Here is a 57,671-nt window from a genome sequence, read left to right on the forward strand (position 1 = left end):
ATAGGTACCTATCTCCAACAACCCCATTTTATTACCAAAGGCAAAAGCCTCGCAAAGGAATGCCTCGCCTGGTTTACCGCCAATGGCCTGATATATGGGGAAGGTAAACCGGCGCCGGAGAAAAGCGCGAAAGGCTGTTACTCGGTGGACCTGGGCTATAACGTAGAAGAATCCCTTCCTTCGCTGGTGCTGTATGCAAAACTAATGAATGACACTGCCCTGCTGGACAAGCTGACGCACTCCTTAAAAGCCCACCTGGAATTTATGCTGCCCGATGGCGGCTGGGATAACAGCTGGGGAACCAGGAATTTTAAATGGACATACTGGGGCAGCAGAACCAGTGATGGTTGTCAGCCGGCTTATGCCCTGATGGCTGACACTGATCCCGCATTTTACAAAGCAGCGCTGCAAAATACCCGGCTGCTGGCGCAATGCACGCATAACAGGTTATTACATGGCGGCCCTCATTATGTGCAACACGGGGTGTTGCCCTGTGTAAGTCATTCGCTGGCGCATAGCAAAGCATTAACCACAGTTTTGCTTCAGGCTACAGCTATAAAAGATACTACCGCCCCGCTCCCACGTGAACGCATATACGGCGTGAAGTCATTCCCCGAAATTAATACCTGGCTGATCTCCACTCATAAATGGCGCGGCACCATCACCGGGTACGACCAGGAATATTCTATGAAAGGCGGTCATGCTACCGGCGGCGCTTTATCCATGCTCTGGCATGAAGATATTGGTCCCCTCCTTGTTGCCAGTATGAACCGGTACCAGATGGTAGAGAGCTTCAACATGCAACGGGATAATGATCCGCAGTCCATTTGCTTTACGCCCGGCTTTAAAATAGTGGCAGGTACGCAGCTGTACCAGCACACCAATGATCTGAAGTCTGCCATTGACTACCGGGACACCACCAGCCAGATAATGTTTAACACGCATTCACTACTGGTAGATGAAAACCAGTTACCGGCTGCTTCGCCGGAATGTGCGGTCAGTTATGTTTTTGAGAAAGAGGTGTTTCATATTCACGCTGCCGCGAAAAACGAAAAGGCCGTTTATAGTTTACCCGTTATCAGTACGCACAACGAACCCGTCACATTGCTTTCCGGAAACAAACTGGAAATACGCAAAGCGGATAGTATTGTGGAGATAAGCGCCAGCGCTCCCATAAAAATAACCCGCGCATTAACGGATCGTGCTTTCAATTTTGTACCCGGGCTCGAAGCCATTCCACTACTATTTGAAACGAATAATATCGACATAAAAATTTCTGTAAGACCACGCACATGAAAAAAGTATCCTTACTGATCAGCGCTGCCTTGTATATTGTTATGCCCGCAATGGCACAAGCCAGGTTCGATAAATTCAGGGAACAGGCCATTACGGATGTTCATCCACAGGGCTGGCTGAAAGAATTCCTGCTCCGGCAGCGCAGCGGTCTTACAGGGCATCCGGAAGTATTATCATATCCGTTCAATTCCTGCTTATGGGCAGGCGTTATTGACCGGGTAGGCGAACAACACGGCGCCAACTGGTGGCGATATGAACAAACCGCCTACTACAGTGATGGCATCCTCCGGTTGGGTTACTTATTAAATGATACCGCACTCGTAAATAAGGCGCGCGCCGGTATTAACTATACGCTGGCGCATGTACAATCCAATGGTCGCCTGGGCCCGGAGCTGTTCGCCAGTCAATGGCCTATCGCTGTTTACTTCCGGGTGTTACAGGCAGAATATGCCGCCACCGGCGATCAGCGGATCATTGCTGCCCTGCACAAACATTACCTCAGCTATACGCCCGAAGAAATAGGCAATGCCAAACGTGCCATTGTAAACATCGAAGGCATGTTGTGGACCTATGGTAAAACCAACGATCCACAACTGCTGGCGCTTGCAGAAGCAGCTTATGCCAAAGGCGGTTTTGAACTGAATATGCAAACGGCTTCGAGCCCGGATACCCTGGTGCTGCACGGCGTTACCTATATGGAAATGGCCAAGCTGCCTGCCATCCTGTATACTTACACCGGTAAAAAACTGTACCTCGATGCAGCGCTGAATGCCCTGTATAAGTTGGACCGTGATCATATGTTACCCGATGGCATTCCCAGCTCCAACGAATTCCTCGCGGGCAAAGATCCGTTGCAGAGTCATGAAACCTGTGATATCACCGACTATACCTGGGCAGTGGGTTACCTGCTGATGGCCACCGGCGATGGCGGCTGGGCCGATAAACTGGAAAAGGCCATCTTCAACGCCGGACCAGGCGCGGTATCCAAAGACTTTAAAAATCTTCAGTACTTCTCCAGTGTTAACCAGGTTATCGCCACGGGGCAGTCCAACCATAATAAATTTGCGCATGGCTCTACCTGGATGGCTTACTGGCCCTGTCATGAAACGGAATGTTGCGCCGGTAATGTACATCGTTTTATGCCCAACTACGCCGCGCGCATGTGGCTGCGCGACACCGCGGGAGGCCCGGTGGCAGCGCTTTACGGCCCATCCGTCGAAACGCTTGAGTACAAAGGACATCCACTTACCATTACCGAAAGCACCCGATACCCTTTTGCGGATCAGTTGCAGTTTACCTTTCAGATGCAGCACCACATCACCATGCCTTTCACCTTTCGCATCCCCGGCTGGTGTAAATCAGCTGTGGTGAGCATCAATGGAAAAAAATACAATGGCGCATTAATGCCTGGTTCCTTTGTAACCCTGCACCGGAAATTCCGTAACAACGACCAAATCAATATACAATTCCCTATGCAGCCGCAGCTGGTACAGTGGGGCCAGTGGGGCGTTACCGTAGAACGCGGCCCTTTATTATACGCGTATCCCGTTCCGGAAAAAGTAACCACAGACACTGCTACCTATGCTAATCTCGGTGGCAAAAGATCAGCAGATCCTGGTTTTCCCGCGCTGGATATCCGTCCTGCCGGCCCCTGGAACTATGCGCTGCTGGCGCATCCCGCGCAATGGCAGGTAACAGAAAGCAACAGTAATACTTATCCCTTTGAAACAGCCGCTGTTACCATAAAGGTACCGGCCAGGAAAATTAACGACTGGCATTTATCAGAAAACCGTTACACACCCTCTTTACCAACACCGGGTTCCTTCCACTATGAAACAACGACCGATACCATCACCCTGGTGCCGTATGGCACTACCAGGCTACGCATGACGGTATTCCCGGTGATCCCTTAATACATTAAACCCTTGTAACTATGACTATCACAAACATCTCTCTTTTAGAAACTACAGCAGGTACCACCGCTAATGAACATTGTAATCTGCTGGGATATTATACGCCGGGCGACGGCGGCGGCGGAGACTTTTACTGGCAGCCCGCCAATACCACCGGCGATAACCGCGGCACCATCATCGTGGTGGCCGGCGCCGGCAGATGGCTCCGGGTAGACACCAATCTCTTTAACGTAAAATGGTTTGGCGCAAAAGGCAATGCCTCCACGGATGATACCGTGGCCATTCAGAAATGCATTGATACCGCTGCCAACGGAAGGATCATTTATTTTCCAAAAGGCAATTACAAAATAACCGCACAGATCAATCTTAAAACAGGACAAACCTATACCGGCGAACAAGGCGACTATGGCATAGTAGACTCCCCCACACCTACCATCCTGGACTTTACCACCGCCACCGGCAACATCCATTGTCTCAATTTCGACGCCACCATCGGCGCTACAGGACCCACTATCAGGAACCTCACGCTTAATTGCGGCGAAGCCCTTACCGGCATCCGCTATTACAGCACCAACTATTCCAACTGCTACCGCCCCACCCTGCAAAATGTAGATATACGCCTGAAAGAAATTGCCGATCCCACGCAAACATGCGTCTGGTGGGAACCTGTTTACCTCGGCACCATCGACCGGTGCCTGCTTCGCGGCGGCAGAATAGGCGTAAAACTCATCGGGTGTTTCATGAACCGTATCATCAATGTAACCACCCAGCAAGGCATTTATAACAACGGCAATCCGCCGGTGGCAGCCATCTATACCAGGCAAACCAGGGCCGGCAAAGCAGGTCAGTACATAGGCGGCCGGAACTTAATAGAAACATCGGAGCCGCTCATCATTTCGCCCGATGCCAACAGCGTAATGATTGATACCGACGGCGGCCTGATCATCCGCGACACTGCCCTGGAAGTAAACAACGGCAGCAGCACCGGCGCCGCAGCCAAAGCATTGATATGGATGCATAAAGACGGTACGCAATCGCCCTTCCGGTCGGACCTCCTGCTGGAAAGAGGCGCTGTATTGAACACCGCCGCTGCCACCGGCGCCAACAACGGCAGGGCGCAATACGGCGTCCTCGTGGAAGCGGGGATGTTTACGCGGATCGTGGCCAGGGGCGTTTCGTTTAAGGATAACCCCGTGGTGATCACCAACGCCGGCAACACCGGGCTGGCTACCTCCGGCACCGATTTCCAGCGACTGGATGTACAAGGCAACGATTTCGCTACCGCGTATTATTCGGAGTATACCGGGTGGAAGCCTGCCACTGCCTATGCAGCCGGGCAAACCGTACAAAACGGGCTGAATGTATATATCGCAGCAACAGCCGGGACCTCTGATGTTGCAGGCGGCCCCACCGGCACAGGCGCCGGCATCACCGACGGTACCGTGATATGGAATTTTGTAAAAGAAAACACCGGCCCCTTCCCGTTAAAACGTTACCGCGAAACCAACAACGACGTATACATTATTGGAGATGCCAGGGGTGTGAAAGATAACCAGTTCATTAACGCCAACGGCTCTACGGAAAGATTCGGCGCCGCCTGGGGATTTTTCAAGGCAACCGTTGATCCCGGCAGCATCAGCGATAACCAGTCGTGCATAAAACTGCGGTACGACAATGCCCCGCCCTACAATACACCCATGAAAGCTACAGTGGTACTACGCCGGCTGGCGGCAGGCGCTTCTGCAGGCAGGTTCAGTATGCAGTGTTCTGCCAGCGGTGGTACTAATTTATTAGGGAGATGGGACTTCAATAACATCCCGCTCAACGAAGATAAACAGTACGTGGTCACCGGCTTTGCCATTCCTTCCACTATGCCGGTGGCAGACTTCTCCGCCTGGTTCCGCGACAATGCCAATCAGCCGCTATGGGACAACATTGCCGTAAGATCTGTGCGCGTGGAAAAAGCCACCACCTTTTCCGGTACTGTTACCATCAGTGATATGGACACCTTTGCAGATGTTGCCGCATCCAGCTTCCAGAGCAGCGATGTAACACTGGTCAGCTTTCCTAACTTTTTACTGCCAGCCGCCGCGATCATCTCCCTGGGTTTGCCAGTGGTAACGGCCGGTATGCCGCTGCTGCTCATCAACACGCCTTATATCAGTAACAGAACTACCAGCGGCTTTACTATTAACCTGTTTCTGAAACCGGGTACCGGCAATAGTGTTACGATACCGTATACCATCATCTATTAAACCATTCACCACAGGCGAACCCTGCCTGTGGTGGATAATTTTCCGGGCGTTCACCCGTTTTAAGAAAGAATCCGTCTATAAGATTTATATACCAGCGTGCAGGACAAAAGAAAACAATAATGGGGAAGCAATCAATTATCCGGAATACGCTGTTGGTCATGTTTTGGTGCAGCAGTCATTTATCCGCCGGCGGCCAGGGTACACAAGCATACGACCCTGAGAAAACCTATGCCGCGCCAACCGAAGAAGCCGTGAAAGCCAATTTATCACATTGGCAGGACCTGAAGTTTGGCCTGTTTATGCATTGGGGTACCTACAGTCAGTGGGGTATCGTGGAATCATGGTCGCTATCCCCGGAAGACTATCCCTTTACCAAACGTACAGGCCCCTACGCGGCAAACTGGTTTCAATACAAACAGGCATACGAAAACCTGCAAACCACTTTCAACCCCACCCACTTTAATCCCGATAAATGGGCCGACGCCGCAAAAGCAGCCGGGATGCGCTATGTAGTGTTTACTACCAAACATCACGATGGCTTCTGCATGTTTGATACCAAGTACACCGATTATAAAATCACCAGCACCAAAACACCTTTTTCATCCAATCCCCGCAGCAATATCTCCCTGGAAGTTTTCAACGCCTTCCGTAAAAAAGACTTTATGGCCGGCGCCTACTTTTCAAAACCAGACTGGCACTCGGAAGATTACTGGTGGTCCTATTTTCCGCCGAAAGACCGCCACCAGAGCTACGATAAAAAGTTATATCCCGAACGCTGGCAGCGGTTCTGCGATTTCACGTATAACCAGATCGAAGAACTGATGAGCAACTACGGTAAACTGGACCTCCTCTGGCTGGACGGCAGCTGGGCAGGCATGGATATGAAGCCCATTGTAACAATGGCACGCAAACACCAGCCCGGCCTGATTGTGGTAGATCGCCACGGCGCAGCAGCATATGTAAACTATCTCACCCCGGAACAAAAGATCCCGGACCACTACATTCCCGTTCCGTGGGAAACCTGTATGACGCTGGGCCGCTCCTGGTCGTACATCGTAAAAGAAAATTATAAACCATCGCGGCAGCTGATACAAATGCTGGTAGACATCGTAGCCAAAAACGGTAACCTGTTGCTCAACATCGGCCCCGGTCCTGATGGCGACTGGCACGAAGAAGCCTATCAGCGGTTAGCCGATATTGGTAAATGGATGAAAACAAACAGCGAATCTATTTACGGCGCCAAACCTGTTGCTCCTTACCGCCAGGATAAATGGGCTTTTACAAAAAGTGAAAAAGCCCGTTATCTTTCTTATCTCCCGGCAGAAAAAGAAAATAAGTTACCAGCCACTATCAGCATGCCTTTGAAAGAGGTAAACCGCAAAGCGGCTATCACTTTGCTGGGTGTAAAAAAACAACTGACATGGAAGCAAACGGGCGATTCCATCACCATCAGCATTCCGGAAGCAGCGCGTGAGCAGCTGGCCGGGGAAGCCGTATGGGTTTTTAAAATGAATTAACCAGATAGATATGCCGCTAAGATTGACAGGTGTAGTGCTGCTCTTTTTTGTATCACTATCATTGCATGCACAAACAGATTCGCTTAATTCCATACAGGAATACCGCATCCGCCAGGGCTTACCCAACTTTTTTGCGAAGTTGAAATCAGGCAGCCCGGTCACCATCGCTTACTTTGGCGGCAGTATCACCGCGGCTTCCGGTGGCTGGCGCGATCAATCGGTAAAATGGTTTCAACAGCAATACCCGCAGGCACAAATAAAACAGATCAACGCCGGCGTAGGCGGCACCGGTTCCGACCTCGGCGTTTTCCGGCTGCACCGCGATGTGTTATCGCAACAACCAGATCTGGTGTTTGTGGAATTCGCCGTAAATGACGGCGGCCCGTATGTACATCAAACAATGGAAGGAATAGTGCGGCAAATCTGGAAAGCCAATCCGGCTACAGATATTTGCTTTGTATACACGGTAGCCGGTAACATGCTGCCGGTGCTGCAACAGGGACAACTATGGCCCACCATGCTGGCAATGGAACATATTGCACAGCACTATGGCATTCCTTCGGTACAACTGGGCATGCAGGTATTGGCGCTGCTGAAGGAAGGCAAACTGGTATTCCAGGGTAAACCCGATCAGTACCCGGACAAACTTGTTTTCTCCGGCGACAACATCCATCCCAATACCACTACAGGCCACCGCCTGTACACCGAAGCGCTGGTGCGCGCCATGCAGCAGCTAAGGAACAACGATCATCCGTTTAAACACCCCCTTATTGATCCCTATACCAAAGATAACTGGGAAGATGCACAGCTGATTGCTGTGAAAGACCTGCCCCGGACCGGGCAGTGGGTTGATCTTTCCAACAGTAACGACTCCGTAGCGGTTCAATTCCGCCAACGCTTTCCATTGCTTGTTAAAGCCACACAACCCGGATCATCGCTGCAGATAAGATTCAATGGGCGCCTGGCAGGTTTATACGACCTGGTAGGCCCCGGTTGTGGGCAGTATGAAGTAACGATAGATGGACAAGCAGCTAAACCATATCCCCGCTTCGACCGCCACGCCGTGTACTACCGGTCACACTACTTTTTCCTGCCCCTGCTCGATGCAGGACCACACAGCATTAACCTGGAAGTATCCGCAAAAAAATTAGATAAAATGGCCATCCTGAAAACAGGCGACAACCAGCCCGGCAACCTGGAGAAATATAAAGAGAACGCATGCTATGCAGGCTGGCTGCTGCTATTGGGCAGCCTGACAAACCAAAACAAATGATGAAAAAGATTTTAGCAATAAATCAGGGAAACTTAACAAAGAGATATTAACTTTAAGTACACGTTATAGAGATTTTTACCACGTTAATAAGTATCTCTTCATGAATAATAATGACGACGGGCTTTTATTGCACCAACTCAAGAAGGGTGATATAAAAGCGTATGAACAGTTATTTAGGAAATACTACAAATCACTGAATGTTGACGCTTACTACCTGTTAAAAGATGAAACAGAAGCGGAAGATCAGGTACAATCCCTTTTCATCGAAATATGGGATAAACAACTGTATCTTAACATTACCTACTCCGTTAAGTCGTACCTCCACACCGCTATCCGTAATAAATGCCTCAGCTTTATTGAGAAAGGAAAAAATGAGCACAAAAGATTTCACGCGTATGCCAACACACTGGAAGATAAGATCAATGAAAATATTGTCGAGAATAAAGAGACTGCACAACAGATAGACCTTCTCCTGAATGAGCTTCCCAACCAGCGTTTAAGGGCTTTCAGCCTGGTGTACCTGGAAGATAAAAAGTATAAAGAAGCGGCAGAAGAAATGGGCATCACCATTAACTCTGTTAAAACGCACCTGAAGCTGGCACTAAAAATCTTACAAAAAAAGTTTGCGGGCTACAAATAACGATCACCCGTTTTTGCGCAAAAATCGTCTTTAAGTTACAGATGGAAGTAAACAGAGAACATATAAGAGCATTACTTTTTGAGAAAGTAACCGGATCTATCAGCGAAGAAGATAACCGGCTGGTGACCGCTGCCATTAAAAATGATGCGGCCGTAGCTGCTATGTGGAATAACATCCGGCAGGAACTGGACAATGATAAAGGCCGGCGCTTCATAGCCGGTATTGATGAAACACGCGGCTGGAACAGCATAAAACCTCAACTGCAACCGCATTCAAAAATATTCCTCCTACGGAAATGGCGCATGGCCGCAGCCGTTGCATTGCTGATAATAGCTGCCGGCGGGGCCTGGTATTTTTCCGGCAGAAATATTTCTCCCCGGCAACCACCTTTACCACTCGCCCAAAACACCCTGCAGCTAAGGTTATCGGATGGGAAGAATATTCCCCTGTCCTCTTCCGCCAGTAACACTATTACTGCCGGTTCCATGAAACTGGTTACCAATGGCAACAGTCTTACTTATACCGCACCCGAAAACACCACCAATGAATGGGCCACGCTGATGGTGCCGGGAAAACTGGATTATAAAATAGTACTGAAAGACGGCACAGAAGTATGGCTAAACTCACTGTCCAGCCTCCGCTTCCCCTATGCTTTCAGGGGTCGTAACCGGGAGGTATACCTGTCTGGCGAAGCCTATTTTAAAGTAGCAAAAAATGAGCAGCAACCTTTTATTGTGCATGCCGGGGAAACAACGGTGGAAGTATTGGGTACGGCTTTCAACATCCATGCCTACGAACCTGCCAGCGTTACCACTTCCCTCGTTGAGGGCGCTGTGGTAAGCAGCAAAAAAGATATCAAAATAAAATTATCCCCCGGTTATCAGTCGGTATATGAAGATGGAAAATTTATTACCACTTCTTTCGACACATACAATACCCTGTCGTGGATGGACGGCACCACCCACTTCCATGATGAAAAACTAAGCAGCATTGCCGTGATCATCTCCCGCTGGTTTGAAGTGCCTGTGATATTCGATAACCCGGCCCTGGCTAACGAAACGCTGTCCGGCGCTATAGACAAGCGTAAACCACTGGATGTATTCCTTACCAACATTGCTATTTCTTCCGGCGTTCAATATTATTACAGGGATAATGTGCTGCACCTGAAATAATTCATTTTTTACCGTTCACCCATATCCGTAGAATTTAAGTCCTAAAGATGCGTTGTATATTCAGCACTTAAGTTTTACTATTTTGAACAACCGTATCATTGCCTCTTTTACCGCCCTCCTGATCACCCTTGCAGCACATGCACAGGATACCCTCCGCCTGAACGGCCCCTGGAAGGTACAGCCCGCACAATCGCAGACCATTGCTCCCGATAGCAGCCAATGGGGAGCTGTCACCACTACAGACTGGAGAAGGATCACCACCGGGAAAAACAGTGCCTGGGCTGATACGCCGCAGGATAAAGTAAACAGCCTCTGGTATGAACAACAAATAAACATCCCTGCCGACTGGCAGCCCAAAAATGTGATCGCAGACTTCAGGCGGATCGAAGGCGATGCAGTCATCTTTCTTAATCATCAGCGTGTGGGAGAACTACTCAGACCCGGTGGGGAAATAAACCTCAGTCCCTTTCTGCGTTACGGTCAACCAAATACGCTTCGCGTTTTTATCACCCGGGATTATAACGGTATCTCCCGGGGTTTTACAGAAGATCCGCTTCGTTATCAGTCGAGGCACGGCAGCGGGAACATCATCCCTGTGGCCGATTGGCCAATGGGCATTACGGCGCCCGTTACCATTATTGCCCGGTCGCCGCAGGCCATTACAGACGTGTTCTGCATTCCTTCTTTCAGGAATAAATCGCTCACCCTTGAAATTGAAGTGGACGCAAAAAATGTCACCGGCACTTATGATTTGCAGGCGGAGATCACTGATCAACAACATACCCGCGTGCTTACCCTCTCCAACAAAACACTCCAGCTGGTGAACGGGAAACAGGTATGCCGTGTAACGGCAAACTGGCAAAATCCCATCTGCTGGGAACTGGACAGTCCTTACCTCTACCAGGCAAAGGTGGTATTAATGCAGGGCGGCAAAACGCTTTGCCGCTACCCCGATGTCACCTTCGGATTCAGGGAAATATGGACCGCCGGCAACCAGCTGTTTATGAACGGCCACCCCTCCCGCTGGCGCCTTACCGATGTGTATGGCGCCAATCAGTATGGCTTGTCGCTTTACCGGCTGATCGGCTACAACGTAGGACAATTCCAGCCTCATCACAAACTGTGGTGGCTAAACGATGCAGAAACGCCCCTTCTTAATGAAGACATGCTTAATGAAATGGACCGCACGGGAATGGGCTGTACGGTGCCAGGGCCCTCGGTTTCCGTGATACGGGATAAACTGCTGCACGATTCAAAGCTGCAGCACGACTACCAGCAGGAAGCCGCCTACTTTACCCGGCATTACCGCAACCACCCCAGTATCCTCGCCTGGGTGATTGCCATGAACAGCGCCAATCCAAAATCCAATATCGATCCCGCCAGGATGGGGAAACGCGATTCCGTTTATTCTACGCAGGGCAAAGTGATAGACCTGGCGTGTGCCATCGTGAAAAAGGAAGATCCCACCCGGCTGGTGTTTGCCCATGCCGATGGCAGCGTGGGCGACATCTCTTCCGCCAACGTGTACCTGAATTTCGTGCCCCTGCAGGAAAGGGAAGAATGGCCGATGGCCTGGGCGAAGGAAGGGAATATGCCTTATTCTGCCGTTGAATTCGGGCCGCCTTACTGGAACAACTTCTGGAAAGGAAAACAGTTCCTGCTTACGGAATATTTATCGATGTACCTCGGCGATGCCGCTTATGCCGCCGAAGGAGAAAAAGGACTACGGCAAACGATCGCAAAAAGCAATGCTGCCAGCAGCGCCACCTGGGAGCAAATGGACTTTCAACAGTATCCCGGTTTCTGGCGTTTCCAGGAATTGTTTACCCGTAACACCAACCGCGCGTGGCGTACCTGGGGCGTCAACGGAGGCTGGCTGTACTGGCTGCTGGAAGGCTATGGCAATCCTGACGGGGAAAAATTAAAAAGCTTTACGCAACGTTACAAATCACTCACGGCCCCGTTAACCGGCAAACCCGCGTGGGCAAATCCGCGTTACGATATTTTCAAAGAAGCTAATCAGCCATTGCTTGTTTACCTCGCCGGATCGCCGGTACATACCGATAAAACACATACCTTCTTCGCCGGTGAATCTTTTGAAAAACAGATTGCCGTGGTATGGGACGGTCCGCATAAGATAGCGCCGCAGGCAAAATGGATGCTTAAACAGGGCGGTAAAGTATTTCAGCAGGGATCAGTGTCACTGGCAGTAAACGGCGGCGAAATAAAGCTATTTCCACTTTCCCTGAAAGCGCCGCGTGTAACTGCCAGAACAGATATGCAACTGGTGCTTACCGTTGCCGGGGCAGGCAACGATACTTTCCCGGTCACTGTTTTCCCGCGACCCGCAGCTGCGGCTATGAAAGCGCCGGTGTTGCTGTATGATCCCGCAGGAAAATCGGCTGCATCACTGAAGCAACTGGGCATACAGTATTCCGTTTGGGAAAAAGGCAGCCACATTTCCCCGGATGCCGTATTAGTGATAGGCCGTGAGGCCCTGCAGCCGGGCGATACGCTGCCCTATACGGAGAAGGATGTGGCCGCAGGATTACGTGTAGTGATACTGGAACAGCAACCTGCCGTATGGGAAGGGATGGGTTTTGAAACGATAGAAACCATGCCGCGCTATACGTTTATCCGTGACCGGGAAAGCCTCATCCTCGAAGGGTTGCAGCCTACAGACATGATCAACTGGCGGGGCAGTCCCGATCTGCTGCCGGAAGGCAGGCAGGCAAAAAGCTACGACACACAACATGCGCCCAAATGGACCAATCGCCACGCCGTTGCCTCCGTGGCCCTGAAAACCCCTGAGGTGGCCGGTTTCACGCCCATCCTGCAAACGGAATTTGATATGGCATATACGCCTTTGCTGGAATGGCGCTATGGTAAAGGCAAAGTAACTTTCTGCTCACTGGATCTTACCGGCCGCACAGGCGCTGATCCCGCTGCCACCCTGCTGGCAAAAAACCTATTCACTTCACAACAGGCTCCACTACCCGGGTTACGCGAGGTATATTATACCGGCGACAGCACCGGCAGGCAACTGCTCATCAACGCTGGCATCGCCCTCCGGGAAGGGCCGGCCACGGGTAATGCCATATGGGTAGTGGGGCAGGATCAAACTACCGTACCGCCACAGATCAATACATTTGTTGCCGCCGGAGGCATTGCATTTTATCTCCCTCAAAAACAATCATTACTCGCCGGACAAGGATTAAATACAGTAGTTAAAACCATGATACAGGCGCACCCGGGTAAAGCAACTCCATTACTCCGGGCCATCGGCCCTAACCTGCTGCGCTGGCGGGATACGTTACAAGCAACGACATTCACGTCTTCTTCATTACCCGGCGGACTTCTTGCTGAAGTAAACACCGGCAAAGGAAAAAGCATCTATCTGCAACTCACTCCCGGTCAGCTGGCACAACGTTATACAGCTGCCCCGGAAAAGCAGGAAGCCATCCGGTTAAGCGTGATCCGTATACACCAATTGTTGGCGCAACTGCTTACCAACATCGGCGCCGCGCCTTCCCCCGCAATGGCCCGCAAGCTCTGTAAGGTGAACCGCCCGCTTTCTTTCCGCACACTCAGTTCCTGGAAAGTATTGGGGCCCTATACTGCATCAGGCGGAGCAAAAACGCTGGCCACTATCTTTCCCGGACAACAGGATGCCATTGCCGGCGCTGAAAATCCGAACCTCACCTATAAAACGGTTGATGGCAAAGTGCTGGACTGGCGGCAAACAGTAGATGCAGGTCGTAATGGCTTTGTGGACCTCAGTAAAGCCTTCGGTGGCATAGATGACAATGCCATAGCATATGTAACCAAAAGCCTTAGCAGTCCTTCGGCACAAAAAGCCATTCTTCGTATGGGCGTTGACTATTGGATGGAGGTATGGCTGAATGGGAAATCCATCCTGCGTGTAGACGCCAACCACCAGAAGCGGGAAAACGAATTTATCCTGCCCGTTTCCCTTTCCGCAGGTGAAAATATTCTCACTGTCAAAGTAGCCTCGGGTAAAGGCGGGTTTGGCTTCTGGGCCAATATAGCGTACCCGGAAGCTGGTGATGTACAAACCAGTGCAACGGACAGGAATAGTTTTTACCCGGTGACTTACCAGTTTTTTGATCCCTACCAGTTTACATACTGGTAGAAAAACAAAGTGAACTTCTTCCTGTTAGTTATCTCAATACCCTACACTAGCTCACCATCGGCAAATACTTCTTCTGGTTCTCAATAATTACCCAGATATTAATTACCAGCATCACAAGCGCAATAGGCAGCCCTGATGGAGCGTTGAAAATGTTAGTTAAAACAACTCCTACCATTACCGGGAGAATAATTATTGCGCCGAGTGCCCTGGTCTTATTAGGAATAAAAAGCACGCCGCCAACTACTTCTATTACTCCAACCAGTGGCATTAACCAGCTTATCTGCATAAAGGCGCCCATTAATTTCATCAGACTTTCAGGCATGTCTTTGGGTACCGGCATGTAGTTAAAAAATTTGTTCAGTCCCGCGTTAATGAACATAAGTCCGAAAAGCAGACTTACTACGAATAGGATTTTGTTTTTCATAGTGTTTAATTTCCGTAAAGATACATTTCATTTTTATTTGCAGTAAATCTGCAGTATCAGTTGTGAAGAAATTCTATTTTTTCAATGATGGCAACAGTTCGTCCAATTCTTCCATAGCCATTGTAAGGCCTTCTTTAAAGCCCATCTGGATAGTGGCTTCCAGTTGAGCCAGATCCGCATAGGAAATGTGTAATTCCACCAAGGTCACCGCTCCTTTGTCAACAAAGGTGACGTTCCATTCCGCTTGTGGCATATCTTTATTTACATTTCCGGCGGCATCTGCAAAAGCGTCAAGCACGGTGAATTTTTGCTGCTCCTGGATGTTTTTGTAGTTGGCCAATGCCCAGTGTTCCTCGCCTTCCGGGCCTACCATTGCATAGTGCCAATGTCCGCCTTCTCTGAAGTCCATTGTTTTTGTTCTGGCCTTCCAGGGTTTTGGCGCCCACCACAGATCCAGGATGTCACTTTTCGTATAGGCGTCCCATACCAGCGGGAGTTCCGCAGCAAATTCCCGTTTAACTGTAATGGTTTTGTTTTCTTTGTTGACAGAAAAATCAAAGGCTAAGTTCTTGCTCATTTCTTTTTGTTTTTTATAGTTAACAATACTTTGTCAAGTTCGTTAAATCTCCCCTCCCATAACTTTCTGAATTGTTCCAGCCATTTGTCAATCTCCTGCATTTTATTTCCATTAAGCTGATAGAAAATTTCCCTGCCCGACTGCTCCTGGTTTACCAGCTCGCATTCTGTGAGGATGCGCAGATGTTTTGAAACAGCCTGCCGGCTTATATCAAAATGTTCAGCAATGGAATTAGGCGTCATTGCCTGAACTGCAATAAGTAATATAATGGCCCGTCTGGTCGGGTCGGCAATAGCCTGAAAAACATCTCTTCTCATTTCTCCGTTAATTTATTCGCGCAACCGATCAGTTGCAAATATAAGCAACTAATTGGTTGCGCAAAATATTTGGGATAGTTTTTTTTTGCGGGGGGAAGCCTTCCATCATTTTTTTCAGGATCACCAACGAGCTGTTCCAATAAAAATTCAGATGCTGATGTATAGTATCCGTCGGGAAATTAGTGAGCGTTAACGTCAACAAGGTATGCCAGCGTAACAACCGCTATTATCGCAACAATATTCACGGGCAAACCGAGGAAAACAGCTAAAGTCCGAACCACAATAAGCCCGCCACCGCAGTGCTGCCACCCAACAGGCTATCGGCCAGAGTATTTTTTTCAGCAAGGGCAAATTTTCATCCTATGAATTTAGCTAAACTTTAAACGTAAATTGAATAGCTTTAAACAACAATTACTCCTTATGATGGAAGACGAAGACTACGAAGAATCATGCACCCGGAGGGAAACTTTCCGGGGCACAATACGAGCCTTGAAACAAAGGGCAAAAGAGAAAGGCGCCATAGTTACGCATACCCAGATCGCAGACCGGTTAAATTTATCCGTAGAACAACTTAATGCTTACTACGTGAGTGATGAGGCGCCCGCTGAACTGTTCCCGCTACTTCGCTTACAGTACGTGGATCTTATTGGCAACTTAATGGTGGAGGTCATAAGCTTCACAACAGTTCACTACCCGCCCGATCCGCCCGATCCGTTTTCTGATGAAGAGTAAGGCAATGAGCAGAACGCTTGATACCGCATTCCTCCATCTACAGTGGCAACGGAGCCTGCGATATACCCTGCGCTGGGCGATACCAATTGAATGTGATCTTACCTGACGGAACGTATGTTAACCCTGCAGCTCCGGGCGAAAACTATTTCGGTATCCAGATTCCCTGATAAATCTTTTACAAGTGATCTCGGTATCGATTAAAATGCACCGCACCAACGGCTTCCGGGTTCTCCGGTAAATATATTTACATATTTCACCATGTTTATAAAAAAGGTTCAGAACTAAAAATAACACTTTCTTCACAAGTCAAACGGGATGTTTTTTCATTTGCTCTCAAACTTTTATTACTTTTGGCCCCCAAATGAGAGTAGCTATATTTTTCGCATATTTGTGTTTCCTCCTGCTCAGGGGGGAGGGCTATGCTTTTACCGCTACTCATCATAACGATGTTTCCAACTCTTTCGCCAGGAACATTGAATACAAACACCGGATTAAATTTACAGACACCAACCAGGATTATTCTGTTGTCAGCAATTTAGATAATGAAGAAGAATGCCTGATAAGTGATGATATTGAAGAGGACGATGCGGATAATTTTCTTGCCAGAAAATATAAACTGCTCACCAGGTACTATCTTGCCCTCCCCCGCCCCGACGTTTTAAGTTATCTCCATAAGTGCTTTAAAGCCCCCGCACCTTACCTGGGGCATCTTTCCAATATATACATTACGCAAAGCGTTTTAAGGATCTGATCAATAATATACATCAGTTACCGAAGGTGTGATCATGCATGCCTGGCGGATGTATATGAATACTACTTCCTCCTGCATTACCGTTAAGGCAGATCACCTTACGTCCATAGGCATCCCTGCCTTACAAGCATCCCATCGCTTAATATCCATTTAATATCATGAGTAGAATTGTCATGTTTACGGGCTTGTTTGTCATGTTGTGCCATACAAGCTGTACATCAAAAAAAGAAGTAAAGGAAGAAGCGGGCAAGTATACCGTTACCAGCCCGGTAAGAATTGATACTTCATTTACCAACGAATATGTTTCGCAGATAAAATCTGTCAGGAACATTGAGATCAGGGTTCAGGAACGGGGTTACCTCCAGAACATCTATGTGGATGAGGGCCAGTTTGTAAAAGCGGGTCAGTTGCTGTTCAGGATCATGCCGAAAATTTATGAAGCAGAACTCCGGAAAGCAGAAGCAGAAACCCAGGCAGCAGAGATAGAACTGCAGAATACAAAAACCCTGGTCGATAAAAATGTGGTGTCAAAAAATGAGCAGGCAATGGCACAGGCCAAACTGGATCAGGCAAAAGCCGAAATGGCCCTGGCAAAACTCCACCTCTCATTCACAGAAATCAGGGCGCCGTTCGATGGCACCATCGACCGTATTCCGTTCAAACTGGGAAGCGTTATCGATGAGGGCGGCCTGCTGACCAGCCTCTCAGACAACAGCCAGATGTTCGCCTATTTCAATGTATCTGAGCCGGAATATCTCGACTATGCCACCAATGCAAAAGGCCGCGGAAGCAACAAGGTAAGCCTGCTGCTGGCCAATAATCAGCCCCTCCGCTATAAAGGAGATGTGGAAACCATCGAAAGTGAATTCAACAATGAAACAGGGAACATTGCCTTCAGGGCAAGATTCCCAAACCCGGATAAGCTTTTAAAGAATGGAGAAACGGGCAAAGTCCTGATGACCATCCCACTTAAAAACGCATTAGTCATTCCGCAAAAAGCAACTTACGAAATACAGGATAAAGTGTACGTTTTTGTGGTGGATAACAGGAATGTGGTAAGATCCAGGAACATTGCCATCCGTGGCCAAATGCCCGACATGTATGTGGTTGAAAATGGCATTTCAGAAACTGATAAGATACTGCTCGAAGGTGTTCAGAAGGTAAAAGATGATGATAAGATCAGCTATGAATACCGGAAACCCGAGGAAGTTATTTCCCACCTGCGATTAAAAGCGGAATAGTTAATCTAATAGTGTAGATCAATGCTAAATAAGTTTATACAGCGACCGGTTCTGTCCATAGTAATATCGCTCATTATCGTCTTTCTCGGAGTTTTGGCCATATCTCAGCTGCCGGTAACACAATTCCCTTCCATATCGCCGCCAAAGGTGAATGTAACAGCGGAATATCCCGGAGCGAACGGTGAATTAATGATCAAATCAGTGATCATTCCGCTGGAAAGAGCCATCAACGGCGTTCCGGGAATGAAATACATTGCTTCCGATGCGGGTAACGACGGAGAGGCGTCTATCCAGGTAGTATTTAACCTGGGCACCGATCCAAACCAGGCATCGTTAAATGTTCAAAACCGCGTGGCATCCGTCGTGAACAAACTGCCGCCACTGGTAGTACGTGAAGGTGTAAAGATTACCCGTGAGGAATCCAACATGCTCATGTACATCAACCTTTACAGTGATGATCCCCAAACGGATCAGAAATTCCTTTTCAATTTCGCTGATATCAACATCCTACCGGAATTAAAAAGAGTAGATGGCGTTGGCTTCGCCGATATTCTTGGTAACCGGGAATATGCCATGAGGATCTGGCTGAAACCGGACCGGATGCTGGCCTACAAGATCTCCGCCGATGAAGTGATGAAGGCGCTGGGCGAACAAAGCCTGGAAGCATCTCCCGGTAAAACCGGCGAAAGCTCCGGTAAAAGATCCCAGACGTTTGAATATGTATTGAAATATCCCGGAAGGTTTACGAATAAAGAAGGATACGAAAATGTTATCCTGAGATCCAGTCCGAACGGTGAAATATTACGCCTGAAAGATGTAGCCGACGTGGAGTTCGGCAGCTCGATGTACGATATCTACTCCAACCTGAATGGTAAACCTTCAGCCGCCATCGTGCTGAAGCAATCATATGGAAGTAATGCCAGCCAGGTAATCAGGGATGTAAAGGCGAAGATGAAGGAGATCAAAGCCAATTCATTTCCAAAAGGAATGGACTATGAAATCAGCTATGATGTATCCAAATTCCTCGACGCATCCATTGAAAAGGTAATTCACACCCTGTTGGAAGCCTTCGTACTGGTGGGTTTGGTAGTATTCCTGTTCCTGGGCGACTGGCGCTCTACCCTTATTCCTGCTATGGCCGTACCGGTATCCCTGATCGGCACATTTGTATTTATGCAGTTTTTGGGTATCACGCTCAACCTCATCACGCTGTTCGCGCTGGTGCTGGCTATCGGCGTGGTGGTAGATGATGCTATCGTGGTAATTGAGGCGGTGCATGCCAAAATGGAAGAAGAGCATCTTTCACCACTGAAGGCCACCAAAAAAGCCATGCACGAAATCGCCGGCGCTATTGTGGCCATCACCTTCTTAATGGCAGCAGTATTTATCCCGGTGGCGTTTATGTCGGGCCCGGTGGGGATCTTCTACCGGCAGTTTTCCATCACTATGGCCACCGCCATTATTTTGTCCGGTGTGGTGGCGCTTACGCTTACGCCGGCGCTGTGCGCCATGATCCTGAAGAATACGCATGGAAAACCCAAAAAGAAAAACGTACTCGACAAATTCCTGGATGGCTTTAATAACTCATTCAACCGCACTTCCGGAAAGTATCAGAAAATACTGGGCGCCATCGTTAACAGGCGGGCCCTCACCTTTGGTATACTGGTGGCTTTCTGCGCGGGGATATGGATCATGAATAAAACCGTGCCTTCGGGCTTTATTCCCAACGAAGATCAGGGAATGTTTTATGCCATCATCCAAACGCCTCCGGGATCATCCCTGGAAAGAACCAACCAGGTAGCCGAAAAGCTGCAGAAAATCGCGGAAGGCGTGGAAGGCGTACAATCCGTTTCTTCCCTGGCAGGTTATGAAATCCTTACAGAAGGAACCGGTTCCAATTCCGGTACCTGTCTTATTAACCTGAAAAGCTGGGAGGACCGGAAACATTCTGTCCAGGAAATCATCAATGAACTGGAAGAAAAATCCAAAGACATCACCGGCGCCACTATCGAATTTTTCCAGCCGCCCGCCGTGCCGGGCTACGGAGCCGCCGGTGGGTTTGAATTACGTTTGCTTGATAAAGCCGGATCAGGTGATTATAAAAAGATGGAAACGGTGAGCAGGGACTTTGTAAGAGAACTGGGCAAACGTCCGGAACTATCATCCGTATTCAGTTTTTACAGCGCCAGCTTCCCCCAGTATATGCTGCGGGTGGATAACGATATCGCGCAGCAAAAAGGCGTCAGCATCGACAATGCCATGAACACGCTTTCCACCCTGGTGGGCAGTAACTACGAAATCAGTTTTATCAAATTCGATCGCCAGTACAAAGTGATTGTGCAGGCATCCCCACAGTACAGGGCCTTGCCCGATGATATCCTGAAGCTGTATGTAAAGAATGATCATGATCAGATGGTTCCCTTCTCGGATTTCATGAAAATGGAAAAGGTGTATGGCTTGTCAGAGATCACACGGCATAATATGTACAACGCCTCGGAAATAAGCGGCGCCGCCGCACCCGGATATAGCAGCGGCGAAGCCATTAAGGTTATCAACGAAGTGGCGCAAAAGAGCCTCCCGAGAGGATTTGGGATCGACTGGGCCGGTATTTCCAAAGACGAGGTAGCCCAGGGTAACCAGGCCATCTATATATTCCTTATCTGTCTTGGTTTCGTGTACCTGATCCTGGCGGCGCAATACGAAAGCTTTATCCTGCCGCTGGCAGTAATTCTTTCCTTACCTCCCGGAATTTTCGGCGCATTTTTCTTATTGAAATGCTTAGGGCTGGAGAATAACATTTATGCGCAGGTAGCAATGGTAATGCTCATTGGTTTGCTGGGTAAGAACGCCGTGTTGATCGTGGAATTTGCCGTACAGAAACACCGGGCAGGAGAAACGGTGCTGAAAGCGGCAATGGAAGGCGCTAAGGTAAGGTTCCGTCCTATCCTCATGACCTCCTTCGCGTTTATTGCAGGGCTGCTCCCATTGGTGGTGGCCTCCGGGCCAGGTGCGCTGGGTAACAGAACAATTGGTACCGCCGCCGCAGGCGGTATGCTTTTCGGAACTATTTTCGGCGTGCTGATCATACCCGGACTGTACTACATATTCGGCAAACTTGCAGAAGGACATGCGCTTGTGAAAGACGAAGAAGAGAATCCTTTAACAGAAGAAATTGATCACAATGTATAAATTCAGGATACATAGCGGCATCGGCCTGCTTGGCATTTGCCTGGCTATTGCCAGCTGCAGGGTGCCGGCCAGCATGCCTGCAGCGGAAAACAGGCCGGTTCCCGGGTCGTATAACGGCAACGGGGATACGACGAATATGTCGGCCATTGAGTGGAGAACCTTTTTTACAGATAAGCACCTTGTGGACCTGGTAGATACGGCATTGAAAAACAACCAGGAGCTGATGGCGACCCTCCAGGAAATTGAAATCGCCAGGAATGATATCCGGTTCAGGCAGGGGGCATTACTTCCCACAGTGACCGCAAGAGCCGGCGCCGGCGTAGAAAAAGTAGGAAGATATACCAGTCAGGGCGCCGGCGACGCCTCTACGGAGATCACTCCCGGCAAGGAAATGCCCGATCCGCTCACTGATTTGTCGATAGGCGCCTATGCCAACTGGGAAGTGGATATCTGGAAAAAACTGCATAACGCTAAAAAGGCAGCAGTAACCAGGTATTTATCCACCGTGGAAGGCAAAAACTTTGTGCTGACCAACCTCGTGGCCGAAGTAGCCAATTCTTACTATGAACTGTTGGCCCTCGACAACCAGCTCTCAATTGTAAAACAAAACATTGAACTGCAAAAAAATGCCCTTGAGATTGTAAAAGTGCAGAAGGAAGCCACCCGGGCAACCGAACTGGCGGTACAGAAATTTCAGGCCGAAGTACTGAAGTCCCAAAGCCTGGAGTTCGACATTCTTCAAAATATAAAAGAAACAGAAAACAAGATCAACTTCCTGCTGGGCCGTTATCCGCAGGAGATTACCCGGGATAAAGGTGCTTTCTTAAGTGCAGTACCTCCGGTGGTAAGCGCTGGTATTCCTTCACAGTTGCTGGCCAATCGCCCGGATATTAAGAAGGCAGAACTGGAACTGGCTGCGGCAAAGCTGGACGTAAAAATTGCCCGTGCAGAATTCTATCCTTCCCTGGGCATTTCCGCGGGAGCAGGATTCCAGGCATTTAAGCCATCTTACCTGTTTAAGCTGCCTGAATCATTATTGTACTCCCTCGCCGGAGACCTCGCAGGGCCGCTTATTAACCGGAATGCCATTAAAGCGGAGTTCAATAACGCCAATGCGCGGCAACTCCAGGCCATGTACAATTATGAGCGCACTATTCTGAACGCCTACTTCGAGGTGTCCAATCAACTTTCCAGCATCAGCAACCTGGAAAAGAGCTATGATCTGAAGTCGCAGCAAGTGGATGCCCTCGCCCGGTCGATCAACATTTCCAACGACCTGTTCAAATCTGCCAGGGCCGATTACCTGGAAGTGCTGATGACGCAACGGGATGCACTGGAATCTAAACTCGACCTGATAGAAACCAAGAAGCAACAGCTGAATGCCGTGATTAATGTTTACAGGGACCTGGGAGGCGGCTGGAAGTAAAATAACCATAGCAGAAATAGTGATCAGCCGTATATAAGCCGTATCTATATAGATACGGCTTATATACGGGTTATATACGGCTTATCTATGGGTTATCTATGGGTTATCCTAAAATGACGTATGCCTGGGCCTGGTATATGACATAGGAATGTCATGAATAGCATAGGTACATGATCATCTGTCTGTTTCATTTTGGGTACCCGGTGCTGCGATTTTATGATGAACCGGTAAGGAAATGGCAGACCGGCAAAAGAAAGGTAGCCATCAGGGAATTGACTGCAGCGTAATATTGGGATGAGCTGCAATGATCTCCAATAGTATATCAAAATAGGTTTGACCCATTCCATTATTCAGTGCGTCGAGCTTTTCGCGGAAATGTTCCTTATTGAACGGTGAGTCGGGCAACAGCTTCTCTTCATAATACCGTTTGGTAACATCATAGCCCAAAGCGTCCCTGCTTCTTTCCATACTTCTCCATAACAGCACCACCGGCTCGTTATTGCTGATGACACCAAATCCCCCGTAAAGCAGGTCATTAAAAGCATCCAGGCTATCGCCCAGCTGCCAGTTCTCACCAGCCATGAATACACGGTTTATTTCCCTGTAAAAAGAAGGAATATCGCTGATAACATCTCCATCAATTACTATTTGTTGCTCCATTATCTGTTTTCTTTTATAAAATTACTCAGAAAGAATATCGAACAATATATTCAAATTACTGATGCACAGGAACTGGTGCAAAAGCAGTCATCGGCACAATGGAAGATGCCGGTTTTCTATCAGCCACTTTCAAAGGCGCAGATATAGTGTATGTAATGGAAACAATCGACGCCGCCGGTGGCTTCTTTAACCCGGATATTGATTTTATCGGTACCATTAACCAGATTGGCTATAACTACAAACAGGCTATTGAGCAGTCGGGCGTAAAGCGCGTGGTGCATCTGGAATTCAGGCAGTCATTTAAGTAACAGGAAATGGCCTGCAACGCCTCCGCAAAAGAAAAGCCCGTATGCTCCCCCATAAAACGGCCATGCCACAGCGCTGAAACCTGCATTAAAACAAATCATGGATAAAAAATAAGCCGGATAAAACTACGATTGATGAAATGACTGTTTAAATTCCACCGGGGTTAAACTGGTTTTACGTTTGAATAACTTATTAAAAGACTGAGGATGCTCGAAACCCAACTGATAAGCAATTTCGGCCACCGACAAATGGGTGGACATCAAATATTCCTTTGCCTTTTCAATCAACTTTTCGTGAATATGCTGCTGTGCATTTTGCCCGGTGAGCGAGCGAAGCATATCACTCAGGTATCGTGGTGAAACATGAAGGTTATCTGCCAGCAGCTCAACTGTCGGAAGTCCTTTCTGCAGGCCATCTTCTTTATCAAAATAATTATTGAGCAGTTCTTCCATGCCGGTCAGCAGATCGTGACTCACAGATTTCCGGGTAATGAACTGCCGTTTATAAAAACGGTTGCTATAGTTGAGCAGTACTTCAATATACGACACAATAAGATCCTGGCTGAATGCATCAATGGCATTATTAAGCTCGTCTTTTATACTTTCTATGACAGCAAAAATCTGTTGTCTTTCTTTGTCCGATAAATGGAGGGCTTCATTGGTATCATAAGAAAAGAATCCGTATTGTTTAATCTTCTGCCCAATGGGATAATTCCTGATAAAATCGGGATGGAAAAGCAGGGAAAACCCTTCGTACACCGTTTCGTTTGGAATGATGATCAGCTGGTTGGGAGCAGTAAACACCATTCCGCCTTCGTCGAAATCATAATACCCCTGCCCATAACCCATTCCTCCCTTCTGATTAAGTTTGTATGATATCTTGTAAAAATTCAACAGCAAAGATTCAGGTAGCTGACCGATATCAACCTTGATACTCGTGTTGTCGAAAAAACCAATCAAAGGATGCACGGGTTTTGGCAAGTCCATTAACCTGTTCAGTTCAGAAATGGAGTCTATTCTTGCAGGGGTATTATTTGACTTCTTCATTTACCAAATTTAAGACTTAATTGCCTAATACATTTTTACCCAACTCAATCCGGGCTGCTTCTTTACCAATTTCCAAACGTCTTTTGTATAAAGCATTCGCATACTCACCTCCCACATAGGTGATTTTATTTTGCCCGTCGGTAGCGGATTCGTACACGAGTTCAGCTATTTCCTCCGCTGAAGAGAAACTTTCAGGGGTGAATAATGCAAAAACCTTTTGCATCATTTCATCGTAAGCCGGGTGATTGCCTGTATCCAGCGACCTGCCCGCAAAATCTGTAACAATGCCACCTGGTGCAACGGTTTTGATACCGATATTGTACTGGGCCAATTCATAAGATAAAGACTCGCTCCAGCCTTCCAGCGCCCATTTGGTGGCATGATAAGTAGACGCCATCGGGAAACCAACTAAACCTCCAACGGAAGTAATAGTGATAAATAAGCCCTGTTTCTTTTCCCTGAAAAAGGGAATAAATGCTCTTGTAACCCTTATAACGCCGAGCAAATTGGTATCCAGTTGTTTCTCAATCTGCTCATCGCTCAACGCTTCCAAAGCGCCCACCAATCCATATCCTGCGTTATTGAGTACCACATCTACATCATATTTTTCAGTAACGCTTTTTACGCAATCGTTAATTTGTACGGCATTGGTTACGTCGAGCGGTAACAGCACAACATTTTTCAATTGTGAAAGTTCTGTTTCGTTCTCCGGTTTACGCATAGTGGCAATTACCTGCCATCCTTTGCTTTGAAATAATTTGGCAGTTGCTTTGCCCAGGCCTGTTGATGCTCCCGTAATGAAGATCGTTTTCATTTGTTGATGTATTTAATTTTACATCTCAAAGGTCTGATAGTGCAGGAAGCCGGATGTTGCCAAATTGAGTTTTGATGTAGCCGAAATGACGGCTATTTTAAAGTGACCTTTATAATTTCCGCGATGCCAGGTAAAGTGGTAAATGGATTGGGATTAGGAACTAAAGAAATCGGGTTGCTTTCCGTCAACGGAGTTCCTGCTAAATTGAACTGTGTAATGCCTGCTCCAGGGAACTGATCGATCGCAGTTCCATTGTTATATAAGGCGATACTGGTGGAAGCATCCCCTTTTTTGAACGGATCGATACCGTCTGCGCCAGTGGCGAAAAACCAGTCGTTGGAGAATCCATACATGGTGGCTATCGCTACCCTGTCTCCTTTGGTAACCGTGATTTCCTGGGAAACATTACCCCCGGCCTGTTCTCCTATCTTTGGAAGCAATACCGTAGTATTGGCTGCGGAGAGAACATAAACTGATTTAATACCGCTTTTTGTTTTCAGTGAAGCTGCGAGTATGTTCGCGTTGCCCTGCTGGGCCAGTTCTTTCAGACCCTCGTTCCGGTCATTCTCTCCCACTTTAAACAACGGATGTTCTATGCCGTTGTAAACCACTACCAGCACGGGAGATAACGGCGTAAATATGCCCGTAATACTGCTTACATAAGTTTTCAGCGGCATGTTGTCTCCTGCTTCCGCAATGGAAGTTAAACCGTTAGCCGATGGTTGCCCTTTAACATACAATGGAGAAGCATTGAGTAAATTTCCACCTGCTATATAGGATATCGCCCATACACCAGGACTTAAAGGCGTTTCGTTAGCCGTTCCGGCGGAGATATTTTGCAGGGTTAAAGTAAACTGCGAGTTCCCGTTATATTTCAGGGTTGCTTTTACCAGTTTGGAAGCAGAGAGATAGGTATTCCCCTGTGCATCGGTAGCGCTAACTTCGGAGATGTTTTTATTTTCAGCGGTACCCGGATGCGTTACGGCTGCCCCCGGAACCTGGTTTACACGGGTGCCATTGTCCCATAGTTTTACCTGTGACGAAACGTCGCCTTCAATAGGTTTTCCATCCTGGTCATATACCATTATCCCCGGGTTTTCCGGTGCAAAAAACAAATCGTTGGACGCACCATACATCGTTGCAAAGGTGATGGCCTCCCCTTTGGCTGCAGAAAATGTAATTGCAGCAGACTGTCCGGGTAAAATCAGTGCCGGTGTTCCGCTTCCCTGGAAGGCGCCGGATTCTACCAGGGGCCTGGAGTTTAAAACGTTTTCTACCGTGATGGTCGTTTTCCCGGCTGACCCATCCGGGCCATCTGAATGATCTTTTTTACAGGCAGGCAGTGCCAAAGGTATCAGCGCAGCAGCAACCCACGGGGCAATTCTTTTTATGTGTTTCATACTTTATGGTCTTTCCCACTTTGTCGGGAAGCTTGCTTATTCCTTACAATCTTTCTCCTCTTTTTTACCGGATCCGGCTAAAGAAGTTTTTTTGTAAGGACTGGGTAGCTGATACGACTAACATAAAAAATCTACAGGTCAGATGAAAACAAACGTAAAAAAATTCAGCACTGCTGGTTGGAAGAATACAGGGATTGCTGTAGCGCTGATGGGTCTTTTAAGCCCTGGTTATAATGCCATTGCTGCTCCTGAATACGGAATGGCAACCGTAAAAGATACGGTAGAGATGATTTCAGGCGTTCCGCTGAAGCCGGAAGACATCAGCCCCCTGCTGATAGGGGAAACCATACCAATGTTGAAACTGCCCACCTCTTCAGGAGAGCGCTTTGATTTGAATAAGTCGGTTGCAGAGAAGCCGGCTATCCTCGTTTTTTATCGTGGAGGATGGTGTCCATACTGCTCAAAACAACTTTCAGGTTTACAGGAAATTGAGCAGGACCTCGTAAATATGGGCTACCAGATTATTGCGATCAGCACAGACAGCCCGGAAAATCTGAAAAAAACGTTGAATAAACAGCATCTGACTTACACACTTTTATCAGATGCAGATCTGGATGCTGCCAAAAAATTCGGAATTGCTTTTAAAGGACCAAAGAACTATGATTCATTTTTGCCGGAAACGTCTGGTGGCAGAAATAAAGATAAACTTTTACCTGTACCATCTGTTTTTATCATCAGCAGAAAGGGAGCCATCTTATTTGAATACATTAACCCGGATATTACCCAACGGATAAGCGCCTCCCTGTTAAAAGCTGCTGCTGGCTCCCTACAGGATGAAATATAAATTTATCTCAGTTTATCATCAATGCTTTTCTGGAGATCCTGTTTGAACTTGTCATCCAGCTTCCGTTCAGTTTGGCCAGCTGAATGGAAGAAATTGCGCACCATTTGATTGATCATGATACTTTGCTGCTGGAATGTTTTACAAATGGAGCAGCCCGCAAGGTGGATTTTCAGTTCCAGTTTCTCCCGGAGTGTAATGCGGCCTATTTGCTGCTTCTCAATCAGAAAAGTGGCTTTCCGGCAGTTATAAACTATCTTTTTTAATGCATTCATGGTTTTAGATCCAGTTTTTTTGAAGACAGGCACGAAGATTTACTTTTGCCCGGTGTATAATCACCCAGAAATTTGATGCCGATACCTTTAGTGTACTACATATGTTTTCTGTAGATTCATCGTCCATGTGCTTCATGGTAAAAACAGAGAGCCACAGCACCGGTAACTTGTTCATGCATAGTTGCAGGATCCGTTGAAACTCTTTATTCTCCAGGGCATCTGGTCGCTCTATCCCCAGTTCTCCGGGCCGGTGCTGATCATTCCAGTGTCCGTCAACGGCGTCGAAAAAATCCTGGTGCTCCTGTTCAGCATGGCTATGGTCAGCGCGTTTCGTGAAGGCAGAAGCATTTTTACGGTACACATCGATCACCTTGAATTTTAAAATAGCGGTGAGCCAGGTTCGCTCTGAGCTTCTTCCTTCAAATTTATCTGCCTTTTCCAGGGCCGCCAGGAAGGTTTCCTGTACCAGGTCTTTCGCCTGGTCCTCATCATTAATGCGTGTAACAGCATAGGTATACAGGTAATCCGCATACCTGCTTACCCAGGAATGTGGATCCAGTGTATTTTTTTCAGCAATGATGCTTTCGGTTTGATCTCGTTGCATATATTTTCCGGTTTTCTGATGCCACACATTAGTCGGAAAAGACCAGGAAACCTTACAATTTTTTCCTTTTATTTGACCGCCCTCCGCATAGATTATTACCAATCAATTACACGAACCACTACTTTCTTATTATTTTTTGCCCTAGTTTGCAAAATAATCCGGCCTTAAAAGATAATTGTCATCAAACCAAACATATACTGAGAAGGAGCTGCTTTTGCGTATTGCTGAGGGGGACGAAGCCGCTTTTGCAGCGTTATTTAACCTTTATTCCACGCCATTAGCTTCACTCGCCTTACGTATGCTCCACAGCGAGCCGGCCAAACAGGAGGTGCTGCAGGAGGTTTTTATTAAGATATGGCTGAACAGGGACCGACTGAAAGACGTACAGCTCCCAGGTCCCTGGCTCAGGAAAGTCACGGTTCACGAATGTTTGCAACATCTCCGCAAAACTTCCCTATATAATACCAAGCTTGGCAACCTTAGCCTGGAAGGCGCCAGTTTTAACCAGGCGCTGAGTACCATTTCAGTAAAAGAAATTCAACTGGCCGTGAAACGCGCGCTCCAGGTGATGTCGCCCCAGCGCAGAATCATTTATGAGCTGAGCAGGGAAAAAGGTATGACCACAAAAGAAATAGCCGCTCATCTCGGCCTTTCAGACGGATATGTACGTAATGCGCTTAGCGCCGCACTCCAGGCTATCCGGAGCTTCCTCCCGGAATCCGTCCGCTTACCCGCCATTATTATTTTTTTACTTTTTTTTAGAAAGTGATAGTGACAACGCTCTCTCTCCCGCATCTTATTATATAGCGCATGGAAAATACACGCATATATTACCTGGCAGAGCAATACCTTAAGAAAAGCCTGAGCGGCACAGAGCAGGCGGAATTTCAACAGTTATTGCAGGCCCCTGATCACCAGGAGGCATTACAGGTCGCTTTTGAGGAGCTGGCAGGCGAGCTGGATACAACCGTCCCGCAGGATGAAGCATTGTTGCCGTTACTGCAACGGGCCTTAAACAGCGACAAGCCCGCACGGCGCATTCATTTCCTGCCCCGCAGAAGCTGGGCAGCGGCATCCATCATCCTCCTGGTACTGGCCGCAGGCGCTTACTTCCGGGTTGCCCATAAAAAAAATATACCACCGGCTGTTATGGCAGCTAAACCGGCGGACATCGCCCCCGGCAGGGAGGGCGCCATCCTTACCCTGGCCGATGGTTCAAGGATAGCGCTGGATAGTCTTGGCAATGGCGTGATCGCCAAACAGAACGGCGCTCAGCTGGTGCTCGCAAACGGCCAACTGGCTTACAATCCGGCGGGAGCGTCCACCGGGGAAACAGTATATAATACGATGTCTACCCCGAAGGGGCGGCAGTTCCGGATCGCTTTACCGGATGGGACACAGGTATGGCTCAACGCGGCCAGTTCCATACGCTACCCTACCCGGTTTTCAGGTAAGGAAAGAAAAGTGGAAGTTACCGGCGAAGCATATTTTGAAGTGGCGAAAAATCCTGCCATGCCCTTCCGCGTGCGCGTAAACAATAAAGCGGAAATAGCCGTGCTGGGTACGTATTTTAATGTGAATGCGTATCACAACGAGCAATTTATTGCCACTACCCTGCTGGAAGGATCTATACGTGTGGCGGCCCTGGCAGGCGGGCATAAACCAGGGAATGTAATCCTCCGGCCCGGCCAGCAGGCGCAGATTGAAACAACAATCAGGGTTCTTGAAAATGCCAACATCGATAAAGTGATCGCCTGGAAGAATGGCCTGTTCTATTTTGATGGAGTCAGCCTGGCTGAAATCATGCGCCAGATGGAGCGATGGTACGATATTGAAGTGGTGTATGAAAACGGGATTCCGGATATTGAATTTGAAGGAGAGATGACCAAAGATGTTTCGCTAAACGGCCTGTTGGTGATGCTCAAAAGAACCGATATTCATTTTCGCCTGGAGGGCAGAAAGCTAATCGTGCAATAATAACAGTAATCATAAAAAAACCGTCACAGCGCTAACTGTGACGGTGGATGAATTTAATTAGTCAAAAAAACGGTCTACCAACCACTTTTATTAACAACCAAATCTGCTGCAAATCTATGCAAAAAAAATGCTATTGCCCCCCTGTTCGTGCGGGGCAGCACCGGGGCATTGCCAGATCCGCCAACGACGGATTGAGCAAGTCCTTTAGAATAAGAACCAAAATCATGAGGGCTATGAAATTAACGACCTTCTTATTAACTGCCGCCTTTATTCATGCCCATGCCGCCAGTATGGCTCAAAATGTTACCATCTCCGGCAGGAACCTGACGCTGAAACAGGTGTTCACCGCTATTAAAAAGCAAACTGGCTATGTGTTATTGAATCAGAAGGGAGTGCTGGCCGATGCCAAACCAGTGTCGCTCTCTGCTGATAACCTGCCTTTGCGGGAACTATTAAACGACGTCTTTAAAAATCAACCGTTAGAATATGTGATCGAGGGCAAAACGATTCTTGTTTCCCGAAAACTCCCGGCTGCGCCTTCCGGCCAGCAGGCTTCTCCTTCCGCCCCTCCTGTTGCCACCTTCATTCCTGTTAAAGGTTTTATCCGTTCTCCTAACGGACAACCTTTAGCGGGAGTGAACCTGGTAATTACAGGGACCAATAAAGGCGCTACCTCTGTAGCCAATGGCTCTTTTTCTTTTGATGTGAATACGGGAGATGTTATTAAGGTATCTGCCATTGGGTTCGCTCCACTCACCCTCCGTTTCACCGGCAGTAATTTCCAGGTAGTATCGTCTGAACTGCCTGCTAAACGGAAATCTTCCGGTGGAGAAAGTGTTTCTTCAGAAGGCGTTTCAAAACTGGTTTCCGGAAATCCTGCTGCGCTCATTATCCAGCTTGCGTTAAGTACTTCACCCATTGATGAAGTCCAAATAACGGCCTATGGTACCACGACTAAAAGATTTAATGCCGGTAACATTACCACGGTGACATCTAAAGAAATAGCGAAAAACCCGGTAAATAACGTGCTGGAAGCGCTGCAGGGAAAGGTTCCCGGATTGTTTATCCAGCAGGTGACCGGTCAGCCGGGAGGCGCCTTTACCGTGAGGATGCGCGGCTCCGCAAATCTCACTACCGGGGCCACACAGCCGCTGATCATTGTGGACGGCGTACGTTATCCCGGTGGTACGTTACCTCTCTCCACCAACACCTCCTACGGTACACAAAATTTCCTGCAGGGAGGCAGCGGCCTTAATTACATCAATCCAAACGATATTGAAAGCATCGATGTACTAAAAGATGTGGATGCCACCGCCATTTACGGCTCCTCCGGCGCCTACGGCGTAATCCTGATCACGACCAAAAAATCCAGGGCTACCCAACAATCTTTTAATGCTAATATCTACACTGGTATATCGGTAAACGGGCAAACGCCTCCCCTGCTCAATACCGATCAATACCTGATGCTTCGCCGCGAAGCGCTGGCCAATGATAATCTCGACGTATCCGCCGGCGACAACGATTTGAACGGCGCCTGGCCGGCAGACCGCTACACCGACTGGCGGAAAGAATTCATGGGAAAATCGGCAGCCACTTCCAACGCAAACTTCTCTTACAGCGGCGGCGCCCGGCATACCACCTACCTGATCAGCGGAAGCCTCCGCGATATTGGCAACATACAACGGCATAAGGGATCAAACAGGGATGGCTCGCTCCGGTTTGCATTAAACACCAGCTCGGCCAACGATAAGTTCACGATGGGCATCACCGGCACTTACCTGTCTTCAAAAAATGATATGGTGCCCTACGATTTTTCCGTTAGCGCATTAACGCCGCCAAACGCGCCACCAGCCTATAACAAAGATGGCAGTCTCAACTGGGCATCTATCGGGAGCGACCTTAACAGCAGCGGTACGGCCAGTAACGCCAACAGGCTATATGAAAACGCCACCAACAACCTCCTCGCCAACGCCACGCTTACTTACCGGCCCATCAAAAAAGTAACGCTCCGCAGTATTTTTGGCTACAACACCATCAACGGAAAGGAACTGATCGGCTATCCAACAACGGTGTTCAATCCTACCAACACCCAGGCGCCTACGCAAACGGTGGGCATTTTACACCAGTATAACACCCGCTCTTTCACCATTTCACCCTATGGCGAATTCAATACGCTGATTGGCAGGAAAGGTGATTTAAGCGTGAAACTCGGTGGTGAACTCAACAACCAGGTTACGTATTTCGACGAGATCACCGGAACCGGGTTTCCTTCTGATGCGTTGCTGAACAACCCCTCCGCCGGATCTACGGTAACTACTAATTATAACCTCACCGAGTACCGGTCCATCGGGATGTATGGGATTATAAAATTTGTATGGGACCAGAAATACATTATAGATATCAATACACGGCGGGATGGGTCTACCAAGTTCGGGCCCGGCCGCCGCATCGGAAACTTTGGTTCCGCAGCGCTGGCCTGGATTTTCAGCGGCGAAAAACTGATCAGCGATCACCTGCCGTGGCTCAGCTTTGGTAAGCTAAGGATCAGCAGCGGCGTGGTTGGCGGCGATGCTATTGGCGATTTCAGGTGGCTGGGAACGTATAGTGTAATTAGCGGATCCTATGATGGCAAAGTAGGATTAACTCCCAACTCACTTCCCAATCCATTGCTAAACTGGGAACGTAACTTTAACTCGGAAGCCGGTCTGGAACTGGGATTTTTTCACGACAGGCTTACAACCGATTTTAGCTACTACACCAACCGTGCAGGCAATCAGCTGCTGGGCCAGCCCCTGTCAAGCGTTACCGGCTACACCAGCTACACTTTAAATTCCGATGCGCTGATCCGTACCAGCGGCATGGAAATCAGCGTAAGCTCCATTAATATCAAAAGCAGTGATTTTACCTGGTCAACGAGGTTCAACATTTCAATACCTAAAAGCAAGCTGCTGAGATTACCCTCCAGTACACAAAATGCCAATTATGTGTTAAACAAACCCGTTACCGGCATATTGCTTTATAAATACAATGGCGTAAACCCGGAAACCGGCAACTACAGTTTCACCGATGCGAAAGGCAATGTATCCGATTACTCCGGCGGATTAACCCAGGCAGATAAAACCGAATTTGTAGACCTGGCCCCGAAATACTTTGGCGGACTGCAAAATTCCTTTACCTATAAACGGCTTACGCTCGACTTCTCATTTAATTTTACCAGCCGTACAGGCAGGAATTTTCTTGGTCAAACCGCCTTTCCTTTCGGATTGTATGGCTTAAATGGTTCTACCATCTGGCTGCGCCGCTGGCAACAACCGGGTGATATTACAGACATCCCTAAGTTAAGCAGCCAGTTCACCAGTATATTCAGGCAAAGCCTCCTGCAAAACAGTACCGGGGGTTATAGTGATGCCACCTATGCACGATTACAGAATGTGAGTATCCGCTATAGTTTCAGCCCGGAAGTTAACAAAATGCTGCATCTCAAAAATCTGTCGGTGTACGTACAGGGACAAAACCTGCTTACCATTTCCAAATTCGATGGTCTTGACCCCGAAAACCTGAATGCGGGCGTGATCCCGCCACTGCGTGTATTTACAACCGGAATTAATGTTACACTTTAATGTACCGAAAATGAAGATGATTTTTCTTACCAATCATAGTTTTTCAAAACACCTGCTTGCCATCGCCGCTGCACTGGGCACCACTCTCACCAGCTGCGAAAAATACCTGGACAATACACAGCTGCCGGCCAATACCATTGCGGCGGTGGATGTTTATTCCACCGACAATATGATATCAACGGTTGTTACAGGTATCTATCTGAACATGAACAGCTCCGGGCCTTTTCAAGGCTCCGCGAGTGGCAATATTGGTTATACAATGGGCTTGTATACCGATGAACTCAGAAGTTTGCTGACTGGTAATTTTGCAGATGTATTTTACAAGAATGCGGTTCAAAGCGGGCAAAGCGGCAACTGGTCTGACCTGTATAAAAAACTCTTTACCGTTAACACAGCTATTGATGGCATCAGCACCAGCAAAGGCGCCCTCGTTTACAAAGATCAATGGCTGGGCGAATGCTATTTCCTGCGGGCCTATTTTTATTATTATCTCGTTAATATTTATGGTCCTGTACCGCTGGCGCTGACTAACAACTACGCCATAAACAACCGGTTGGCCCGCGCGCCGAAAGCTGATGTGTACAAACAAATTATTGCCGATCTTAAAATGGCGCAATCCCTTTTAAGCAACGAGTACAAAAATGGTTACGGCGTTACCACCACTAACCGCTTTCGTCCTAATAAGGCCGTGGCTACCGCTTTGCTGGCAAGAGTTTATCTTTATGCGAAAGACTGGGCCAATGCCGAAGCGCAGGCTGGTGAACTGATCGGCAACACCAGTTATGAAATGTTGCCGCTCAACCAGGTGTTTCTTGCCAACAGCCGGGAAACCATCTGGGCGCTGGCTACCAACAGCCCCAAAGCAGCCAATGAATACGGCCTCTATAACAATGGTATGCCGGAAACAATTGTACCGCCGCAAAGCCCCGCTTCCTCCAGCGTATTTGTTGCATTGAGCAATATCCTGATCAATAAGTTTGAACCTGGCGACAAGCGATTCACCAACTGGGTGCGTACTTCCACAGTGGCCGCTTCCTCTGCAACTCCGGCCACGGTGTATTATTTCCCCGGTAAATATAAATCACCGGCTACCAATGCAGAATACCAGGTTCTGCTGCGGCTTTCAGAGCAATACCTGATCCGCGCAGAAGCAAGGGCCATGCAAAATAAAAGCAATGCCGTGGAAGATGTGAATGTTGTGCGGTTACGTGCAGGCCTGGAAGGGCTGACAACAGGCACGCAAGCCAGTGTCCTCGCCGCCATCGCCAAAGAAAGACAAACCGAACTGTTCACCGAATGCGGCCACCGGTTTTTCGATCTGAAACGCACCGGCGTCATCGATGCCGTAATGGCTACCGTAGCGCCAACCAAACCCACCAGCTGGATGAGCTATATGTCTTACTGGCCCATTCCGCCCGCTGACCTTCTTCAAAATCCTAATTTAACCCCTAACCCGGGATATCTTCAATAACATATCAGGCAGGATGGTGATCAAACATCCATCCTGCCTGTTCTCAATACATTATTTTTCATGAAAAAGATGTTGATACTGGCAGCCATACTGGCGCCCGGATGGATGTTCGCCCAGTCCGGTAAATACACACTGACCATCAAACTTCATACATCTGCCACACCTGCAAAAGCATACCTGGTAGAAAACTACGGATGGAGCAATCAGCAGGTGCTTGACTCGGCAACCTTCAACAAAGGCGCTTTCCGGTTTAGCGGTCAACTGGAAGAACCTGTTAATGTGCATGTACTCATTGATCATACCGGTGAAGATTTCACAAAGTGGAAAAAGACGGCTGATATCAATGATTGCTACCTGGAAAAAGGAGCTATCGAAATTACCGGCACTGACTCCGTAACAAACGCAAAGGTTACCGGGGGCCCTGTAAACAGTGATTACCAACGGTACAAACACACCGTACTGCATCGCATGAAACAGATGAGCAAAGATGTGGATGCTGCATCAGATCAGCAAAAAAAAGATCCCGGATTTATGGATTCGGTGATGAAACAATACCAGGTGATTGCAAAACAAACCGACTCCATGAAATATGCTTTCATCCGTCAAAATCCTGCATCGTATATCAGCCTGGTTACCTTGATAGAAGTGGCAGGCACGGATGTGGACGTACCACGTATTGAGCCTGTTTTCAAAAGACTTTCACCGGCAGTACGCAACAACAGAACCGGCAAACAATTCGCAAAAACATTGTATGATCTGGGGCCGCTTTCTATTGGCGCATTGGCGCCCGACTTCACCCAGAATGATGTAAACGGCAAAGCGGTGAAGCTTTCTGATTTCAAAGGGAAATATACGCTGGTAGATTTCTGGGCATCCTGGTGCGGTCCCTGCAGGGCAGAGAATCCCAACGTGCTGAAAGCATACCAGGCATTTAACGGGAAAAATTTCACCATCGTTGGTATATCCCTGGATACCAATAAAGACGCATGGCTCGGTGCAGTGACAAAAGATGCACTGCCCTGGCAACAGGTATCTGATCTGAAAGGATGGAAAAACGAAGCGGGGAAATTGTACCAGGTAAAAGCCATCCCGCAAAACTTCCTCCTCGATCCGCACGGGCGTATCATTGCTAAAAACCTGCGGGGAGAAGCCCTGCAGGAAAGGCTTGCGGAGATACTGAATAAGTAGCTGAAGAATTATAAGGCCGGCTAAAAAGTATAAAACTACTTTTCAGCCGGCCTTGTTTTATTTTATATCATCACTACTCCAGCCGCTGCTTGTCTTTCAGTAACTGTGCTTTCAGCTTTTCATAACTGATATCCTGTACATTTTTTTTATCAGCTATGGCCTGTACTGCGGCGGTGGCAGCACTCTGTCCCAGGATCATGAACACCGGCTCCATGCGGATGGAACCAAAGGCAATATGCGAGCTGGACATACATACCGGTACCAGCAGGTTTCTGCATTCTCCTTTCTTCGGCACAATAGCACCATAAGAGATCCGGTAGGGCTGCTTAGCCTCCACGCCTATATCGCCTTCATTTTGCACAAAGCCGTCGGGTTTCACGTAACGCTGCGCATTGTGCGCATCCAGCGTATAGGAGCCCATGCCCACAGACTGGCTCACAGGACGTTTGCCCAGCACTTCGTGTTCCGTCATCACGCTCATGCCCGTCATGCGCCGTGCTTCGCGGATATACAGCTGGTGCGGCCAGCTACCGTTGTCCTTAAACTCGTCTGCCGACAGGCCCCATTTGTTCATGGCATCCTGTACGTCTGACGGTATGCGGGGATCGTGGGCGATGAAATACAGCAGACCTTTCTGGTATTGCCCGTGCTCTTCGATAATGGCCTTCCTTCTTTCATAGGAAGCATCCGGATAATCATAGTTCATCCCGATGTTATCCATGCTGAAAGGGCCGTGGTTATTCACGTCTGTCTTGTGGTTGGGAATGGGATCGAATTTATTGAAGGTTTCCCGCCAGCCGGAATTGAAGACGCGTATCAGCAGTTCATACTGCGTAGAGTCGTAACCGTCAGGCCGTTCAAAGGGCACCTTGTTGCGCGGGTCGTTGGTGAGGCACAAACGGAAGCAGTAGGCCTGTATCCGTTTATCGCCGTCTCCTTTTTTGCCGGGGTCGTCGCCGGAAACGCAGGGCAGCAGCCCGCTGGAGGAATCGCCCGCCATTTTGTAGGGGCTTATGTTTGTTTTAAAGTGATGGCCGTGGTGCAGCACACCTACCTGGATGCCGTTCCATTGCTCGCCGTACACGCTGTTGGCTTCACGGCCCACGTGGTAGCTGACGCCGGCAGCGGCCATGAGGTCGCCTTCATAGGTGGCGTCAATGAACATTTTCCCGGCAAAGGTTTTGCCGCTGAGGGTGGTGAAGGCCGTGATGTTGCCATCTTTTTTGATCAGCCCTTTTTCGCGGTCCAGCCATTCATCCCGGTATACAATGATCTTGTTTTCTTTTATGAAATCTTCGAACACCTGTTCTGCTACGTGCGGCTCAAAGATCCACATGGTGCGCTCTGCACCGTCCATCGCTACTGTTCCCTGGCCTTTGTTGCCGTATTCCTGCTGTTGCTGCCATTGCCAGGCGTCAGGCTGCTGGTAATGCAGGTATACACGGTGATAGAACTCACGCGACAACCCACCTATAACGGATTTGTTGCCTGTGTCGGTAAAGCCCAGGCCTCCGGAGGAAAGGCCGCCCAGGTGTGTGTCGGGAGATACAATGATAACAGACCTGCCCATTTTTTTCACCTGTACGGCGGCAACAACGGCAGCAGAGGTGCCACCATAAATAATCACGTCGGCCGTCACGTTCCCGGGAACCGGCGTTGCAACCACGGATAAGGAACAGATGGATACTGCAATACTAACGAGGAATTTTTTCATAATTTATTTTTCAGGAACCAAGCAATCTTTTGAGGGCGGCGGGATAACTTTTCCCGGATACGCCGCCATCGCCTAGTGTAATACTATCGCCAAAACAAACCACCTTGTTATGCGGTAGCTGCAGTTGCATGATCGCCTCATATACCACAACGCCCATCAGGCGGTATCCTTCCGGGGTGGGATGCAAGCCGTCCGTTTTCCCGCTGTTGGCTTCATTACGGAGAAGACTATCCGCATCGGTGCCTATATTACCTGTTTTTTCAAAAACATGGTGCATATCCAGCACCGGCAGTTTATTATCTGCCGCGATTTTACGGATCACGTCATTCACCTGCCGGTTCCGTTCCTGGTAACCTTCCGGCTCATAGAACTCCTTCCTGTGGCGGGTGAACAGGTAAGGTTCGTAAGCTGGCAGGATGGTCATCAGCAGCACCTGGCTGTTGATGTTCATGATCTGTTTAACAATACTGCGGACATTCTCCTCATATTGCGGCAACGGCACATACTTCACGCTGTTCATGTCGTTGGTGCCTGCCATCAGCACGGTAAGGTCCGGCCGGTGGGACAAGCAATCCTGGTCGATCCGTTTTAGCAGGTCAATGGTATTGTTGCCGCCAACACCCGCATTGATCACCTGCGGGTCCGCTGCCGGCATGGCTTTCACGGCAGGCTTCCGGGGGAAGTATTTTTCCTGGAAGGCCACCGAGGTAGTGAGCAGACCTGTTTGTAAAAATGTTCTGCGATGCATCATCAATAATCAGTGTTTTGTGTCAGGTTCTTATTTACATCCCGTTCTGTTTGAGGGATTGGGTACAGGTAGTGTTTATCCAGGACAACAATAGCCGGGTTCTGGGCTTTCATCGCGCCGGCCAGCCGTTTAGTCCTTACCAGGTCGTACCAGCGATGCCCTTCAAAGGCCAGCTCCAGGCGTCTTTCCAACAGTACGCTGTCGCGGAATGCACCCTGGCTCAGCCCGGGCAGCAGATCCACAAGGCCGGCCCTTCCCCTTACCCGGTTAATTGCCGTATAGGCTTCCACGTTACCGGCGGCCTGCTCATTCAATGCTTCGGCGTACATCAGCAGCACATCCGCATACCGGATAATGGGGAAGTTGTTGCTGCCTTCCCCTGTAGCCGTGGCGGAAGGGTCCAGGTATTTACATACATATCCCGGGAAAAGAATATTGGCGGGTGCGGATGGTGTGGTAGTGGCAGAATAAAGCCTGATGGTTACATCCCTGCGCTTGTCCGGCAGGCTATAGGTATCATACAGGTTCTTTGTAGGAGGATTGTCGCCAAAGCCGGAAACGCCATTCACTTTGTCAAAACCAGGCCGCATATAACCCTGCATGTAGCTGCCCTCTCCTACGCCTCCGCCCAGCGCCTGCACTTCAAATACCGCTTCTTTGCCATTCTTGTTGGCAATAGCAAAGGCGTCTGCAAAATTGGTCCAGAGGTCATACACACCCAGATCTATCACTTCCTTGCATTTGGCAGAGGCTTTGGCCCAATCCTGCCGGGTCAGGTAAACCTTTGCCAGGAAAGCTGTTGCTGCACCTTTAGTGGCCCTGCCTTTGTCTGCGCCCGTGTAGGATGGCGGCAGCGCTTTCTCCGCATCTGTAAAATCTGTTACGATCTGCTGGTATACTTCGTCCATTGTTTTCCGGGGTATGGCCAGGTCGTTGAGTGAGGTGGTTTCCTGCAAGACCAGCGGCACATCGCCAAATAATCGTACCAGGGTAAAATAATAGAACCCTCTCATGAATTTTGTTTCGGCCAGCAGACGCGTTTTGAGCGCATCATCCATAGAGATAGCCGGTACCCGCCCCAGCACGGTGTTGGCGCGGTTGATGCCCTGGTAGCAGGTACTCCATACCACCTGGAAAGTAGTGGTAGCCGGCGTAAAAGTATATTTATCAAGATCGTTCTTCGACTGGTTAACCGTGGAGCGGCCACCACCCCATTCAGCATCGTCCGTGGCCTGATCCATCAGTACCCACATAGACTGGTTGTACAGGTTGGCGGTGTTCAGCAGGTCATATACGGAATTAACAGCGGCCTTTGCGTCGTCCGCATTCTTGTAGAAATTGGCAGGCGTGAAGCTGGACTGCGGCGCTTCGTTCAGCTTTCCGCAGGATACGCCTATTATCAAGAGTAAAAAAAGAATAAACTTTTGCATATGCAGAAATATTTTTGTTAGAAGCTGACATTTAACCCAAAAAGCACGGTCCTGGCGGTAGGATAGCTGCCGTAGTCGAAACCCTGGCTGCGACTGTCCTGCCCAAAGCGGTTCACCTCGGGGTCATAGCCGCTGTAATTTGTCCAGGTAGCAAGATTCTGTACGCTTCCATACACACGTATGGAATGCACCTTGATGGCTTTCAGTACAGAAGCGGGCAGGTTGTAGCCCAGCTGCAGGTTCTTGAGCCGCAGATAGGAGCCGTCCTCAATTTGCCGGGTAGAGATCCGGTTAGTAGGACGGGCATTGGTGGCGCGCGGAATATCTGTATTCGTATGTGTAGGCGTCCAGCGGTCGAGCATGTCCCGGTCCTGGTTCAGAGTGCCGTTGAGATATTCAAGTTCAAAGCGATTGGCGTTCAGTATTTTGTTACCATATACGCCCTGGAAGAAAATACTGAGGTCAAACCCTCCATAGGAGAAGGTATTGCTGATGCCACCTAAAAATTCAGGCTGCGCATTACCAATGATGGTACGGTCTGCATCATCTATTTTCTTATCGTTGTTCAGATCCTTGTACCGGCGGTCGCCCGGTTTCTTTGCATTAGGGTCCGCCAATGCGGACAGTTCTTCTGCCGACTGGTAGATACCATCCGTTACATAGCCGTAGAAAGAGCCTAGTGGCTCACCTACGCGGATAATACCGGAGTTGAGGTTCTGTGCAATGTTGGCCACTTCACCGGCAAATATCTGCGGAGCGCCGCCAATGTCCAGCACTTTGTTACGATTGATTACATAGTTGATATCCGTGGTCCATTTGAAAGCGCCATCCAGGTTCACTGTGGAAAGACTTAGCTCTATCCCCTTGTTCTCTACCTGGCCCAGGTTCTTATAAGCGCTGGAATAGCCGGAGGTACCGGGGATGGTTACATTCAGCAACAGGTTCCTGGTCCTTTTCAGATAAGCGTCTGCCGTGAGGCTGATCCTGCTGTTGAACAGCGAGATGTCAACGCCCAGGTCGGCCTGCGAGGTGGTTTCCCAGGAGAGATCCGGATTGGCGATCTGGTTAGGGCCAATACCCGTGGCCACTGCATTGCCCAGCACATAGTTCTGGGTGCCTAACAGGGAGTACGCGGGATAGTTCCCGATACCATCCTGGTTGCCGGTAGTACCGTAGGTAGCCCTGACTTTCAACTCGCTGATCTGTTTCAGGCTTTTCAGGAAAGGCTCTTCGCTCGCCCGCCATGCCAGTGCGGCAGAAGGGAAATAGCCGAAACGCTTGTTGGCGCCAAACCGGGAAGATCCATCTGCACGGAAAGAGGCAGTGAGTAAATATTTATCACGATAGCTATAATTTATCCTGCTCAGATAAGACTCCAGTCCCCATCCGCCAACGCCTGAAGAAGGGATAACGGGAATTGCGCCTGCGCCCAGGTTGCCCGAGCCCAGGTTGTCATTTACAAAACTGCGGGAAGATGAGGAGCTGTATTCCGTCTGGTTTACCTGCTGGGTATAACCTATCAGGGCAGTAATGTTGTGTACACGGTTGAATCTTTTCGTATAGGTGAGGGTATTTTCATTCAGCCAGGTAATGTTCTGATCATTGTAGATGTAGGCTATACCACCCTGGGAAAGGCCACTGGCCACACTTCGCGGGAGGTAGTTATCCTGTTTTTGCAGAATGGCGTCTGCTCCAAACATCACCCGTAGGCTAAGCCCTTCGAGTATTTCGTATTCGCCGAATATATTACCGAAAACACGATAGGCAGTATTGCGGTTCTTAGAGTCCTGCACCAGCGCTACCGGGTTATCAGCCGGGAAAACGAGCTTGGGATCATTAATCAGGTATTTACCCTCCTTATCGTATACGGAAAGAAGCGGAGGAAACTGCAGGGCAGCCATTGTTGCCAGGCCGGCGGAGCCCAGGTTACCATCAGATTTCGCCTGGTTACTCACCGTGCGGCTCACCGTCAGGCTGTTGCCTATCTTGATTTTGCTGGTCAGCTTCCTGTCGATATTTACGCGAAAGGAATACCTGCTAAAATCGGATCCTTTGACAATCCCCTGCTGTGTGAAATAGCCGGCAGACAACGCATACTGTGTTTTTTCATCACCACCGCTGACAGACAACTGGTAATTGGCGATGGGAGCAGTGCGGAGTATTTCGTCCTGCCAGTCGGTGCCTTTGCCAAAAGCATCTACCTGGTCTTGTGTATATACGGCTGGCAGTCCATCGTTGGTATTGGCTTCATTAACAAGCTGCGCATACTCGCTTGCGTTCAGCACCGGGTATTTCCGGCGCACGTTCTGTGTGCCGTAGTAGCTGTCGAAATTAATAACAGACTTACCTGCTTTTCCTCTTTTGGTAGTAATGATCACTACACCGTTGGCGCCCCTGGAGCCATAGATGGCTGTGGAAGAAGCATCTTTCAGGATGTTGATGGATTCAATGTCTGCCGGGTTGAGAGTACTCAGTACGTTAAAGGCGGAGCCGCTGCCTGCGCCGGCATTCTTGAAGGGAATACCATCTATCACGTACAGCGGCTCGTTGTCGCCCTGTATGGAGTTACCACCGCGGATACGGATAGTAGTGGAGGCGCCGGGAGCGCCGGAGTTCTGCGTCACCTGCACGCCGGCGGCTCTTCCCTGCAAGGCCTGGTCCAGCGAAGTAACGGCCACTTTCTTGATTTCTCCTACGGGCACGGAGGTAACGGAGCCGGTGAGATCACTCTTTCTTACCTGGCCGTAACCTACTACCACTACTTCTCCCAGGGCTTCCGTATCGCCTTCCAGGGTAATAGAGATGCTGTTCTGCCCGGGAGACAAAGTTATTTCCTTTGATTTGAGTCCCAGTGCGGAAACCACCAGTACGGCGTTCTCCGGCACATTGGTGAAGGTGAATACGCCGGTTGCATTGGTGGTGGTGCCCCGACCCGTGCCTTTGATCTGCACGGTGGCGCCGGGTATCGGCTCCCTCTTTTCATTCACCACTTTACCCTGCAGGTGGTCAATGGCGGGTTGCTCCGGTCCCTGCGGCGCGGGCGATGTTGTTTTACGGCTGATGACCACCGTATTGCCCTGCAAGGAATAGCGCAGTGGCTGGTCTTTCAGCATCATCTTCAGCGCTGTTTCCAGCGGTGTGTTGTTAAAGGCAACGGTGACCGGTTTGGCCGCGGCCATGTCCTCGTTGCGATGAAAGAATACATAGCCTGTCTGTTGTTTGATCACGGCAAACATCTTTTCCAGTGGAACATTCTTCCCGCTGAAGGTGATCTGCTGGGAGTTACAGACAGCAGTGGCCTTCAGGAAAAAAAACAAGAATAGCGATAACATTAATTTGTACATAACATGGAAGATTGGTTGATACGTTTATTTACTTATTTATTCCGGCAGTATGACGATATGCCTGTCGTGCTCTATTTTAAAATGCACCCTTGCCTGCTCCAGTGTTTGCAGCGCCTGCGCCAGGGTGAGGCCTTTCCCGATTTCCCCGGAGAAGAGTCCCTGCGGCATGCCGTCTGCATAGCTTACTTCCACGTCGTACCAACGGGAAAGCTGTCGCATGATAGTGTGGATATCCGCGTTCACAAAGGAGAAGTAGCCGTTTTTCCAGGCAACCACATGGTCCGTGTTCACCTCGTTGACGGCGATGGCGTCAGCGCCGCGTACAATTGCGGCCTGTTGCCCGGGTTGCAAAAGCGTTGTTTCCTTGTTCATACTTACTTTTACGGCGCCGTCCAGCAGGGTGGCGTTCATGGTGCGCTCATCATCATAGGCCATGATGTCGAAGCTGGTGCCCAGTGCCAGCACTTCGAGGTTGCGAACGCGCACTTTGAACGGTTGTCCTGCCTTCTTTGCGATCTCGAAATATCCTTGTCCTTCCAGTTCCACCACTCTCTCCTTTCCTATAAACGCCGTGGGATATTTCAGCCTGGAAGCCGCATTCAGCCATACTTTGGAGCCGTCCGGCAGCACCAGCTGGTATTGTCCGCCACGGGGTGTGGCCAGGGTATTAAGGGCCGCAGCGGCGCTTGCGCCGTTTACATCATATTGCAGGCGGCCGTTCTGCAAATGGATGGAGGTATTACCCTGTTGCATCACGCGACCGGAGGCGCTGTCCAGCGCCACGGTGGAACCATCCGCCAGGGTGAGCATAGCTTTGTTGCCTCCGGGTGGCACATCCTGTTTTAATATGTTGTGATGAACTATGGCAGAAGGAGTGGGTGATCGTTGCAGGTAAAGGTATCCCATAGCGCCTAGTCCCATCGCTACTACGGCAGCGGCGGCGTAACGCCAGCGGTATACCCTGCGTACCGGGATAACGGGAATGCGGCTTTCATGCTCCTGTTGATTGGCCGGTGGGCGTGCGTTGGTGAGAAGATGTTCCAGTTTGGCTTCGGCATCCGGGATGCCTGCTGCATCACGACTGTTGCGCCAATGCTGCTCCATTGCCAGGCGCAGGGCGTCATCCGCCGGCCATTGCTTCACGGCTTCCAACAGCTCTTCCAGCTCCTCGCGCGTGCAGGTATTGGCAACATAACGTTCGAACAGAAGGTGTAGTCTGTTATCAGTTTTACTCATACGTGGATGGCAGGGAATAACTGCCTTTAAAAGCTAGACGCTGAGAAAAGGAGGAATAACTAATCGATTTGAAAAAAAAATTAAACTTTTTCTGAAACAACGTACAGGAGGGCAAATACCGTTACCAGGTTAAGATGATCGGCCAGGTATTGCTGGATGAACCGTTGGGCTTCGGTGATATGGTTATTGACAGTGTGCCTGGAAAGAGACAATCGCCCGGCGATCTCTTTATGGGAAAGCCCTTCCTCCCGGCTTAGCTGGTACACTTTCCGGCGCTGGGGACTGAGCAAACCAATTGCCTCCCGGAGTTTTGTCTCATATTCCTTCACTATTAGCTGGTTGTCGGCCTCCGTGGCATCCACCATCTGGATCTCTTCCCACAGGAGATCCACCAGTTGCGGGTTTCGGCTGGCAGCGCGCAGGAAGTCAATAGCGCGGTGGTAGGCGATACGGAACATGAAAGCCTCAATGTGTTCAATGCGGGGCAGCAATTCCCTGCCTACCCAGCATTTGGTGAGAACGTCCATGACCACTTCTTCCGCCACCTGCGGAGATTTGATGATAGTACGGATATAATGAAACAGCCGCCCCTGCCAGGCATGGAAAAAACTGCGGAAGGCTGCTTCGTTGCCTTCCGAGATTAATTGTAGCAGTTCCTTATCAGTATGTGATCGTTCTGGCATGTAAGTAAACCCTGTCCCTCTTGTCGTAAAAGTAGTAAAAGGACAGCAGTAAACAGCACTAAAAAGACAGGCACCCGGATGACCAGGTGCCTGTCCTTTTTTATGCGATGCCTCCCCTGCTCAATCCAGCGAAGCCTTATAGCGTTGTAGGGCTTCTAAAAAATAATAGTCTGCATACACCAGCGGCACATCAATCTCCGCATTGTGCGGGATACTTCCCACACTGTGCATCAATATAAAATTACCATTCTTTTCTTCCTGCGCCCTGTACGCGCTGCCTGCGAGCGAATGCAATATTGTGATGGCTGCCTGGCGGTACTGTGTTCCTTTCTCTTTGCCGGCATAACCACTCAGCTCAAACAATGCCGACGCCACAATAGCAGCGGCGGAAACATCGCGGTACTTTGTTTTTACTTTATTGGCATTGGAGCGTACACCGGGGATGTATCCTTTCTCCTGTATATTGAAATCCCAATACGGTACTTTATCTTCCGGAAGATTTTTATTATCCAGGAACCAGTCGGCCATACCAACGGCAGTTTTGAGGAAACGCGGATCATGTGTTTCTCTATAGATCATCGTAAACCCATAGATACCCCATGCCTGGCCGCGGGACCAGGTGGAATTATCAGCATACCCCTGCGCGGTTTCGCGGGCCAGCACTTTACCATTGGTGGTATCATAACACACTACGTGGTATGAGCTGTAATCCGGGCGTACCTGGTTGTACATGGCGGTTTCCGCGTGGCTCACTGCGATGTGGCGGAAGCTGGTATCGCCGGTTTCTTTAGATGCGAAAAACAACAGCTCCAGGTTCATCAGGTTGTCGATGATCACGGGATAATAGTAGAGCTGCTGGCCACGCCACGATTTAAAAGCGTTCCAGGATTTGATGCTTTTTGTTACCGGGTTAAAACGTGTGCTGAGCGAGCGGGCGCCCTGGATCAGGATATCGCGGTACGCTTTGTTACCCGTAAGGCGGTAAGCATTGCCATAGCTGCAATACATCATGAAGCCGAGGTCATGATGCTGTGTAAAATCTTTCAGCGGCTCCAGCTTCTCCGTCCATTTAACAGCTTCCTGCTGCAACACAGGATCTTTGGTTTGTTCATATGCATACCAGAGCGAGCCGGGGAAAAAACCGGGTGTCCAGTCGTACATAGTGGTGGTGATCATTTTCCCTTCCTTATTGATAGTGCGGGGAAAAGCCAGGCTGTCGCGGGATTCCGTGTCTTTCAGCATGTGCTTAAGCTGTTGCCTGGCAAAACCTGCGTTACTGCTGATAAAATCCTTCTCCCCGCCTGCAGTGTAGGCAGTCAGACCGGCGGCTAAAATAAAATAAAGCAATGGTTTCATATTCTTATGGTATCACTTTAATGATCAATTCCCTTATCACACTTTTTTCTTGATCCAGTGTGTGGTTAAATGCCACGAAGGTGGCTTTGTACACTCCCGGCGACGGATAAACGAAAGTATATTCTTCTTTATCCGGTTCGTTGATACTCTTGATGCCGGTGCTCACATCGCCCGGTACGCGGCCCACGTATAGCGGTTTGGTAATGACCCAACTGGTATTAGTGGCCGCGCTGCCACCGCCGCCGGTGATTTTAAGATCCGTGGCGGATGCTGTCCAGCGGCCATTCGTAGGGCTCCATACATTGCCGTAACGGGTCCAGTAGGCTACATCTGTTGAGAATGAGCTTAGCAAAACAGTTTTCTCCGGCAGTACATTGTTTACGGTAAATTCGGTGATCGTCCAGGTACGTTGTGTGGAACCTGTTACGCCGCTGTATTTGAAAGCAATGAAGAGCGAATCGTTTTCGTTGGCTACCAGGTCTGTCAGGTCAGCGGCGCCAAAAGGCACTACCGTTGCGTTAGTAGCCACCGTGCCGCGGCTGGTGATATTTGTCCATGCCGCATTTACCACAGCAGCAGAATCGAGGCCGGACAGTTTGTTGGTGGCCAGGACCTGCAGGGTATTTGTTTGCGTACCAAATTCTGATTTTGAGGAAAAGCCCAGTGTGATCTTTCCCAGTTTGTTTGCGGACGTACGGCCATCGTAACGCTTGCCGGGTTCCCCGGAATAGAATGCGATATTGCCCGCGCTGCCGCTGAACTTAAAGCGGGTGGTATCTCCCAGGCGGTACGTGAACGTGTCGGACACCAGCTTTGCGGGATCGAGGGCCACGTTGAAGTCCGGCGTATCTATTTCCAGCTTTTTAGAACAGGCCACCGCAAAGAAAGACAACAGTATGATGAATGATTTTTTCATGTGGATGTTTTTTAGCATTACCAGCCTTCGTTTTGTGTCAGTAAACGGTTAAGATTGAGTTCATAAGTTGGTTTGGGCAACATCACATGCCTGGAGCTTACATTGCGCACGCCCTGCAATCCGTTGGGATTACCGGTAGAAGTAACTCCCGCGCCATTGGAAGTAGCCCATGATGAGAAGTTTTGCATGTCTGCTACAAAACTGCCCCACCGGATCAGGTCTGCTTTTCTCACCGCTTCAAAACACAGCTCACGCATTCTTTCATCGCGGATAGCGAGTTGGAACGCATCTTTGCTAAGCCCCGGCGTAAGATCGGATTCATTTCCTATGGTGATAGCGGCAGTAGCCGTTGCGGCTGTGCCGGCATACGTGAATACAGCGCCGGTTACCGCAGCGTCGGAAGCGCCGGAGGTATTGGTGGGCGGTGTATTGGTGGCAGTGCCTGCCGTTGTTACGGTGTACAGGATACCGCCATTGGTGATCTGTGCGCCTGTTGTATAACTGGCGCCCGGCATCCAGAAGGTGCCTATCACTACTACAGGCGGAGTAGTATAGTAGGAACCTAATCTCAATGCACCCGGACTGTTCAGGTAAATACCGGTTACTTTTCCACTGGTAATAATCGCTGTTCCGGTAGCGCCGTTGCCACCACCGCCGGTGATGGTTACTGCCGGCGCTTTCGTATAGCCATCGCCGGAGGTTACCATTGTAATGGATTTCACTACGTTTCCATTCATCAGCCCGTATCCTCGTTTCCGCACCTGGTTCACATAGTTATATGCATTCGTAGGGCCGTTCACGTAGTTCTCTGCTTCTGCGCGCATCAGCAATACATCTGAATAGCGGATCATGGGCCAGTTGATATTATAGGTGCCGCCTACGCCATTGGTATTGCGGATTGCCTGTGGTACATATTCCCTTCTGAACTTACCGGCACACATCTGCCAGGGATTCGGACGGGCTGCTTTTACGCGGGGATTTGTTCCGCTGTAAATATAGTTGGCACAGTTCCAGTCGCGGCGGATATCCAGCGACGCTTTGTTAGGCGTGGCAGTGCTGCCGGGATCTGTTTCATACGCGTCAAATAACTTCTTAGTAGCCCACACCCATGCGGCGGAGTTGTAGGAAGTAGAATCGAGTGCAGTAAGTGCCGACTGGATGCCCACAAAGTTGCCGATATCATTCCCTGACTTGTTTACCACCCCGGCGGCTGCGCCCAGGGAGCCCAGCTCCCAGATATTTTCTCTTACATCATACTGGTCTGTGGCCAGGTTGATGAATACCTGGCGGTAATCGGGGTTTAGTGCATGAAGACCGGAAAGAATTACTTTATCAGTGTAAGTGATCACCTCCTGGTATTTGGCCGTGTTGTTTTGCGGATAACCGGCCCAGTAGAGATACACCCGCGCCAGCATAGCCTGCACAGCGGTGAGCGTAACTACATCATTGAATTTCGCCTGGGTAACGGTATAATCTTTCAGCAGCACTTCTGCTTCTTTCATATCCTTTTCAATTTGCGCATACACGTCTGCCTGCTTCACCTGCGGAATGTTTACGTCATTGATAGCGGGTGTGTGAAGTACTACAGGCACATCTCCATAATTACTGGTAAGAATAAAATACAGGAACCCGCGAAGGAATAATGCCTGTCCTTTGATAATATTCCTGCGGGATGCATCCATCGTTGGCTTATCGATATTATCCAGTAATGTATTGAGATTGTTGATGCCAACATATGCATAGCGCCAGATGTTGGCGATATGTACAAGGGATGCATCGTAATTGTAACGGAGACCGCGCGCATCGCCATCTGCCGTACGATTGGACATCACCTCATCTGTGGTGGACACAAAGTTGAAGCCCATCACCTGCGCGTACAACTCGGGCCGCATCAGATCGCCGTACACGCCGTTCAACGCCTGCTGAAGCTGTGTTTCTGTTCCGTAGTAATTGGTAGTGGTATAAAAATCTGTTGGTTGTGTATCCAGAAATTTTTTGCAGGATGTAAGCCCTGCTATTACTATACATGCCAGGATGCAAATACGTTTCATGTTCATCATTTTAGAAGGTTACATTTAAACCGGTCACATAAGACAATGAGTGCGGGTAAACGGCATAGTCGAAGCCAGGGGTAAGATTACCTGGTCTGCCGCTCACTTCGGGATCCATACCGGAATACTTCGTCCATGTATAAATGTTCTGTGCAGCGCCATAGATGCGTACATTCTTTATCTTCGCACGTTTCAACAGTTCGCCTGGTATATTATATCCCAGCGAAACCGTTCTTAGTTTCAGGTAAGAGCCGTCTTCAATTACGCGGGATGAATACGCCGCATTCCCCATACCACCTGCGCGGAACATGGTGTTGCTTGGGTTGGTGGGCGTCCAGCGTTTGGCATAGCTGGCAAACTGGTTCAGGTTCGGATTGTTTACAATACCGCCTTCAAACACATACCTGTTGGCATTGATAATATCATTGCCATATGACCATTGCAGCAGTACGTTCAAATCAAAATTGCGGTAGCGGAAATCGTTGCTGAAACCGCCGGTATATTTTGGTAACCCGCTGCCAATGATCGTGTAATCCTGGTTGTTCACCTGCAGGTCGCCGTTCAGGTCTTTATACTTAATGTCGCCCGGGCGGATTGCGTTACGCGCCGCGCCATTGGTGGGCACATCCGGCTTCAGCAGGTAGGTGTTGTTGGGCATCACATCGAAATCGGAGTATTGGTACACTCCGTCGAACACGAGGCCATACATCTCACCCAGCGGTCTTCCGATCACGGAGATATAAGGGAACAGACCCGAGTAGGTAGTATTGAAAAAAGTACCGGAGCCCATGAGAATAGACTGTTGTCCTTCTGCCAGTGATTGTATTTTGTTACTATTAAAGCTGATGTTAAAACTGCTGTTCCAGCTGAACTGTTTGGTATCCGCAATTACGCCTGCAATGGTGATCTCCAGCCCTTTGTTTTGTAACTGGCCCACATTTTTGACTCCCTTCCCGCTTTCTATACCATGTGCATACGGCAATGCGGCATCCAGCAACAGATCCTTCGTGGTGCGCAGATAGGCGTCTACGGTGAGTGTGAGCCTGTTTTTCAGGAACGCCATATCCAAACCAATATTGGTTTGTTCATTGGTTTCCCAGCGCAGGTTCGCATTACCGGAAGATACCATCACCGACCCGATGCCCAGTGGCGCATTTCCAATGGAATACCAGTATTGGTTACTGGTAAGCTGCAACTGGGGCAGGTAAGCAAAGTCGCCTACCCGGTTATTTCCCGATGCGCCATAGCCCAACCTGATCTTTGCATCGGAAATGAAACCTACATTTTTCATAAACTCTTCGCTGCTGAAGCGCCAGGCCGCAGAGGCGGAAGGAAAGTATCCCCATTTGTTACCGGCTGCGAATTTGGAAGATCCATCTGCACGGAGGGAAGCGGAGAAAAGATATTTTGAATTGTAATCATAGTTCACGCGCACGGCGCCGGAGGCCATTGTCCAACCGGAGCTGAGCGAAAGCAGGGAGGTATTGGCCGGTGCTGCCAGATCAATTCCATCCAGACCGAGATCTTCATTCGGGATTTGATTCGCCGAAAACCTGCGCTGTGAATTTTTGTACCCCTGTGCTTCCAATACGCCGAGCACGGTGAGGTGGTGTAATTTGTTCCAGCTTTTGCGGTATGTCAGCGAGTTTTCCGAACGCCAGAGCGAAGTGGGCTTGGTTTCTATGCTGCCATTCACGCCATTGGAATTCCACTTACTGCCGGATTGTGTTTTGGAATTGTTGAAAATATCGATCTCCGTATTTACCGTATTGATACCACCGGCTATACGTAATGTCAGCCCGTTGGTGATGGCGTATTCTGCGTAGGCGTTGGCGAACAGGTTGTTCACCTTGTTCATGGTATACTGGTTCTGGATATTCTGCAAGGGGTTCACGCGGTAGTCCTGGTTATTAGCCAGCTCATTGCCCGGATCATAAAATTCATCCACGAGGTTCACGGCGCTGTCGCGGCCATAAATACTGGTGGTAGGCCGGAAACCCCATACGGAATACAACGTGGTGGCAGACGCATAAAAGTTGGTAGCGGAAACCGGTATACCGTAAGTTTCATTGTAAGCATAATTGGCGTTGATGCCTACTTTCAACTTGCTGCTCACCGTTTGATCCAGTGAAAACCTGCCCTGGTAGCGTTTAAAACCACCATTGATAATGATCCCTTTCTGGTTATTAAAATTTCCGGAGACAGCATACCTCGTTTTATCATTTCCTCCCCGTACGGCGATGTCGTGATTCTGGTTCTGACCTACGCGGTACACGAAGTCCTGCATATCTATGGATTCCTTGTTACGGTAATCCTCCAGTTTGGCGCCGCCGGCCAGGTACACGGAATCATACATAGATGGGTTCACATCGCCCACGTATTGTACAAACTCGTAGGCGTTCATTAACGGGATTTTGTTGGGTACCTGCTGCCAGCCGTAATACCCGTTATAGGTTACCTGCGGCGCGCCGGTCTTCCCTTTTTTAGTGGTAATGAGAATAACTCCGTTTGATCCGCGGGCGCCGTAAATGGCGGTGGCAGATGCGTCTTTCAAAACATCGATCGACTCAATATCGCCCGGACTGATCGCATTAGCATTGGAACTTTCAGTAGGGAAGCCATCGATCACGTAAAGCGGGGAGTTATCTTGTGTGATGGAACCTGCGCCGCGGATCACGATATTGGAAATGGAGCCCGGCTGACCGTCGTTGCTCGCTACCGCTACCCCGGCTACCCTTCCTGCGAGCGCTTCATCGAACGACTTTACCGGCGCCTTCTCAAAATCCTTCATGTTCACACTGCCCACTGCACCGGTGAGGTCTTTACGTTGCTGGGTAGCATATCCCACTACCACCACATCGTTAAGCGTGCCGGCCTGCTCACTCATCCGTATATTATATTCCGTCCTGTTATCTACCGGTTGTTCCACTTTACCGAAGCCGATAAAAGAGAACACCAGTGTAGCGCCTGGCGCTGCGGAAATAGTAAAACGGCCGTTTGCGTCTGTATGGGCGCCGGTCTTTTCATTCTTTACCATTACAGTTACCCCAATCAATGGCGTACCATCTTTGGCCTTTACTGTACCGGATACTGTTTTTTTCTGTTGTGCAAAAAGGAAAAGCGGAAAAAGTAAGATCCACATGACTCCCGTAAAAAAATAATGGAAGGTGAAGTTGCACCCTCCTCCCTCGCTGGCTGATTGGCATGTCTTTTTCATAAATTGTGGAATTGAGCAGAAATAACGGTTGATGCACAAATATGTGGTAACCAGTCCGGATCACAGGGGGACAATCATAAATGATTGGGGTGAATTTTATAAATCCCCCTTCAACCTGCTGATTATCAGAATAGTAAAAGAATGATATTTATAAAAAACACCCGTTTGCGGAAATACAATTCTTATATTAGAGCATGATTTCGAGGTGCTTCCCGTTCTTATGCCTGCTGATCCTCGCTGTTTTTACAAAAAGCAGCGGGCAGGATGTGACATTCAATCACCTTACGGTAGAAGATGGATTATCGCACAACGCCGTGCTGTCTGTTGTACAGGATGCCCAGGGGTTCATCTGGTATGGTACGCATTACGGCCTTAACCGGTACGATGGATACCGTTTCAAAATTTACCGCCAGCAGGCGAACGATTCCACTTCCCTCCCCGGCAACCAGATCATGAGCCTGTACCGCGACCGGAAAAATGTACTTTGGGTAGGTACTTCCGCGGGACTGGCTAAGTATGATCCGGAACACGACCGTTTTCAGCGCATCGACCTTGATCCGGGGCGGCAAACAAACATTAATTGTATTTATGAAGACAGTAAAGGACGCCGCTGGATAGGCGCCAACAACGGCCTTTATCTACAGGACGGCAGCCGGAAAGAATTTCTCATACCCGGTAAAATCGCGGGGTATGTAGTGCGTTGTGTGTATGAAGACAAGCAGGGTAATATCTGGATCGGTACCAGCAACGGCCTTACAAAAATGAGCGGCCATGATTTCCAGACATTCCGCCATGAAGATGGAAACCCTTCCAGTCTGGCTATGAATTTTATCACCGCCATCACCGAAGATGGGCTGGGCAGGTTATGGGTGGCCACACAAACCGGTGGTATCAATATTTATGATCCTGCTACCGGCCGTTTTTCATTGCTGGCCCAACCTGCCATCATTAATAATATAGTAAGAAGGATACTCCGCGATAAAGCCGGCAACATGTGGGTAGGTACCCAGGAAGGGCTCAGCATCATTGACCCGGTTAAGATGACCGGCCGGCACTACCGGCAGGAGCCACGCAACAACAACAGCCTTAGCCAGAATTCCATTCATAGCATGTACCAGGATAGCAACGGCGTGATCTGGATGGGCACCTACTTCGGCGGCGTAAATATGGTACATCCTTATGGCACCTCCTTTACTGCCTGGCAGCAACATCCCCCGCTCAATGGTATCAGCAACAATGTGATCAGCAGCATGCTGGAAGACACACAACACAACTACTGGATTGGTACAGAAGGCGGTGGCCTGAATTATTATAACCGCACTACCCAACGTTTTACCAGCTATAAACATGATGCAGATAATCCTGCCAGCCTCGGGTCCAACCTGGTTAAAGTAGTGTATGAAGATAAAGACCACAACATCTGGGCGGCCACACATGGCGGTGGATTAAACCTCTTGCAACACGGAGGGTTTAAACGCTTCTTCTACGATACCAAAGATCCCGGTACTTTTTCGAGAGAAGTAACCGCCGTACTGGAAGACAGCCGGAAACGGTTCTGGGTGGGCACCAACAACCTGCTGCACCTGCTGCACCGGGATGGCCATGAGCTGGAGAAACGGGCCGATTCTATTTTAACGGGTATTGCTACGCACCAGTCGATCCGGTATATTATTGAAGATTCGCGTCACCGTATCTTCATCGGTTCCATCAGCAACCTGTATGTATTTGAAGCAGACACCATGCGGCTCATTCAGCCAGGCTATGTGAACTCTATCCAGGAAGATTCAAAGCACAATATCTGGGTGAGCATGTATTTTGGAGGTCTGATCAGATATGATCCTGAACTGAAAAAGCAAACCCGTTATACTCAGAAAGATGGTTTGCCGAACGACAATGTAATTGGCTTACTGGAAGACGATCAGCATCATTTATGGATCAGTACCTATAACGGCCTGGCACGTTTTGATCCTGCCCGCAACTCTTTCCAGACCTATACTGTAAGTGATGGTCTTGCAGGAAATGTATTCAACTACAACTCCTTTCTGCGGAACAGCCAGGGCGAATTCCTCTTCGGCGGATATAACGGCATCACCAGCTTCTTCCCCAACCAGATCATTACCAACCCGCATCCCTCCGTTATCCGGTTTACCGGCCTGCGGCTGTTCAACAAGCCAGTAGGCATCGCGCAGGACAACGGGCTGCTGGAACAGGACATCAGCTATACCAAAGCATTACGTTTTCATCACGACCAGGAAGTATTCACGCTGGAATTTGCATTACTCAACTACGTAAAAAGCAGCAAAAACCGTTACGCCTACCGGCTTGAAGGCGCAGACCGCGACTGGATAGAAACCGATAACCCGGCGGTGACATACACCAACCTCTCATCCGGTCACTATACCTTTTGGGTAAAGGGCGCCAACAACGACGGCATCTGGAGCGAACCGGCAAAGATGGAGATCACTATCCTGCCACCATTCTGGCGAACCTGGTGGGCATATGGCGTTTACGCACTGGGGCTTATATTATTATTCTTCTTCGTTACCCGGTTCTTTTTCCTGTGGGCCCTGCTGCGCAAAGAAGAAGAACTGCACCAGGTGAAACTCAACTTCTTCACACATGTTTCCCATGAAATCCGTACCCACCTTACTTTCCTGCTGGTACCCGTAGAAAAGATGATGGATATGCTGAAGAAAGATGATCCGCTGCAATCCACCCTGCTGCAGTTACGGAACAATGCCGACCGGCTGCTGAAGCTTGTGAACGAGTTGATGGATTTCCGCAAGGCAGAAACCAATCACCTTAAACTGCATGTACAGGAACTCGACCTGATTCCGTTCCTCGATCATATTTACACCAGCTTCCGTGAGCTTTCGCTTGACCGGAACATCAGCATGGTGTTCGCGCATGATATGGAACATGCCTGGGTTTATTTCGACCGGGAGCAGCTGGAGAAAGTGTTCTTCAATTTACTCAGCAACGCCTTCAAGTTCACACCAGACGGGGGCCGCATCCAGTTGCACATCGCACATTCACGGCAAAACACGGTGATCACTGTCACCGACAATGGCCGTGGTATTGCACCTGAATACCTCGACAAACTGTTCACCAACTTCTTCCAGGTACAGGATCACGGTTTACAAAACACCGGGTACGGTATCGGGCTGGCGTTGTCCAAAAATATTGTGGAGCAGCATAAAGGAACCCTCACCGTGGAAAGCGAACCTTCCACCCCGGAAAAAGAGGGACGTACCTGTTTTACCGTTTCCCTGCCTACCGGCTCCAAACATTTTGAAGGCACCCAACACACCGTTGGCGGCATGCCTGCAATGCCCGCTGCACCGGTTAAAGCGACGCCCGCACCGGAAACCCCGGATATTATTATTCCAGCTACGCCGCAACCTTTTACTATTCATATTGTGGAAGACAACCCGGAACTGCGTACCCTCATCGGCCAAACCTTCCGCGACCAATACCTCGTACTGGAAAGCGTGAACGGGGCAGATGGATTGGCAGCCGCCACCGCGCAAATCCCCGACATCGTGATCAGCGACGTGATGATGCCCGAAATGGATGGCCTTCAGCTTTGCCAGGCACTTAAAACAGATGAACGTACCAGTCATATTCCCGTAGTACTGCTTACCGCCAAAAGCTCGCAGGCCGATCATGTAAGCGGCCTTGAAACCGGGGCAGACCTCTATCTCACCAAACCTTTCAGTACCCGGGTACTGGCGCTCAACGTCCGCAACCTGATCGCCTCCCGCGAAAAAATGCGCGAACGCTACAGCCGCCAGCTGCAAACGGAAACAATAACACCGGATGCTTTACCCAGCAGCCTGGATAATGCCTTCCTCGAAAAAGTGATCGCGCTGGTGGAAGAACATATGGACAACCCCGA

40 protein-coding genes (2 of these 40 only partly in view) are annotated in these 57,671 nt (G+C 49.2%); 21 read left to right on the top strand and 19 right to left on the bottom strand.

Going from position 1 to position 57,671, the window contains the following annotated elements; all coding sequences use genetic code 11:
* The 8 genes from ACMXI2_RS13990 to ACMXI2_RS14025 all read left to right on the top strand — a co-directional run.
* A protein-coding gene (locus ACMXI2_RS13990) for an ulvan lysase-like protein (RefSeq protein WP_483782178.1) crosses the window boundary here: on the top strand, nt 1-1,296 show its 3' portion. It extends 579 nt beyond the left edge of the window; only the last 1,296 of its 1,875 coding nucleotides appear in the window; its start codon lies off the left edge, out of view; it ends in the stop codon at nt 1,294-1,296.
* Nucleotides 1,293-3,209, top strand: coding sequence for a beta-L-arabinofuranosidase domain-containing protein (locus ACMXI2_RS13995; RefSeq protein ID WP_483782179.1), 1,917 nt, complete (start codon nt 1,293-1,295; stop codon nt 3,207-3,209). Before ACMXI2_RS13990 ends, ACMXI2_RS13995 begins: the two co-directional genes overlap by 4 nt.
* Nucleotides 3,210-3,229: 20 nt before the next feature.
* Nucleotides 3,230-5,464 (top strand): glycosyl hydrolase family 28-related protein, encoded by a 2,235-nt coding sequence (locus tag ACMXI2_RS14000; RefSeq protein WP_483782180.1) that lies wholly within the window; start codon nt 3,230-3,232, stop codon nt 5,462-5,464.
* A 119-nt stretch (nt 5,465-5,583) separates the two neighbouring features.
* Nucleotides 5,584-6,981 (top strand): alpha-L-fucosidase, encoded by a 1,398-nt coding sequence (locus ACMXI2_RS14005; protein WP_483782181.1) that lies wholly within the window; start codon nt 5,584-5,586, stop codon nt 6,979-6,981.
* Between the two features lie 10 nt (nt 6,982-6,991).
* A complete protein-coding gene (locus tag ACMXI2_RS14010) occupies nt 6,992-8,254 on the top strand; it encodes an SGNH/GDSL hydrolase family protein (protein ID WP_483782182.1) in 1,263 nt (420 codons plus the stop codon).
* 100 nt (nt 8,255-8,354) lie between these two features.
* Entirely contained in the window at nt 8,355-8,894 is a 540-nt protein-coding gene (locus ACMXI2_RS14015; protein WP_483782183.1) for a sigma-70 family RNA polymerase sigma factor, read from the top strand.
* A 41-nt stretch (nt 8,895-8,935) separates the two neighbouring features.
* A complete protein-coding gene (locus ACMXI2_RS14020; protein ID WP_483782184.1) occupies nt 8,936-10,066 on the top strand; it encodes a FecR family protein in 1,131 nt (376 codons plus the stop codon).
* An 82-nt stretch (nt 10,067-10,148) separates the two neighbouring features.
* The gene (locus ACMXI2_RS14025; RefSeq protein WP_483782185.1) at nt 10,149-14,219 is read left to right on the top strand and encodes a glycoside hydrolase family 2 TIM barrel-domain containing protein; all 4,071 of its coding nucleotides are present in this window, start codon (nt 10,149-10,151) and stop codon (nt 14,217-14,219) included.
* Nucleotides 14,220-14,265: 46 nt separating this feature from the next.
* On the opposite strand, the gene ACMXI2_RS14030 is transcribed toward ACMXI2_RS14025, so the two are convergent.
* From ACMXI2_RS14030 to ACMXI2_RS14040, 3 genes are all read right to left on the bottom strand, one after another.
* Nucleotides 14,266-14,643, bottom strand: coding sequence for a DoxX family membrane protein (locus tag ACMXI2_RS14030; protein WP_483782186.1), 378 nt, complete (start codon nt 14,641-14,643; stop codon nt 14,266-14,268).
* 73 nt (nt 14,644-14,716) lie between these two features.
* On the bottom strand, nt 14,717-15,220 hold the full coding sequence (locus ACMXI2_RS14035; RefSeq protein WP_483782187.1) for an SRPBCC family protein: 504 nt from the start codon (nt 15,218-15,220) through the stop codon (nt 14,717-14,719).
* Nucleotides 15,217-15,537: an ArsR/SmtB family transcription factor gene (locus ACMXI2_RS14040; protein WP_483782188.1), complete on the bottom strand. Its 321-nt coding sequence runs from the start codon at nt 15,535-15,537 to the stop codon at nt 15,217-15,219. The genes ACMXI2_RS14035 and ACMXI2_RS14040 overlap by 4 nt, the downstream gene beginning before the upstream one ends.
* 420 nt (nt 15,538-15,957) lie before the next feature.
* Between ACMXI2_RS14040 and ACMXI2_RS14045 the strand changes: the two genes are divergently transcribed.
* The 5 genes from ACMXI2_RS14045 (at nt 15,958) to ACMXI2_RS14065 (ending at nt 22,876) form a co-directional block, all read left to right on the top strand.
* A complete protein-coding gene (locus ACMXI2_RS14045; RefSeq protein ID WP_483782189.1) occupies nt 15,958-16,269 on the top strand; it encodes a hypothetical protein in 312 nt (103 codons plus the stop codon).
* Nucleotides 16,270-16,630: 361 nt separating this feature from the next.
* The gene (locus tag ACMXI2_RS14050) at nt 16,631-17,020 is read left to right on the top strand and encodes a hypothetical protein (protein WP_483782190.1); all 390 of its coding nucleotides are present in this window, start codon (nt 16,631-16,633) and stop codon (nt 17,018-17,020) included.
* 158 nt (nt 17,021-17,178) lie between these two features.
* On the top strand, nt 17,179-18,261 hold the full coding sequence (locus ACMXI2_RS14055) for an efflux RND transporter periplasmic adaptor subunit (RefSeq protein ID WP_483782191.1): 1,083 nt from the start codon (nt 17,179-17,181) through the stop codon (nt 18,259-18,261).
* A 21-nt stretch (nt 18,262-18,282) separates the two neighbouring features.
* Nucleotides 18,283-21,450: an efflux RND transporter permease subunit gene (locus tag ACMXI2_RS14060; protein WP_483782192.1), complete on the top strand. Its 3,168-nt coding sequence runs from the start codon at nt 18,283-18,285 to the stop codon at nt 21,448-21,450.
* Nucleotides 21,443-22,876: a TolC family protein gene (locus tag ACMXI2_RS14065; RefSeq protein ID WP_483782193.1), complete on the top strand. Its 1,434-nt coding sequence runs from the start codon at nt 21,443-21,445 to the stop codon at nt 22,874-22,876. The genes ACMXI2_RS14060 and ACMXI2_RS14065 overlap by 8 nt, the downstream gene beginning before the upstream one ends.
* A gap of 264 nt (nt 22,877-23,140) precedes the next feature.
* Here the strand turns inward: ACMXI2_RS14065 and ACMXI2_RS14070 are convergent, their stop codons facing one another.
* Nucleotides 23,141-23,536, bottom strand: a complete 396-nt coding sequence (locus ACMXI2_RS14070; protein WP_483782194.1) for a barstar family protein — start codon at nt 23,534-23,536, stop codon at nt 23,141-23,143.
* A gap of 98 nt (nt 23,537-23,634) precedes the next feature.
* On the opposite strand from ACMXI2_RS14070, the gene ACMXI2_RS14075 reads away from it, so the two are divergent.
* Nucleotides 23,635-23,844, top strand: a complete 210-nt coding sequence (locus ACMXI2_RS14075) for a hypothetical protein (protein WP_483782195.1) — start codon at nt 23,635-23,637, stop codon at nt 23,842-23,844.
* A gap of 123 nt (nt 23,845-23,967) precedes the next feature.
* Here ACMXI2_RS14075 and ACMXI2_RS14080 read toward each other — a convergent pair whose 3' ends face one another.
* The 3 genes from ACMXI2_RS14080 to ACMXI2_RS14090 all read right to left on the bottom strand — a co-directional run bounded on the left by ACMXI2_RS14080 (nt 23,968) and on the right by ACMXI2_RS14090 (nt 27,102).
* Complete coding sequence (locus ACMXI2_RS14080) at nt 23,968-24,888, bottom strand: helix-turn-helix domain-containing protein (RefSeq protein WP_483782196.1); 921 nt, start codon at nt 24,886-24,888, stop codon at nt 23,968-23,970.
* Between the two features lie 16 nt (nt 24,889-24,904).
* Nucleotides 24,905-25,702 carry an SDR family oxidoreductase gene (locus ACMXI2_RS14085; RefSeq protein WP_483782197.1) on the bottom strand — a complete coding sequence of 266 codons (798 nt, stop codon included), beginning with the start codon at nt 25,700-25,702 and terminating at the stop codon, nt 24,905-24,907.
* Nucleotides 25,703-25,794: 92 nt separating this feature from the next.
* Nucleotides 25,795-27,102, bottom strand: coding sequence for a spondin domain-containing protein (locus ACMXI2_RS14090; RefSeq protein WP_483782198.1), 1,308 nt, complete (start codon nt 27,100-27,102; stop codon nt 25,795-25,797).
* A 142-nt stretch (nt 27,103-27,244) separates the two neighbouring features.
* On the opposite strand from ACMXI2_RS14090, the gene ACMXI2_RS14095 reads away from it, so the two are divergent.
* Entirely contained in the window at nt 27,245-27,946 is a 702-nt protein-coding gene (locus ACMXI2_RS14095) for a peroxiredoxin-like family protein (protein ID WP_483782199.1), read from the top strand.
* Between the two features lie 2 nt (nt 27,947-27,948).
* On the opposite strand, the gene ACMXI2_RS14100 is transcribed toward ACMXI2_RS14095, so the two are convergent.
* Together ACMXI2_RS14100 and ACMXI2_RS14105 are read right to left on the bottom strand one after the other, a co-directional pair.
* Nucleotides 27,949-28,218, bottom strand: a complete 270-nt coding sequence (locus ACMXI2_RS14100; RefSeq protein ID WP_483782200.1) for a hypothetical protein — start codon at nt 28,216-28,218, stop codon at nt 27,949-27,951.
* A 4-nt stretch (nt 28,219-28,222) separates the two neighbouring features.
* Entirely contained in the window at nt 28,223-28,822 is a 600-nt protein-coding gene (locus ACMXI2_RS14105; RefSeq protein ID WP_483782201.1) for a sigma-70 family RNA polymerase sigma factor, read from the bottom strand.
* 214 nt (nt 28,823-29,036) lie between these two features.
* Between ACMXI2_RS14105 and ACMXI2_RS14110 the strand changes: the two genes are divergently transcribed.
* The 5 genes from ACMXI2_RS14110 (at nt 29,037) to ACMXI2_RS14130 (ending at nt 37,078) form a co-directional block, all read left to right on the top strand.
* Entirely contained in the window at nt 29,037-29,591 is a 555-nt protein-coding gene (locus ACMXI2_RS14110) for an RNA polymerase sigma factor (protein ID WP_483782202.1), read from the top strand.
* A 41-nt stretch (nt 29,592-29,632) separates the two neighbouring features.
* The gene (locus ACMXI2_RS14115; RefSeq protein WP_483782203.1) at nt 29,633-30,799 is read left to right on the top strand and encodes a FecR domain-containing protein; all 1,167 of its coding nucleotides are present in this window, start codon (nt 29,633-29,635) and stop codon (nt 30,797-30,799) included.
* A gap of 233 nt (nt 30,800-31,032) precedes the next feature.
* On the top strand, nt 31,033-34,419 hold the full coding sequence (locus ACMXI2_RS14120) for a SusC/RagA family TonB-linked outer membrane protein (RefSeq protein WP_483782204.1): 3,387 nt from the start codon (nt 31,033-31,035) through the stop codon (nt 34,417-34,419).
* Between the two features lie 10 nt (nt 34,420-34,429).
* Complete coding sequence (locus ACMXI2_RS14125; RefSeq protein WP_483782205.1) at nt 34,430-35,890, top strand: RagB/SusD family nutrient uptake outer membrane protein; 1,461 nt, start codon at nt 34,430-34,432, stop codon at nt 35,888-35,890.
* Between the two features lie 60 nt (nt 35,891-35,950).
* Nucleotides 35,951-37,078, top strand: a complete 1,128-nt coding sequence (locus ACMXI2_RS14130) for a redoxin domain-containing protein (protein ID WP_483782206.1) — start codon at nt 35,951-35,953, stop codon at nt 37,076-37,078.
* 73 nt (nt 37,079-37,151) lie between these two features.
* Here the strand turns inward: ACMXI2_RS14130 and ACMXI2_RS14135 are convergent, their stop codons facing one another.
* The 10 genes from ACMXI2_RS14135 to ACMXI2_RS14180 form a co-directional block, all read right to left on the bottom strand.
* Nucleotides 37,152-38,792: an FAD-dependent oxidoreductase gene (locus ACMXI2_RS14135; RefSeq protein WP_483782207.1), complete on the bottom strand. Its 1,641-nt coding sequence runs from the start codon at nt 38,790-38,792 to the stop codon at nt 37,152-37,154.
* A gap of 10 nt (nt 38,793-38,802) precedes the next feature.
* A complete protein-coding gene (locus ACMXI2_RS14140) occupies nt 38,803-39,543 on the bottom strand; it encodes an SGNH/GDSL hydrolase family protein (protein WP_483782208.1) in 741 nt (246 codons plus the stop codon).
* Nucleotides 39,543-40,970, bottom strand: a complete 1,428-nt coding sequence (locus ACMXI2_RS14145; RefSeq protein WP_483782209.1) for a RagB/SusD family nutrient uptake outer membrane protein — start codon at nt 40,968-40,970, stop codon at nt 39,543-39,545. Before ACMXI2_RS14145 ends, ACMXI2_RS14140 begins: the two co-directional genes overlap by 1 nt.
* A gap of 17 nt (nt 40,971-40,987) precedes the next feature.
* Entirely contained in the window at nt 40,988-44,302 is a 3,315-nt protein-coding gene (locus ACMXI2_RS14150; protein ID WP_483782210.1) for a TonB-dependent receptor, read from the bottom strand.
* Nucleotides 44,303-44,350: 48 nt separating this feature from the next.
* Complete coding sequence (locus ACMXI2_RS14155; RefSeq protein ID WP_483782211.1) at nt 44,351-45,550, bottom strand: FecR family protein; 1,200 nt, start codon at nt 45,548-45,550, stop codon at nt 44,351-44,353.
* Between the two features lie 80 nt (nt 45,551-45,630).
* Nucleotides 45,631-46,233 carry an RNA polymerase sigma-70 factor gene (locus ACMXI2_RS14160; protein ID WP_483782212.1) on the bottom strand — a complete coding sequence of 201 codons (603 nt, stop codon included), beginning with the start codon at nt 46,231-46,233 and terminating at the stop codon, nt 45,631-45,633.
* Between the two features lie 120 nt (nt 46,234-46,353).
* On the bottom strand, nt 46,354-47,589 hold the full coding sequence (locus ACMXI2_RS14165; RefSeq protein WP_483782213.1) for a glycoside hydrolase family 88 protein: 1,236 nt from the start codon (nt 47,587-47,589) through the stop codon (nt 46,354-46,356).
* A gap of 4 nt (nt 47,590-47,593) precedes the next feature.
* Complete coding sequence (locus ACMXI2_RS14170; protein ID WP_483782214.1) at nt 47,594-48,505, bottom strand: DUF5017 domain-containing protein; 912 nt, start codon at nt 48,503-48,505, stop codon at nt 47,594-47,596.
* A 17-nt stretch (nt 48,506-48,522) separates the two neighbouring features.
* Nucleotides 48,523-50,556 carry a RagB/SusD family nutrient uptake outer membrane protein gene (locus tag ACMXI2_RS14175; RefSeq protein ID WP_483782215.1) on the bottom strand — a complete coding sequence of 678 codons (2,034 nt, stop codon included), beginning with the start codon at nt 50,554-50,556 and terminating at the stop codon, nt 48,523-48,525.
* Between the two features lie 10 nt (nt 50,557-50,566).
* Entirely contained in the window at nt 50,567-53,773 is a 3,207-nt protein-coding gene (locus tag ACMXI2_RS14180; RefSeq protein ID WP_483782216.1) for a SusC/RagA family TonB-linked outer membrane protein, read from the bottom strand.
* A gap of 194 nt (nt 53,774-53,967) precedes the next feature.
* On the opposite strand from ACMXI2_RS14180, the gene ACMXI2_RS14185 reads away from it, so the two are divergent.
* Nucleotides 53,968-57,671, top strand: partial view of a two-component regulator propeller domain-containing protein gene (locus tag ACMXI2_RS14185; RefSeq protein ID WP_483782217.1) — the 5' portion only. It continues 268 nt past the right edge of the window; 3,704 of the gene's 3,972 nt are visible here — the first part of the coding sequence; it begins with the start codon at nt 53,968-53,970; its stop codon lies off the right edge, out of view.

Source organism: Chitinophaga sp. G7 BAM 1005, assembly GCF_057126945.1.

Bases quoted from the DNA above. Each gene is read 5' to 3' on its own strand.
- ACMXI2_RS13995 (WP_483782179.1), top strand. From the start codon at position 1,293: ATGAAAAAAGTATCCTTACTGATCAGCGCTGCCTTGTATATTGTTATG.
- ACMXI2_RS14000 (WP_483782180.1), top strand. From the start codon at position 3,230: ATGACTATCACAAACATCTCTCTTTTAGAAACTACAGCAGGTACCACC.
- ACMXI2_RS14005 (WP_483782181.1), top strand. From the start codon at position 5,584: ATGGGGAAGCAATCAATTATCCGGAATACGCTGTTGGTCATGTTTTGG.
- ACMXI2_RS14010 (WP_483782182.1), top strand. From the start codon at position 6,992: ATGCCGCTAAGATTGACAGGTGTAGTGCTGCTCTTTTTTGTATCACTA.
- ACMXI2_RS14015 (WP_483782183.1), top strand. From the start codon at position 8,355: ATGAATAATAATGACGACGGGCTTTTATTGCACCAACTCAAGAAGGGT.
- ACMXI2_RS14020 (WP_483782184.1), top strand. From the start codon at position 8,936: ATGGAAGTAAACAGAGAACATATAAGAGCATTACTTTTTGAGAAAGTA.
- ACMXI2_RS14030 (WP_483782186.1), bottom strand. From the start codon at position 14,643: ATGAAAAACAAAATCCTATTCGTAGTAAGTCTGCTTTTCGGACTTATG.
- ACMXI2_RS14035 (WP_483782187.1), bottom strand. From the start codon at position 15,220: ATGAGCAAGAACTTAGCCTTTGATTTTTCTGTCAACAAAGAAAACAAA.
- ACMXI2_RS14040 (WP_483782188.1), bottom strand. From the start codon at position 15,537: ATGAGAAGAGATGTTTTTCAGGCTATTGCCGACCCGACCAGACGGGCC.
- ACMXI2_RS14045 (WP_483782189.1), top strand. From the start codon at position 15,958: ATGATGGAAGACGAAGACTACGAAGAATCATGCACCCGGAGGGAAACT.
- ACMXI2_RS14050 (WP_483782190.1), top strand. From the start codon at position 16,631: ATGAGAGTAGCTATATTTTTCGCATATTTGTGTTTCCTCCTGCTCAGG.
- ACMXI2_RS14055 (WP_483782191.1), top strand. From the start codon at position 17,179: ATGAGTAGAATTGTCATGTTTACGGGCTTGTTTGTCATGTTGTGCCAT.
- ACMXI2_RS14060 (WP_483782192.1), top strand. From the start codon at position 18,283: ATGCTAAATAAGTTTATACAGCGACCGGTTCTGTCCATAGTAATATCG.
- ACMXI2_RS14065 (WP_483782193.1), top strand. From the start codon at position 21,443: ATGTATAAATTCAGGATACATAGCGGCATCGGCCTGCTTGGCATTTGC.
- ACMXI2_RS14070 (WP_483782194.1), bottom strand. From the start codon at position 23,536: ATGGAGCAACAAATAGTAATTGATGGAGATGTTATCAGCGATATTCCT.
- ACMXI2_RS14075 (WP_483782195.1), top strand. From the start codon at position 23,635: ATGGAAGATGCCGGTTTTCTATCAGCCACTTTCAAAGGCGCAGATATA.
- ACMXI2_RS14080 (WP_483782196.1), bottom strand. From the start codon at position 24,888: ATGAAGAAGTCAAATAATACCCCTGCAAGAATAGACTCCATTTCTGAA.
- ACMXI2_RS14085 (WP_483782197.1), bottom strand. From the start codon at position 25,702: ATGAAAACGATCTTCATTACGGGAGCATCAACAGGCCTGGGCAAAGCA.
- ACMXI2_RS14090 (WP_483782198.1), bottom strand. From the start codon at position 27,102: ATGAAACACATAAAAAGAATTGCCCCGTGGGTTGCTGCTGCGCTGATA.
- ACMXI2_RS14095 (WP_483782199.1), top strand. From the start codon at position 27,245: ATGAAAACAAACGTAAAAAAATTCAGCACTGCTGGTTGGAAGAATACA.
- ACMXI2_RS14100 (WP_483782200.1), bottom strand. From the start codon at position 28,218: ATGAATGCATTAAAAAAGATAGTTTATAACTGCCGGAAAGCCACTTTT.
- ACMXI2_RS14105 (WP_483782201.1), bottom strand. From the start codon at position 28,822: ATGCAACGAGATCAAACCGAAAGCATCATTGCTGAAAAAAATACACTG.
- ACMXI2_RS14115 (WP_483782203.1), top strand. From the start codon at position 29,633: ATGGAAAATACACGCATATATTACCTGGCAGAGCAATACCTTAAGAAA.
- ACMXI2_RS14120 (WP_483782204.1), top strand. From the start codon at position 31,033: ATGAAATTAACGACCTTCTTATTAACTGCCGCCTTTATTCATGCCCAT.
- ACMXI2_RS14125 (WP_483782205.1), top strand. From the start codon at position 34,430: ATGAAGATGATTTTTCTTACCAATCATAGTTTTTCAAAACACCTGCTT.
- ACMXI2_RS14130 (WP_483782206.1), top strand. From the start codon at position 35,951: ATGAAAAAGATGTTGATACTGGCAGCCATACTGGCGCCCGGATGGATG.
- ACMXI2_RS14135 (WP_483782207.1), bottom strand. From the start codon at position 38,792: ATGAAAAAATTCCTCGTTAGTATTGCAGTATCCATCTGTTCCTTATCC.
- ACMXI2_RS14140 (WP_483782208.1), bottom strand. From the start codon at position 39,543: ATGATGCATCGCAGAACATTTTTACAAACAGGTCTGCTCACTACCTCG.
- ACMXI2_RS14145 (WP_483782209.1), bottom strand. From the start codon at position 40,970: ATGCAAAAGTTTATTCTTTTTTTACTCTTGATAATAGGCGTATCCTGC.
- ACMXI2_RS14150 (WP_483782210.1), bottom strand. From the start codon at position 44,302: ATGTTATCGCTATTCTTGTTTTTTTTCCTGAAGGCCACTGCTGTCTGT.
- ACMXI2_RS14155 (WP_483782211.1), bottom strand. From the start codon at position 45,550: ATGAGTAAAACTGATAACAGACTACACCTTCTGTTCGAACGTTATGTT.
- ACMXI2_RS14160 (WP_483782212.1), bottom strand. From the start codon at position 46,233: ATGCCAGAACGATCACATACTGATAAGGAACTGCTACAATTAATCTCG.
- ACMXI2_RS14165 (WP_483782213.1), bottom strand. From the start codon at position 47,589: ATGAAACCATTGCTTTATTTTATTTTAGCCGCCGGTCTGACTGCCTAC.
- ACMXI2_RS14170 (WP_483782214.1), bottom strand. From the start codon at position 48,505: ATGAAAAAATCATTCATCATACTGTTGTCTTTCTTTGCGGTGGCCTGT.
- ACMXI2_RS14175 (WP_483782215.1), bottom strand. From the start codon at position 50,556: ATGAAACGTATTTGCATCCTGGCATGTATAGTAATAGCAGGGCTTACA.
- ACMXI2_RS14180 (WP_483782216.1), bottom strand. From the start codon at position 53,773: ATGAAAAAGACATGCCAATCAGCCAGCGAGGGAGGAGGGTGCAACTTC.